The organism is Pontibacter ummariensis (assembly GCF_900188175.1).
GTDB lineage: Bacteria > Bacteroidota > Bacteroidia > Cytophagales > Hymenobacteraceae > Pontibacter > Pontibacter ummariensis.
In genome coordinates this window covers 1-41,064 of the sequence record NZ_FZOQ01000034.1, presented here as the reverse complement: position 1 = coordinate 41,064, position 41,064 = coordinate 1, and the positions used below count along the sequence as shown (strand labels likewise).

General features: G+C 50.4%; 39 protein-coding genes, 1 tRNA gene and 1 pseudogene. 19 read left to right on the top strand and 22 right to left on the bottom strand.

Going from position 1 to position 41,064, the window contains the following annotated elements; all coding sequences use genetic code 11:
* The first annotated feature begins 314 nt into the window (after positions 1–314).
* Positions 315–815: a shikimate kinase gene (locus CHB92_RS23330; protein ID WP_245842855.1), complete on the top strand. Its 501-nt coding sequence runs from the start codon at positions 315–317 to the stop codon at positions 813–815.
* Between the two features lie 129 nt (positions 816–944).
* Positions 945–1,553 carry a sterol desaturase family protein gene (locus CHB92_RS23325; protein ID WP_089321646.1) on the top strand — a complete coding sequence of 203 codons (609 nt, stop codon included), beginning with the start codon at positions 945–947 and terminating at the stop codon, positions 1,551–1,553.
* 143 nt (positions 1,554–1,696) lie between these two features.
* Here the strand turns inward: CHB92_RS23325 and CHB92_RS25945 are convergent, their stop codons facing one another.
* Both CHB92_RS25945 and CHB92_RS23320 read right to left on the bottom strand, forming a co-directional pair.
* A complete protein-coding gene (locus tag CHB92_RS25945) occupies positions 1,697–1,867 on the bottom strand; it encodes a hypothetical protein (RefSeq protein ID WP_179223143.1) in 171 nt (56 codons plus the stop codon).
* 220 nt (positions 1,868–2,087) lie between these two features.
* Complete coding sequence (locus CHB92_RS23320) at positions 2,088–2,855, bottom strand: S1/P1 nuclease (RefSeq protein ID WP_089321645.1); 768 nt, start codon at positions 2,853–2,855, stop codon at positions 2,088–2,090.
* A gap of 256 nt (positions 2,856–3,111) precedes the next feature.
* Between CHB92_RS23320 and CHB92_RS26530 the strand changes: the two are divergent.
* A pseudogene (locus CHB92_RS26530) lies at positions 3,112–3,803 on the top strand (SOS response-associated peptidase).
* An 84-nt stretch (positions 3,804–3,887) separates the two neighbouring features.
* Here CHB92_RS26530 and CHB92_RS23310 read toward each other — a convergent pair.
* Both CHB92_RS23310 and CHB92_RS23305 read right to left on the bottom strand, forming a co-directional pair.
* Entirely contained in the window at positions 3,888–4,793 is a 906-nt protein-coding gene (locus CHB92_RS23310) for a class I SAM-dependent methyltransferase (RefSeq protein ID WP_089321644.1), read from the bottom strand.
* A 351-nt stretch (positions 4,794–5,144) separates the two neighbouring features.
* A complete protein-coding gene (locus tag CHB92_RS23305) occupies positions 5,145–5,807 on the bottom strand; it encodes a cation transporter (protein ID WP_089321643.1) in 663 nt (220 codons plus the stop codon).
* A gap of 536 nt (positions 5,808–6,343) precedes the next feature.
* Here CHB92_RS23305 and CHB92_RS23300 point away from each other — a divergent pair.
* Positions 6,344–6,736 (top strand): response regulator, encoded by a 393-nt coding sequence (locus CHB92_RS23300; protein WP_144266377.1) that lies wholly within the window; start codon positions 6,344–6,346, stop codon positions 6,734–6,736.
* A 572-nt stretch (positions 6,737–7,308) separates the two neighbouring features.
* On the opposite strand, the gene CHB92_RS23295 is transcribed toward CHB92_RS23300, so the two are convergent.
* From CHB92_RS23295 to pheS, 3 genes are all read right to left on the bottom strand, one after another.
* A tRNA-Asn gene (locus CHB92_RS23295) sits at positions 7,309–7,382 on the bottom strand.
* Between the two features lie 136 nt (positions 7,383–7,518).
* Complete coding sequence (locus CHB92_RS23290; RefSeq protein ID WP_245842851.1) at positions 7,519–8,013, bottom strand: Rieske 2Fe-2S domain-containing protein; 495 nt, start codon at positions 8,011–8,013, stop codon at positions 7,519–7,521.
* Positions 8,014–8,142: 129 nt separating this feature from the next.
* Positions 8,143–9,168, bottom strand: a complete 1,026-nt coding sequence (gene pheS, locus CHB92_RS23285) for a phenylalanine--tRNA ligase subunit alpha (protein WP_089321651.1) — start codon at positions 9,166–9,168, stop codon at positions 8,143–8,145.
* 563 nt (positions 9,169–9,731) lie between these two features.
* Here pheS and CHB92_RS23280 point away from each other — a divergent pair.
* The 8 genes from CHB92_RS23280 (at position 9,732) to CHB92_RS23245 (ending at position 19,511) form a co-directional block, all read left to right on the top strand.
* Entirely contained in the window at positions 9,732–10,559 is an 828-nt protein-coding gene (locus CHB92_RS23280) for a LiaF transmembrane domain-containing protein (RefSeq protein WP_089321641.1), read from the top strand.
* Positions 10,560–10,573: 14 nt separating this feature from the next.
* Complete coding sequence (locus CHB92_RS23275) at positions 10,574–11,602, top strand: sensor histidine kinase (protein WP_245842850.1); 1,029 nt, start codon at positions 10,574–10,576, stop codon at positions 11,600–11,602.
* A complete protein-coding gene (locus tag CHB92_RS23270) occupies positions 11,595–12,338 on the top strand; it encodes a LytR/AlgR family response regulator transcription factor (RefSeq protein ID WP_089321640.1) in 744 nt (247 codons plus the stop codon). The genes CHB92_RS23275 and CHB92_RS23270 overlap by 8 nt, the downstream gene beginning before the upstream one ends.
* A gap of 273 nt (positions 12,339–12,611) precedes the next feature.
* Positions 12,612–13,244: a TetR/AcrR family transcriptional regulator gene (locus tag CHB92_RS23265; protein ID WP_089321639.1), complete on the top strand. Its 633-nt coding sequence runs from the start codon at positions 12,612–12,614 to the stop codon at positions 13,242–13,244.
* Between the two features lie 30 nt (positions 13,245–13,274).
* Entirely contained in the window at positions 13,275–14,642 is a 1,368-nt protein-coding gene (locus tag CHB92_RS23260) for a TolC family protein (protein ID WP_089321638.1), read from the top strand.
* 29 nt (positions 14,643–14,671) lie between these two features.
* Positions 14,672–15,820 carry an efflux RND transporter periplasmic adaptor subunit gene (locus CHB92_RS23255; protein ID WP_089321637.1) on the top strand — a complete coding sequence of 383 codons (1,149 nt, stop codon included), beginning with the start codon at positions 14,672–14,674 and terminating at the stop codon, positions 15,818–15,820.
* 19 nt (positions 15,821–15,839) lie between these two features.
* Positions 15,840–19,250, top strand: coding sequence for an efflux RND transporter permease subunit (locus tag CHB92_RS23250; protein WP_089321636.1), 3,411 nt, complete (start codon positions 15,840–15,842; stop codon positions 19,248–19,250).
* 6 nt (positions 19,251–19,256) lie between these two features.
* The gene (locus CHB92_RS23245) at positions 19,257–19,511 is read left to right on the top strand and encodes an acyl carrier protein (protein ID WP_089321635.1); all 255 of its coding nucleotides are present in this window, start codon (positions 19,257–19,259) and stop codon (positions 19,509–19,511) included.
* Positions 19,512–19,681: 170 nt separating this feature from the next.
* On the opposite strand, the gene CHB92_RS23240 is transcribed toward CHB92_RS23245, so the two are convergent.
* From CHB92_RS23240 to CHB92_RS23225, 4 genes are all read right to left on the bottom strand, one after another.
* Positions 19,682–20,422 carry a M48 family metallopeptidase gene (locus CHB92_RS23240; RefSeq protein WP_089321634.1) on the bottom strand — a complete coding sequence of 247 codons (741 nt, stop codon included), beginning with the start codon at positions 20,420–20,422 and terminating at the stop codon, positions 19,682–19,684.
* 253 nt (positions 20,423–20,675) lie between these two features.
* On the bottom strand, positions 20,676–20,936 hold the full coding sequence (locus tag CHB92_RS23235; RefSeq protein ID WP_089321633.1) for a hypothetical protein: 261 nt from the start codon (positions 20,934–20,936) through the stop codon (positions 20,676–20,678).
* Positions 20,937–20,947: 11 nt separating this feature from the next.
* Positions 20,948–21,499 (bottom strand): YkvA family protein, encoded by a 552-nt coding sequence (locus CHB92_RS23230; protein ID WP_089321632.1) that lies wholly within the window; start codon positions 21,497–21,499, stop codon positions 20,948–20,950.
* 213 nt (positions 21,500–21,712) lie between these two features.
* Positions 21,713–22,330 carry a C40 family peptidase gene (locus CHB92_RS23225; protein WP_089321649.1) on the bottom strand — a complete coding sequence of 206 codons (618 nt, stop codon included), beginning with the start codon at positions 22,328–22,330 and terminating at the stop codon, positions 21,713–21,715.
* Positions 22,331–22,609: 279 nt separating this feature from the next.
* Here CHB92_RS23225 and CHB92_RS23220 point away from each other — a divergent pair, with 279 nt between their 5' ends.
* Positions 22,610–22,990 (top strand): hypothetical protein, encoded by a 381-nt coding sequence (locus CHB92_RS23220; RefSeq protein ID WP_245842848.1) that lies wholly within the window; start codon positions 22,610–22,612, stop codon positions 22,988–22,990.
* 290 nt (positions 22,991–23,280) lie between these two features.
* On the opposite strand, the gene CHB92_RS23215 is transcribed toward CHB92_RS23220, so the two are convergent.
* A complete protein-coding gene (locus CHB92_RS23215) occupies positions 23,281–23,913 on the bottom strand; it encodes a thioredoxin family protein (RefSeq protein ID WP_089321631.1) in 633 nt (210 codons plus the stop codon).
* An 11-nt stretch (positions 23,914–23,924) separates the two neighbouring features.
* Positions 23,925–24,425, bottom strand: coding sequence for a TlpA disulfide reductase family protein (locus CHB92_RS23210; protein WP_089321630.1), 501 nt, complete (start codon positions 24,423–24,425; stop codon positions 23,925–23,927).
* 116 nt (positions 24,426–24,541) lie between these two features.
* On the opposite strand from CHB92_RS23210, the gene CHB92_RS23205 reads away from it, so the two are divergent.
* Positions 24,542–25,099 carry a type 1 glutamine amidotransferase domain-containing protein gene (locus CHB92_RS23205; protein ID WP_089321629.1) on the top strand — a complete coding sequence of 186 codons (558 nt, stop codon included), beginning with the start codon at positions 24,542–24,544 and terminating at the stop codon, positions 25,097–25,099.
* A gap of 82 nt (positions 25,100–25,181) precedes the next feature.
* Here the strand turns inward: CHB92_RS23205 and CHB92_RS23200 are convergent, their stop codons facing one another.
* The 3 genes from CHB92_RS23200 to CHB92_RS23190 form a co-directional block, all read right to left on the bottom strand.
* Positions 25,182–25,724 (bottom strand): DUF6992 family protein, encoded by a 543-nt coding sequence (locus CHB92_RS23200; protein ID WP_089321628.1) that lies wholly within the window; start codon positions 25,722–25,724, stop codon positions 25,182–25,184.
* A gap of 115 nt (positions 25,725–25,839) precedes the next feature.
* Positions 25,840–26,568, bottom strand: a complete 729-nt coding sequence (locus CHB92_RS23195; protein WP_089321627.1) for a YceI family protein — start codon at positions 26,566–26,568, stop codon at positions 25,840–25,842.
* A gap of 106 nt (positions 26,569–26,674) precedes the next feature.
* On the bottom strand, positions 26,675–27,304 hold the full coding sequence (locus CHB92_RS23190; protein ID WP_089321626.1) for a porin family protein: 630 nt from the start codon (positions 27,302–27,304) through the stop codon (positions 26,675–26,677).
* Positions 27,305–27,862: 558 nt separating this feature from the next.
* Here CHB92_RS23190 and CHB92_RS23185 point away from each other — a divergent pair.
* Positions 27,863–28,765: a histone deacetylase family protein gene (locus tag CHB92_RS23185; protein WP_089321625.1), complete on the top strand. Its 903-nt coding sequence runs from the start codon at positions 27,863–27,865 to the stop codon at positions 28,763–28,765.
* Between the two features lie 12 nt (positions 28,766–28,777).
* Here CHB92_RS23185 and CHB92_RS23180 read toward each other — a convergent pair whose 3' ends face one another.
* The 4 genes from CHB92_RS23180 to CHB92_RS23165 form a co-directional block, all read right to left on the bottom strand.
* Positions 28,778–28,984 (bottom strand): hypothetical protein, encoded by a 207-nt coding sequence (locus CHB92_RS23180; RefSeq protein WP_089321624.1) that lies wholly within the window; start codon positions 28,982–28,984, stop codon positions 28,778–28,780.
* Between the two features lie 50 nt (positions 28,985–29,034).
* Positions 29,035–29,736: a methyltransferase domain-containing protein gene (locus CHB92_RS23175; RefSeq protein WP_089321623.1), complete on the bottom strand. Its 702-nt coding sequence runs from the start codon at positions 29,734–29,736 to the stop codon at positions 29,035–29,037.
* Positions 29,717–30,838 carry a type III polyketide synthase gene (locus CHB92_RS23170; RefSeq protein WP_089321622.1) on the bottom strand — a complete coding sequence of 374 codons (1,122 nt, stop codon included), beginning with the start codon at positions 30,836–30,838 and terminating at the stop codon, positions 29,717–29,719. Before CHB92_RS23170 ends, CHB92_RS23175 begins: the two co-directional genes overlap by 20 nt.
* A 184-nt stretch (positions 30,839–31,022) precedes the next feature.
* Positions 31,023–32,138: an NAD(P)/FAD-dependent oxidoreductase gene (locus CHB92_RS23165; protein ID WP_089321621.1), complete on the bottom strand. Its 1,116-nt coding sequence runs from the start codon at positions 32,136–32,138 to the stop codon at positions 31,023–31,025.
* A gap of 166 nt (positions 32,139–32,304) precedes the next feature.
* Here CHB92_RS23165 and CHB92_RS23160 point away from each other — a divergent pair, with 166 nt between their 5' ends.
* Positions 32,305–32,685 (top strand): T9SS type A sorting domain-containing protein, encoded by a 381-nt coding sequence (locus CHB92_RS23160; RefSeq protein ID WP_089321620.1) that lies wholly within the window; start codon positions 32,305–32,307, stop codon positions 32,683–32,685.
* A gap of 105 nt (positions 32,686–32,790) precedes the next feature.
* On the opposite strand, the gene CHB92_RS23155 is transcribed toward CHB92_RS23160, so the two are convergent.
* Complete coding sequence (locus tag CHB92_RS23155) at positions 32,791–33,144, bottom strand: hypothetical protein (protein ID WP_089321619.1); 354 nt, start codon at positions 33,142–33,144, stop codon at positions 32,791–32,793.
* Between the two features lie 76 nt (positions 33,145–33,220).
* Positions 33,221–33,685 (bottom strand): hypothetical protein, encoded by a 465-nt coding sequence (locus tag CHB92_RS23150; RefSeq protein WP_089321618.1) that lies wholly within the window; start codon positions 33,683–33,685, stop codon positions 33,221–33,223.
* 208 nt (positions 33,686–33,893) lie between these two features.
* Here CHB92_RS23150 and CHB92_RS23145 point away from each other — a divergent pair, with 208 nt between their 5' ends.
* The 3 genes from CHB92_RS23145 to CHB92_RS23135 form a co-directional block, all read left to right on the top strand.
* Positions 33,894–34,187: a glycosylhydrolase-like jelly roll fold domain-containing protein gene (locus tag CHB92_RS23145; protein WP_106219224.1), complete on the top strand. Its 294-nt coding sequence runs from the start codon at positions 33,894–33,896 to the stop codon at positions 34,185–34,187.
* A gap of 1,699 nt (positions 34,188–35,886) precedes the next feature.
* The gene (locus CHB92_RS23140) at positions 35,887–39,123 is read left to right on the top strand and encodes an RHS repeat domain-containing protein (protein ID WP_218824304.1); all 3,237 of its coding nucleotides are present in this window, start codon (positions 35,887–35,889) and stop codon (positions 39,121–39,123) included.
* A 76-nt stretch (positions 39,124–39,199) separates the two neighbouring features.
* On the top strand, positions 39,200–41,064 hold a 1,865-nt coding region (locus CHB92_RS23135), incomplete at its 3' end, for a leucine-rich repeat domain-containing protein (protein ID WP_444850686.1).

The window sequence follows — 41,064 nt, the reverse complement described above, 5'->3', positions numbered from 1 at the left end:
GCAGGCTTCCAGAAAACAAAGAAACAGCCACTGCCGGGAGCAAAGCTCTTGGGAGAAGCACTGGTTAAACTACAAAATATGGTAGAAGGATGGAGGCTCTTTGAAACGCAACAAAATAATACAAACTTTTCCCTACAAGATTAGCTTCGAGGAGGGGAGTCAGTTATTGGATTAATTCTCCCCTTGGAGGGGTAGCTTGCTTTTAAGACCGTGTACGCGTAACGCAGGTTATTGCGTAGTTTGGACAGCGGGCCTGCCCAGGCAAAAGCTACTCCGATCTTAACTTCTAATTCATTATCGTATAACTCTTCATAATGAAAATCTTTCTTCTGGGCATGATGGGCAGTGGTAAGACCACTTTGGGTGAGCAACTGGCCACGCAGCTAGGCTATGCTTTCGTGGACCTGGACGCATACATTGTGCAGCGAGAGGGGAGATCCATTGCGGATATCTTTGAGCAACAAGGGCAGGAGCGATTCCGGGAGTTGGAGCGGCAGGCCCTGGAGGCGGTGGTGCGGGAGTATGAGCATGCGGTTATATCAGCCGGCGGAGGAGCGCCCTGCTTCTTTGATAACATGGATTTCATAAACCAATACGGTGAAAGTATCTTTCTGGACGTTCCCGCGTCCGAGCTTGCAAAGCGACTGTTAGCTTCCAACTTACAGGTAAGGCCCCTTTTGGCTGGCAAAACAGAGGATGAACTGCGGGAGTTCTTAGATAACATGTTGGAACACAGAAGGTCCTTCTACGAGCAGGCCCGGCACAAGGTAAAGGGGGCCGCAATCACATCAGAGCAATTAAGCTCTTTGTTATAACCCTAGCAAGAGGGTCTCGTTATATCCCTATAGCGAGCATCCAAATACTACGCTTACGTAGACGAAAAGTAGCAGCAAATTAAAATTTAAGTAGTTTTGCAGCGTTAACCAAAACAGCAAAATCTAACTATGAAACCTAACCATAAAGGACGTGCTCGGCTTTTCAAGAACCCGGTTCTTGAGAAGATGAGCAGAACGCACATTGCCCTGCCGATATCTATTTTCATTGCGATAGCAACAGGCTTGATTTACTACGGAATTACCTACAGCTTTATTAATGTGATAGAAGCCATAGGTTTTTTCTTTCTGGGCTGGCTTATCTTTACCCTGATAGAATACCTGGCACACCGCTACGTGTTCCACATGAGTACAGACACGCCGCTGAAGGCGCGCTTGCAGTACCTCTTCCATGGCAACCACCATGAGTTTCCGAAGGACAAGGACCGCTTGGCGATGCCTCCGATCGTGAGCATACTCTATGCTTCTGCCTTCTTTTTCATCTTCAAGCTGATCTTCGGTCAGTTTGTGTTTGGGGTGGTGGCAGGCCTGCTGTTTGGTTATGCCATGTATTTATTCGTGCATTATGCCGTACATGCCTATGCGCCACCGAAGAATTCCCTAAAAACACTTTGGGTGCACCACAGCATTCATCACTACAAAGACCCGCACGTAGCTTATGGCGTTTCTTCACCGCTGTGGGATTATATTTTGGGAACCATGCCGAAGAAAGCGAAGTAAAGAAAGCATGCAAACATTAAAAAAAAGGGAGCTCAGAAGGCTCCCTTTTTTACGTTCCAGGTAGTAGTGTTTCTTTTGGTGTGCAGGTCCTCACGTTCACGAAAAAGGAGCCTTTTGAGCCCCTTTTTCAAATTAAACGCGTGTTATCCTCTTAGTTTTCGGAATATCCAGACAATTAGCAGCACGACAAGTACAATGATGATAAGCGCTGTCCACATGCCTGCCTCAAATACGTCTCCTATAAACTCGCAGCTGCTTAACGTAAAGGTTAACAGCACGAGCATGACCGTAAAATAAACTCTTATGTTTCTCATAGTTTTATCACTTTAAGTTTTAATAGCAGGCCCTCTAATGGCTATGGCGAGGTAAGGCTAACTATTTATATGAAGATTTTGCCATGTTATAGAGTACTGCAACAGCGTGAAAAAAGTTAGGGCAGAGGGAATTAAGAGGAGAGGGAGATGAAAAAAAGCAAGACTACCGGGTGTGCCGGTAGCCTTGCTTTAGGAAGAGGTTTTACAGAAAAGCTTTCGCTTATCCGTAGATGTTATTCAGAATACCAGCCAGGCGAATGCCGGCCTCTAGCAGGCGCTGCTCTACCAGGTCATAGTTCTCATAAGAGTAGCGGTAGCTTAACTTGCCGTTTTCCGGCAGGTCATACACCTGGTCGCGGTAGGTCATCGACTCGTGCGCCCAGTCCCTGACAGAAGTAGACTGAAGCTGCTTTACTTGTTCTTTGCTAGGCTTACCCAGGAACTCCGTCAGTTCAGTATAGCTCAGGTTTTTGCCATCTATCATGCCGCTGTCCCACACGCTATGCAAGTTAGAGGGCTTTCCGAACCACTCTACTTTTACGGCATTACCGCCCATGTCATCGCCCGTGCCCACGTGCAGTGGCTGGTGCAGGTCGCCTACCATGTGTACCAGGTACTTAAGGTACTCCTGCTGCTGCTCTTTGGGCAGGTTGCCCGCTTCGAGGGCACTGATCGCTTCCTCTATTTTCGCGATCACGTCCCCGTTCGGGTTCTTCTCTGTCTGTTCGTATTTCATGCCACCCGGGATAGTAACCCAGTGCCAGTCATGCGTGTGGTCGTAAGCGTTATCAGAGCGGATATCGTCCATCCAAACAGAAACTTCGGCCAGGGAGTTACCCTCCAGGATCTTTGCAATTTCTCGTTTGGCTTTTTTACTCAAGTGCTGCTCGGCTACCAGCCCAACAGCGCGGTGGCCGTTTTGGCCCCAGGCAAACGCTTGTCCGGTAACAAGAGCGGCTAATAAAAGGGTGCTTAGTAATTTTTTCATCTATTTGCTGTGCTAGCTGATTTGAGAATACAAAACAAAGAATTATTTCTCTGACCTATGTTATAACGAGGTTAATAATTTCTGCGAAGCCGGCCTAACGTGCAGGAGCTGACTAAATTTCTGCTCTGTTTATAGCAGGAAATGTGCCAAAGCTTACTTATGTGGGGTGTAGGGCCATGTAAGTTCAAGAGCGTTAGCCTTTATCCGGTTCGAAGCTTTCGTAAGCCCTCTGCCGTACACCGGAAGAAAAAGGCTTATGTGCGGACGCTATTCTATCATCAGTAAAAACAAAGAGGGGAAAGGCTCTGTGCGGGCAGCGCGGCTCCTGAAACAGCAGCAGGTACAGGAGCGCTATAATGTGGCCCCTTCCCAGAGCTTGCCAGTAATTACAGGGGAGGAGCCCGACAGGCTGCAGTTCTTTACCTGGGGCCTTTTACCGCACTGGGCTAAAGAGAACAGCTATAAACGTAAGATCATTAACGCCCGTGCCGAGAGCCTCACCGAAAAGCCCCTGTACAAAGGGCTGGTAAATAGGAAGCGCTGCCTGGTGCCGGCAGACAGTTTTACGAGTGGCGCAATTCCCCAACCGGCAAGACACCCTATCGCTTTTTATTAAAAGACGAGGGAATCTTTTGCTTTGCCGGGCTGTGGGACGAGTGGGCAGACAAAGAGACGGGGGAGATGATCCGAAGCTACACGCTTATCACCACCGAACCCAACGAACTAATGCGCCCTATTCACGAGCGCATGCCAGTACTTTTGCATCCGGAGGAGGAGGACCTGTGGCTCTCTGATGCCCCTGCTGATGAGCATTTGCTGTCCCTGCTCAGTCCTTACCCCAGCGAAGAGATGAAAGCCTATCCTGTGTCCTCTCTTGTGAACTCTCCCGCCAATGACGGCCCCGAAGTGTTGGAGCCTGTGGCAGAACAGGGGGATCTGTTCAGTTAGAAAGAGCAGGCGCCCGGAGCTAAGGTGCGGCACCCTGTGGCACACCTTAGCTCCGGGCGCTTGTGCAGCTGTTGAATGGAGGTATCAGGTTTTTTCAAAAACCATTCGGTAATGGTCCATTACCTCTAGTTCAAAACAGACCCGGTTAGGGCTTATCCGGAATACTTCTATTTGATTCCTTAGTTCTTTATCTAGCAGGTACTTAGGCAGAAGCGATAGATACAGCAGATACTTTTGGAGGTTGAACTTTCTAAATCTTTTTCGCCACTGCCCGATGGTTTCTATATAGTCTAGTCTGCCGCTACTCTGCGAAATTAGTTTAAAGTCGGGTGCGGCGTTTTGGAGGAGCATTTCCGGGCCGTAGGGGAGCCAGGAGCCAGGGAACTCCTTTATCATTAAAGCAAGCACATGTTCTGGCGACCCTTTTTTAGCAGTTACAGAAACATCTTCAAAAGCGGGCATGTTCTTGCTGAACGTCATAGTTTGCAAATAGAACCTGCCTCCTGCTGGTAACAACTCGCTTACGGTTCTGAAGAAGTTCCGGTACACCGTCTCTTGTTTGCCTGCCTGCCACTCCTCGATCGAACAGAAATGTTCAAAGGCCCCGACACAAACAACAGCGTCAAACAACCCAAAGTCTTCGGGTTTCACGTAGCGACAGTCCTTTATAAAGACTTGCAAGCCGTTTTTCTGGCAGGCTTTTGCCTGCCCTTCCGACAAGGTCAAGCCTATGCCCTGTGCTTTTTTTCCCTTGGTAGCGTAGGTAAGGAAAGCACCCCAGCCACAGCCCATATCCAGTACTTTACTGCCTTCCCTGATGTTCAGGCTATCGGCAATGAACTTGTGCTTGGCACGCTGTGCTTCTTCCAACGACATAGAGAAGTCTCCGTCGTACTTGGCGCCACTATAGTCTGCTGATTCCCCTAAACTCAAGCGGAACAGCTTGTCTATTGTGGTATAGGTAAAGTCAAGGTCGTTCTTGCTGGCCATAGTCTAGCTGTTTATGTTTTCAGAGCAGGCTTAAATGCCTCAAGAATCGGTATTAAGCGCTCTGTTTTACTAAAAGAAGCAGTAAAAAGTGCCTTCTGTAAAAAGTCTTACCGCTCTTTTAGCTATTGTACTCCATGAAGGTAAATTAGGATAACGGTTGAGGAGGATTATTTTGCTTCTTGTAGTTTAGGGCTCTCTTCCTTGATTTAGACGACTGCTTTAGCTTCTATTAAGTGCTATGCACTTTTATGATGGGCTGGTAGTAAACTGTTGTAGGGCGAGGCAGAAAGCAAAAAGCCTTACAAGTTCTTGTAAGGCTTTTTATAGCTGTTCGTCAGGTACTAAAAGAGCTTAAGAGCAGCAGTTGCTGCTGCACAGTTTATCACTGTTTGCTTTCTCAAAGCACTCTTTCCCTTCCTTAAAGGCAAAGTAAGCGATGCCCAGCGTGCCGATGCTGTCGATATAAGGGATGCCTGTTAGTTCATAGATGCCGCTAGCCACCAGCAGGATGACGGACATGTAGATACATACCCGGGTACAGCCCGCATCGGCCAAAATGGCGTCTGAGTTCAACTTGTTGCCTACACGCTCCTTGGTATACACCAGGGCCCACATCACAGCAATTGAGATAATGGAGATGACAACACCCCAGAAGGTGGTCTCAGGCTTATGGCCCGTCCAGATGTTATAGAGACTAGTAACAGTAAGGCCCGCTACCAGCGTGTAAAAGGCAAAGCCTGTTATCCGCAGTGCTGTCCGCTCGAACTTGTCCCTAGGGCTGTTGTCGTTTCGTTGTATGCGCAGCACCATATGGGCAATGCCAATGCCAGAGATCACCTCGATAAAGCTGTCCGCCCCAAAGCCAAACAGGGAAAGGCTCTCGTCTTCATATCCCAGGTAAGTGGAGACCAGACCTTCTATTGTATTGTAAGCAATGGTAAACAAAGCGAGCCAAAAGGCTATTTTGTACAGCCTTGCCTTATTGTCTGTATTTATAATTGAGATTGTATCCATGGCACAATAACAAAATATGGAAGAAAAAGGTCAATTCTTAGTCTACTATAAGGGTAAGTAAACGTTACGCGAGAAGTTCTAAATCAACTTAAGGTCAGGCGGGTAGCGTCTTGGCGCCCTTAGGTACAGGAAAATTTTACTCTTATACCTGTTAAGAGGAAAGTATAACTAACGTAAAAATCGCATAGCGCTAGTTTAAAGGAATAAGATTCGCTAAGCAAACTATACGCGTATGAAAAGCCGCTTAACAGTTTTATCCGTAGATAACTTTCTTTTCCCCTAAGCATAAACCAGTGAACCTGGTTAGCAGATTTTTCTGCAATAAGTATGTTACTTGTTGCTGCTTTGAAGATGTGTTAAATAGATAATGTGCAGCTTTTAAAGTTGCTTTGTTGTTGTGACATGTTTTAGTAATATGGAAACATTTAATAATATAAGTTATTTTTATAATTAAAGTCTCCTTTCCCCTGGCAAAACTATGCTGTTTTATTGCATCGTGTAGTTATAGAGTTTGCAAACGACTTAGACAGACGATAGTGAAGACATTTATAATTGATGATGATCCGCTCAGTTCTTTCGTTACAGAAATGGTCCTGAAACTGGAGAACTTCACGGAGCAGGTAACAACTTTCTCTTCTGCTGAGGAAACCCTAGGTTACCTGACAGAGGATTTAGCGGTAAATGCCCCTCAGGTTATATTCCTTGACCTAAATATGCCGTCTATGAACGGCTGGGAGTTTTTGCAGGCGTTAAAACCACATGAGAACGTAATCTCCAGCAACTGCTCCGTCTTCATCTTAACCTCCTCTATAGACTCAGCAGAGCAACAAATGGCGGAGCAGCATGCTATGGTGAAAGGGTTTATCAGCAAGCCTTTGACCGAAACCCATTTGGGTATAATAAAGCAACAGCTAGGTAACGCAGCATAACCTTTAGTGGCTGCAATAACATGCAGGCAACCGGTTGCAGCATGACCTCCAGTAGAAAAAGGAAAAGCTCTTTGCAGGTGAGTATATGCGCAGTAACCTTTGAGGCTCTTTCCTGTTAATGCTTCATCCTGATAAGGTTTGTTAACTGCCTGTTAGTGCAATTTAATAGCTTCCCTACTTTGTACTGTAGAAGAAGGAAGAGGGTAAGAGCGAGGTAACGTGCCCTTCTTGAAGTCCTTCAATAAAAGCAGAAGCCACTGGTAATTTCGCTGCCATTTTATAGCTTACTTCTTACGCGTGTGTTAGCAAGAGTTTTTGTTTTATGCCCCTGTGTCCTGTGGCAAGCTGCAGAAACTCAAACCCCACAATCCTGACTACATCCAGAAAGTCTTCGAAATAACCTGCTCGGTATAGGCTAACTGAGGTTGTAGCTGTTGCTTCTTGTCTGCAAAGATTCTAGTAGTGCAAGGTTAGCGATATTTAGAACCTGGGGAGCTAATCATGAATAAGCAACTGTATGTGCATAAAAAAAGCCACTTAACGATTTGACTCGTAAGTGGCTTTCTCTTTTGCTCCCCCTCCTGGGCTTGAACCAGGGACCCCCTGATTAACAGTCAGGTGCTCTAACCAACTGAGCTAAGGAGGAATCTGTTTTATTGTTTTCAGCAGCTTTCCCGCTGATTGATGGTGCAATATTACGGCGGATTTGCTTACTGCGCAAGTGCTGTCCCAAAAAAACTTTTGGCTTATCTCGTAATTTACTGCAAATCAGAAAGAAAAAATTAGTTTGAAATGTAAAGGATAGAACCTGACAGTGAGGTGGCGTACTGCTTCAGCGGGTGAACGGCTGGTCCGCCCATTACACTACCTTGCAGATTAAACTGAGAGCCGCAGCACCTATCCACCAAAAACAGGTTCGACTCGTCCATCTCTACCTTTGAGCAGGTGGCGGCAGGGTCGTAAGGGCAGGCACGCTCAAAGGCCGTGTACTGCCCGGCGTTCTGTCGTACGATCAGAATACCCTTATAGCCCCCGCCAATATAGGCATAGCCCCCATCACGGCGTAGCTCGGGGTAGAGTTGGCTACTTACGTTTATTTCCTCGTTTACGAATACATTGGGGATTGCAGGGCCTGCACTGTTGTCTTTACAAGCGGTGAGCAAGGAGAAGAGAAGCAGTAGCAGCGGCACCCAAGCTCTGCTTAAGCTAAAAGACAGGCGTAAACGCGTGTGTTTATAGATCTCATGCCTGCTAAAGGGAGCTGAACCTGTCGTCATAAGAGGTTTCTTTTAGAAAAGGTGATCAGGAGAATCAACAACAGCCGGGCTATTAAGTTCAAAAGGGCCCTGCGGACAAGTAAATGGTGCCTGCAGAACCCTTTTGAACTACTATGCTGTAGTGTTGTGCTAGATAATGCTCTCGAACTGGCGCAGGAAGCGCACGTCGTTCTCGGTGAAAAGGCGCAGGTCCTTGATCTGGTACTTCAGCATGGTAATGCGTTCGATTCCCATACCAAAGGCAAAGCCAGAGTACTCTTCCGGATCGATACCGCTGCTCTGGAGCACGGCAGGGTCTACCATACCGGAACCCCCAATTTCTACCCAGCCGGAGCCCTTGCAGATGTTACAGCCCGCGCCCTTGCAGATAAAGCAGGTAATGTCGATCTCGGCGCTTGGCTCTGTGAAAGGAAAGAAAGACGGACGGAAACGGATCTGGGTGTCCTGCCCGAACATCTCCTTGGCAAAGTAATACAGGGTTTCTTTCAGGTCCTTAAAGCTCACGCCCTTGTTCACGTACAGGCCCTCTACCTGGTGGAACACCATGTGCGCCCGTGCCGAGATCGCTTCATTGCGGTACACGCGGCCCGGCATGATGCTGCGAAGCGGCGGCTGGTTATTCTCCATCAGGCGCACCTGCACTGTCGAAGTATGCGTGCGGAGCAACCTCTCTTTGTCTTCGCTCAGGAAGAAGGTGTCCTGCATTTCCCGGGCGGGGTGGTTTTCCGGGAAGTTCAGGGCCGAGAAGTTGTGCCAGTCGTCCTCTATCTCCGGCCCTTCGGCTACGTTAAAGCCGATGCGCTCAAAAATACGCACGATCTCCTGGCGTACCAGCGAAAGCGGGTGACGGGTGCCTAGCGTGTTGGGGACAGTTGGCAGCGTAAAATCAAAGCCGGTATCTGCATTCTTATCAGAGGCGTTGGCAAGCTGCTCCTGTGCCTGGTCGAAACGCTCCTGGGCACGGTTCTTTAGGCTGTTCAGTTGCTGGCCCACTTCCCGGCGCTGCTCTGGTGCCACCTCTTTCAGGTTATTAAACAGATCTGCAATGCGACCTTTACGCCCAATGTAAGCGATGCGGAACTGCTCCAGCTCTGCAGCGTTCGTAAGCGGTGCCGCCTCTATCTCTTGTGCTACTTGTTGTATGTTCTCCACCATAATATGCAAAGATAATAATTCGATGCTTTTTACCTTCATCTCAGGATAATACGCTTAAAAGGCAGGTGTTTTGTACCGGTAGGTAAAACTTTGGCGTTAACAGGTCTTGCTAGGCATAGGCCAGGGGATTGTTTTGCCATCTAAGCTAGTGTTGGCACTGCTCATCCAGCGACTTATGAATGCCTTTTTTCATGGTTAACCACCTGCGTTCCGCGTCAGGGATAGCGCCCTCTGTTTGAAGGGCTAATCCTTTTGCACACTCCCTCCTTTTTTCAAGGACGGGTGCCGCAGGTGGGGTGGTAACTCTCTTTTTGAGGGGGCCCTACCTCTTAATAAGGAAAAAAGTAAGGCCCAACCGGCGAGGCAAAAAGCTAGAGAAGAGCTTAAACGGTTCAGTTGTAAGGCTTAAACCAGAAGTAGCTCTAACTGCTTCCACACTTTGTATGACCACTTACCGACGCCAAACCGCAGCTTACCGACTTTCTGCCAGAGCCTGCCTATTGCCTGTAGCCCTACCGGTGGGTTTATAGTACCTTTATAACAGAAAGCTAAAGAAAAGGACTATGGAAAACAGAGATCGAAACCCAAACAACTACGGTAACAACTGGGAGTCCCCGCGCAGTGGCTCTGGGGGTAAAGTAATGGCAGGCCTGCTGTTGATCGTAGTAGGTCTGGTAATTCTGGCGTCTAAGCTAGATATTTTCTTTCTGCCTTACTGGGTGTTTTCCTGGCAGATGTTCCTGATCGTGCTCGGTCTGTTTATCGGCTTCAAGCAGAACTTCCGCAAGTCCGGCTGGCTGGTGCTGGTACTGATCGGCTCCGCTTTCCTGTTGAATGAGGTAATCACCGGCTTCAGTCTGAGTGTCTTTTTCTGGCCCTTCCTGCTGATTGGTATCGGGCTGTGGGTCATGCTAAAGCCCCGCAATCGCTACGACAACAACATTAGACCGAAGTCCCGGCCTAACCCGACAGGGGCTGGGCCGCAGGACTTTTACACAACAGAGGCAAGCGAACCCAACACTGGATACGCTACAGAAGGGAGCTACTCTTCTGAGGAGGTAGTGGATATTACCGCCATACTCGGGGGAATCAAGAAGAACATCATCTCGAAGAATTTCAGAGGCGGAGAGATCGTGAGCGTATTCGGGGGCTCTGAGCTGAACCTGAGCCAGTCAGACCTGCAGCGACCCGCTGTGCTGGAGGCAACGCAAATTTTTGGGGGGACCACCCTTATTGTGCCACCACACTGGGAGGTGAAGTCGGAGATAGTGGCCATACTCGGTGGCTTCGATGATAAGCGCCCCATGCCGGTTAACGGCTACGACCCAAATAAAGTGCTTGTCCTGAAGGGGACTTCCTTGTTTGGCGGGCTCAACATTAAGAGTTACTAACCCTCTGGCTGGCTGTGTTTCCGCTGCGGGTTATACAGGTGTATGTTGGCTGGGCCTTGCTGTGGGTGGCCGTGCAAACGCTGTTAGTATGGGCGGGGGGCGTTAACCTGCAGAGAGCGCTCACCGATGCCCTGCTTACCAACCTGTTGTTAGTGGGAGGGGGCTATGCCATGGGCACCGGCCTGCGGTATTACCAACCCAGTATAAAGCAGGGGGCTTACCTGCTGGGCTGGAGCCTTGGCCTGGCAGGCATGTGCATGGCCCTGTTCTATTGGTTGTCGGGGAAGCTGTACGGAGAGGAGACCGCTTATCTGGCGTTTGTGGATGCTACACTGGGCGTACGCATGGCTTTTGCCTGGCTGATGGTCCTGCTGCTGTTGCTCCTCAGCTGGATGTGGTTCTATACTTTGGAGCGGCAGGAAGACGAGAAGCGCAAAGGAGACGTTGAAAAGATGGCCCGGGAGGCAGAACTCTATAACCTGCGCCAGCAGCTGCAACCGCATTTCCTGTTTAACAGCCTTAACTCTATTAGTGCACTGGTGTGTGTGAAGCCGGAACAGGCCCGGAAAATGGTGCAGCAGCTCTCAGACTTTTTACGGGGCACCCTCCGGAAAGACAATCAGCAGCAAGTACGCCTTTCTGATGAGCTCAAGCACCTGCAACTGTACCTGGACATAGAGAAAGTGCGGTTTGGGCATCGCTTGCAGATAGAGGTGGAGGCGCAGGAAGAAAGCTTGCCCCTACGCTTGCCGGCCCTGCTCCTGCAGCCTGTGGTGGAGAACGCCATTAAGTTTGGCCTTTATGGTACGGTAGGCGCTACCACGATAAAGATTCACGCAGCAGCGGTGGATAGCCAACTTGTCGTCACTACCCAGAACCCATACGACCCTACTACACAGCAACCGTACGAAGGCACCGGTTTCGGGCTGGAATCTGTGCGCCGCCGCTTATATTTGCTTTACGCCCGGCAGGACCTGCTTGCTGTGCACCAGCAGGACCATGTCTTCACCACCACCATAAAAATACCGCAAAACCATGATTAAGTGTCTTGTGATCGACGATGAGCCTCTGGCCAGGAGCATTGTGCTCGAGTACCTGCGTGCGCACCCGGAGGTGCAGGTAGTGCAGGAGTGCAGCGATGGTTTTGAAGGGGTGAAGGCCATTATGCAGCACCAGCCGGACCTGATCTTTCTGGATGTGCAGATGCCCAAGATAAACGGCTTTGAAATGCTGGAACTGGTGGAGCAGGTGCCGGGTGTGATCTTTACCACGGCTTTTGATGCGTACGCCATCAAGGCCTTTGAGGCAAACGCCGTGGACTACCTGTTAAAGCCCTTTAGCCAGGAGCGTTTTGATGCCGCCCTAAAAAAGTGGCTTGGCAGCCGCTCCGCCACTGCCCTTGGTGCTGGTCCAGCAGTTCTGGAAGCGATGATTGCCAAGCAGCCGGAGGAGCACTTGCGCATCGTGGTGAAGGATGGGCAAAACATCCGCATTATTCCAGTAAACGACGTGCTGTACCTGGAGGCCTACGATGACTATGTGAGGATCCATACCAAAGAGGGCCTCTTCCTGAAAAAGAAGACCATGGGCTGGTATGAGCAGGCATTGAACCCCAGGCAGTTTGTGCGTGTGCATCGTTCCTTTATCCTGGCCCTGGCCCAGCTCACTCGCATCGAACCCTTCGAGAAAGATAGCCACGTGGCCCTGTTGAGAAACGGGGAGCGAATCCCGCTCAGCAGAAGCGGCTACTCAAAATTACGTGCCGTTCTCGGAATTTAACAGCCGCTGTTATCTCCGATATAGCAAAGGCTCCCCGCATGGGGCATGGAGAAAGTAAAGTTTCTTTTGTCCAATTACACATCCTTGTAAACTACGCCTGTTTCGGTTTTTGTCTTTTTTTGTCATAAATAGATTAGTGCAGGTTAATTTTGGTGTGCAACTTAAGCTGTTGACTCATAGCTTTATGTGAACAAAAGAAAGGCTTTCGTGTTAAACCAAAATAACAATTGGAAACTTTCGGAATTCAAAACGTTTCCATAGTTTTGCCGCGAAATGGAAACAGAAGAAATCATAGAAATCAAAGAGAGGATTGCACAATCGGCTTTTGAACTCTTCTGCCAGAGAGGAATCAGGAGCGTGTCGATGGACGATATTGCCCAGCATTTGGCGATGTCGAAGAAAACGATCTACAAGTGGTTTGCAAACAAGGACGAGGTCGTGTTCTATGCCTGCGAGGGCTTTTTGAAAGTTGTAGAGAAGGACTGCGAGGCCGCTTTAAAAGGTGCCCACAATGCCATAGAAGAATTATGGGGTATGATGGAGATGACCAGGCATATACTGGTAACCATTCACCCGTCTATTTTTCATGACGTGCAGAAATATTACCCAGGCAGTTGGGAGCTGTGGCTGAACCACAAGTATGGCTTTATGCTGGACAAGGTGAAGCTGAATATCCTGCGCGGCGTGGCGGAGGGCCTGTACCGGGGCGACCTGGATGTAGAGATCATGGGGCGTATGCGCCTGGGAATGATCGAGCTGGCCTTTGACACCCGGCTCTTTCCGCCACATGAGTTTGACCTGCAGAAAGTGCAGCAGCATTTGTTGGAGCACTACATGTTGGGCATGGCCACCATCAGGGGGCACAAGATGATCAACGAGTACAAGCACATCACCGAAGAAGAATAAGTACCACTACCCACTACCTAACATAAAATTATGAAAAACAGAATCAGCCTGATTGCCTCTCTGGCCTTGCTATTAGGCTCTTTTTACGCGCAAGGGCAGGCACCAGAGCGCTACAGTCTGCAGCAGAGCATTGACTATGCCTTGCAGAACAGGGCCAGCCTGAAAGCCACCCGCAACGAGGAAAACATTGCCCGGGCCCGTGTTGGGGAGATCAGGGCGGCAGGCTTGCCGCAAATAAATGGCTCCCTGGATGTTGGCGATAACTTTATCCAACAGCAGAGCTTCCTGCCGGCCGAGTTCTTCCAGGACCCGAACAACCCTAACGCTCCTGAGCCCGGTACTTTCGTGCCGGTAACTTTTACACCCGCCTATACCGCAAACGCGACCGTTACGGCCAGCCAGATGCTGTTCGATGGCGCTTACCTGATCGGCCTGAAAGCAGCCAACACCTACAAGGAGCTATCGCGCAAGACAACGCAGCAGAGTGAGATTGAGGTGGCAGAGCAGGTATCCAAAGCCTACTATGGAGTGCTGGTGAACCGAGAGCGCATGGAATTGCTGGAGCAGAACCTGGTACGCCTGGATACTTTGCTTACCCAGACGGCTATTATGTTCGAAAACGGGGTGGCCGAGAAGCTGGACGTGGACCGCCTGCGCGTGCAGTTAAATAACCTGAAGGTTGAGAAGCAGAAAACAGTCCGCCTGATGGAGCTGAGCGAGAACCTGCTCAAGTTCCAGATGGGGGTGGAGCAGGCACAGCTTATCGAGCTGACAGACGAATTGGAGGAGGTAGAAGTAGATATGAGCAAGCTGGCCCCCCGCAACTTTAACTACAGCGACCGCATCGAATACTCCATTCTGGAGACGCAGCGTGACTTGGCGGAACTGGATCTGCGCAACCGCAAAGCAGGGTACCTTCCCAAGTTATTCCTCAATAGCCGTTACGGCTACCTGGCAGCCGGCAACGAGTTTGGCCAGGTATCGAACCTGAACAACTGGCTGGAGTTCGGGTATGTGGGCGGGCAGCTGCAGGTGCCTATCTTCGATGGCCTGCGCAAGCACTACCAGATCCAGCAGGCCAAGCTGGCCCTGGAGAACACCAAGTTCGGGTTCGAGACCCTCCGCCAAAGCATAGACCTGGAACTGGAGCAGGCCTCTGCCGAACTAACGAACGCCCTGGATATGCTGGATGCGCAGCGGGAGAATCTGGAGTTGGCGGCAGAGATCGCCCGGGTAGCGAAGATCAAGTTCCAGGAAGGGGTAGGCAGCAACCTGGAGGTGGTGAACGCTGAGACGGACCTGCGGGAGGCCCAGACCAACTACTACGCGGCCATGTACGATGCCCTTATCGCCAAAGTAAACCTCGAAAAAGCCACAGGAACACTACAAGCAAAATAAAACGAATGAAAAGAAGACTAAAACCTAGCATGAAACGAATCCTGGGGATTTCCTCCCTGGCCCTGGTGCTCGGCCTTACCGCATGTGGCGGTGAGGACAAGGAGGCGGAGCTGACCCAGCTGAAGGAAGAGCGGGAGCGCCTGGATGAGCAGATCGCCGCCCTCGAAGCGGAGTTGAAAGCCGGAGGCCAGGCAGTAGCCACCGAGAAAAAGACGGTGCCGGTAAGCGTCACTGCCGTGGAGCAGGACACTTTCCGTCATTACCTGGAGATGCAGGGCAAAGTGGACTTCGACCAGAACGTGCTGGTCAGCCCCAAAGTGGGCGGTGTGCTGACCAGCGTGCGCGTAGAGCCAGGCGACCGCGTGTCGAAGGGGCAAACGCTGGCCACGATTGATGCGCAGGTGCTGGAGCAGAACATGGCTGAGGTAAGAACCCGCCTGGACCTGGCCCGCATCGCCTACGAGAAGCAGGAGAACCTCTGGAATCAGAAGATCGGCACGGAGATGCAGTACCTGACGGCCAAGAACAACAAAGAGGCCCTGGAGCGCAGCCTGGCCACCCTGCAGCAGCAGCGTGAGCAGTACAATGTGACGTCCCCTATCAGCGGCACCGTGGACAACGTGATTCCGAATGCCGGGGAGGCTGTGATGCCCGGAATGGGTATTGTGCGCGTGGTAAATACCCAGGGGGGTAAAATTGTGGCCGAGGTGTCGGAGACCTATCAGGACAAGATCAACAAAGGGGATAAGGCCGTGGTCTATTTCCCGGACCTGAAGAAGGAGGTAGAGACGACCGTGGGGGTGGTGAGCCAGTACATCGACCCCGTGAGCCGCACCTTTACCGTAGAGCTGAGCCTGCAGAATGGCCAGAACATTACATTCCGCCCGAACATGGTGGCCGTGGTGCGCATACAGGACTACCAGAACGAAGGCGTGGTGGTATTGCCGGTAAACCTGGTGCAGAAGGACGAGAACAGGCAGTACGTGTACGTGGCCCAGAAGCAGGACAACCAGTATGTGGCGGTCCGCAAAGAGATAGAGACCGGCATGAGCTACAACGGCAAGGTGGAGGTGCTGAGCGGCCTTACAGGCAACGAGCAGGTGATTACAGCCGGCTACCAAAGCCTGAACGAGGGGCAGCCTGTCGTGTTTGCGCAGCAGAGCCTGACGCAAAAGTAAGTTCCAAACGCATAAAACTATGAAAGAGTTTAAACCAACCAGTTGGTCCATCGATAACAGAACGAGCATCTATATCGTGACCATCATTATCACGCTGGCGGGGATATTTTCTTATATCAACCTGCAGAAAGAGAACTTCCCCGATATCGTGATCCCCACCGTGTTTGTGGCCACGGTGTATCCCGGTACCTCGCCCGTCGACATGGAGAACCTCGTGACGCGGCCTATTGAGAAAGAGATCAAGGCCCTGAATGGGGTAAAGGAGGTAAGCTCCAACTCTGTGCAGGACTTCTCGATGATCACCGTGGAGTTCAACACCGATGTGGAGGTGGCTGAGGCCAAGCAGCTGGTGAAGGATGCCGTGGACAAAGCCCGCGCAGAGCTGCCTACCGACCTGCCGCAGGAGCCGGACGTGCAGGAGGTGAACTTCTCCGAGATTCCGATCATGTACGTGAACGTGTCGGGTAACTACAGCCTGGACCAGCTGAAGCAGTACGCCGAGGACCTGCAGGACCGCATCGAGGGCTTCCCGGAGATCACCCGCGTAGACATGATCGGCGCCCTGGACAAAGAGGTGCAGGTGAACGTGGACATGTATAAGATGCAGGCGGCTAAAGTTACCTTCACCGACATCGAGCGTGCCATCGCTTCCGAAAACGTGACGGTGTCCGGAGGCAACATCACAGTAGGCGAAATGAAGCGCTCTGTGCGCGTGGCGGGCCAGTATGCGGACCCGGAAAAGATCGCGGGTATCGTTATCAAGTCAGTGGCAGGCGGTAACATTCGCCTGGGCGACATCGCGGAGGTGAAAGAGGGCTTTGAGGAGCAGGAAAGCTATGCCCGCCTGGACAATGCGCCGGTGATTACCCTGAACGTGATCAAGCGCAGCGGCGAGAACCTGATCGAGGCCTCTGACAAGATCCGTGAGGTGATCGACGAGATGGAGGGCTCCGTGCTGCCGGAAGATCTGACGATAACCATCACCGGCGACCAGTCTAAGATGACGCGCCACACGCTCAACGACCTGATCAACACCATCATCATCGGTTTTGTGCTGGTAACCGTGATCCTGATGTTCTTTATGGGCACGACCAACGCCCTGTTCGTTGGCCTTTCCGTGCCGATCTCCATGTTCCTGGCCTTTATCCTGATGCCCACCTTGGGCTTCTCGCTGAACATGATCGTGCTCTTTTCCTTCCTGCTGGCCCTGGGCATTGTGGTGGACGACGCCATTGTGGTGATTGAGAACACGCACCGCATTTACCATACTACCAACCTGAGCGTTGTGAAAGCGGCAAAAGCGGCGGCCGGCGAGGTGTTTGTTCCGGTATTGGCGGGTACGCTAACGACGGTGGCCCCTTTCCTGCCCCTGGCTTTCTGGCCGGGTGTGGTGGGAAAGTTCATGTTCTTTCTGCCCATCACGCTGATCATTACGCTGATGTCGTCGTTGCTGGTAGCCTTTATCATCAACCCGGTGTTTGCCGTGTCTTTTATGAAGAAGGGGCACGAGAATGAGGTTTCCCCAGGGTCACGCAAGATATTCTGGGGGTTGATAGCTCTGGGTTTTGCGGTAGCGATAGCAGGGTACGTCATAGGCTGGTACGGCACAGCTAACCTGGCTATCCTGGCTGTGCTGCTGGTGCTGTTGAACAAGTACGTCTTCACTAGGTTGATTGACAAGTTCCAGCACAAGGTACTGCCGCGGTTCATGTCAGGCTACGAAAGCCTGCTGCGCTGGATGCTGGTTGGCTGGCGGCCGATAGGCGTGTTTCTGGGGGTGATTGCCTTGCTTATCTTTTCGCTAGGGCTCACAGCCTTGCGCCCGCCCCAAATGGTGTTCTTTCCGTCCGGCGACCCTAACTTTGTATACACTTACATCAACATGCCTATCGGCACCGACCAGGCCGTAACAGACTCGGTGACGAAGCTGGTAGAGCAGCGGGTGTATAAGGTAATCGGAGCGGATAATCCGGACGTGGAATCGGTGATTTCGAACGTGGCCATTGGGGCTGGCGACCAGAATGACCGTAGCGTGACACCACAATCTCATAAAGGAAAGGTTACCGTTGCCTTTGTGGAGTATAAAGACCGGGTAGGGGCGACCTCCACCGCCGAATACCTGAACCAGATACGGGAAGCGGTGAAGGGACTGCCTGGTGTTAACATCACTGTGGACAAGGAGCAAAGCGGACCGCCTGTGGGCAAGCCTATCTCGGTGGAGATTGCCGGTGAGGACTTTGACCAGCTAGTGGAGTTGTCGAAGCAAGTGGAGCAGTATATTGAGCAGCAGAGCATCGGCGGGATTGAGGAGCTCCGTTCTGACCTGGAGGACAGCAAGCCGGAGATCCTCGTCAACATCGACCGGGAGCGGGCCAACCGCGAGGGCATCAGCACCGGGCAGATAGGGCAGGAGATACGGACGGCCATCTTTGGTAAAGAAGCTTCTACCTTTAAACGCGACGAGGACGAGTACCCGATACAGGTACGCTATGCAGAGCCGTACCGTGATAACATCGACGCCCTGCTGGATATGCGCATCACGTACCGCGATATGAACACCGGTTTAGTGCGCCAGATACCGCTTTCATCGGTGGCGGACATTGAGTACACTACCTCGTACGGGGGGATCAAGCGCAGCGACCTAAAGCGCATGGTAACGCTGGAGTCGAACGTGCTGAATGGCTATAATCCAAATGAGGTGGTGCAGCAGATAGAAACTTCGCTGCAAAACTTCCAGACACCGGAGGGCTTTGAGGTCCGCCTGGGCGGTCAGCAGGAAGAGCAGCAGGAGACGATGGAGTTCCTGATGATTGCCCTGGTGGCGGCTTTCCTGATCATCTTTTTGATCCTGGTGACACAATTTAACTCGGTGTCGAAGCCGTTTATTATCCTGTCGGAGGTGTTGTTCTCCATCATCGGCGTACTGCTGGGCTTCTCCATCTTCGGGATGGATGCCTCGGTGGTGATGACGGGGGTGGGAATTGTGGCCCTGGCGGGTATCGTGGTGAAGAATGGCATCCTGATCGTGGAGTTCACCGACATCCTGCGCGGTGAAGGGGTTCCTTTGCGCGAAGCGATTGTGGAGGCAGGCAAGACCCGTCTGAACCCCGTGCTGCTCACGGCCACGGCCACCATATTGGGCTTGATTCCGCTGGCCATTGGCCTAAACCTAAACTTCTATACTTTGTTTACGGAGTTTGAGGCGGGTTTCTTCCTGGGTGGCGACAGTGCCGCCTTTTGGGGGCCATTGGCCTGGACCATCATTTTTGGCCTTGCCTTTGCTACGATTATTACCCTGCTGGTTGTGCCGGTCATGTACCTGCTGAACGAGAAGCTGGCGGAGAAAATTAATGGAAAGAAAAAAGGCGGTGTTGTCCTGCATGAGGAGGAGCGCCGTTTGAATGGAAAAGTTAGAGAATACACACTTTAAATACCTATGCTTATAACAAATAACGCTATTGAACAGGAGGTTATCCGTGTCATTAGCAGAACCAAGAAGATAAAACCTGATCGCTTACAAGCTGAGAAGCGTTTATTTCAGGATTTTGGCTTTGATACAGTAGACTTGGTGGATATAATTCTGGAGCTGGAAAAGAACTTCCATATCACGATTCCGGATGAGGTGCCGATTGACACAGTGGGGGACTTTATAGACTATGTCGCCGCTAACTCGTTGCGAAAGGCCAGCTAGTATAAATTTGTAGTAAAACCTATAGAAACAGGAAGGCGGGGAGCATGCTCCCCGCCTTTTTTATGATTTGCTTATAATAAACAGGGCAATACGGTAGTACCTGCTGCTCTTGTTTGTTATTTTCTTAATAAAGTGTGTTTATAGTAGGTGTATTCTCGATAAGGTAGCCTTTAAAAGATAGAAATACGATAAGCTTTCAGCTTCTTATCCAGTCCCTTGGCGTTCCCGCAAACGCTGTCCAGCAGCGACCAGAAGTCGGGGCCGTGGTTTTTCTCTACCGTGTGTGCCAGTTCGTGCAGGATCACATAGTCGCAGAGGGCATCGGGCAGGCGCATCAGGTGTAAGTTCAGGTTAATGTTATTTGTGTGTGAGCAGCTGCCCCACCTGGACTTGGCATTTTTGATGAACACGTTCTGGTACTCAAAGCCAAACTTCTCAGCAAAATAAGCCACGCGCTGTGGCAGGTACTGCTTGGCCTCCTTGCGGTAGGCCTCCTCAATCGATTTCCGGATGAACTTTTGTACGTCAGGGTCGCGCACGTCCTTAAAAGCCGGATAAAACACGTTGAGGTATCCGCTCTGGATCACGCAGCGCATGTCATAGCGGGCGTGCGTTAGCAGGCGCAGTTTATGATACTTTGTCGTGAAAGTGCTCTCGTGATCGTATACCGTTATCTTTTCTTCCTGCTGTTGCATGCGCGACTGGTGTTCCCGTATCCAGTCGGCCTTGGTATAGATCAGCTGCTCAGCTTTCTCAAAGCTGATGTGTGGCGGAACAGCTACCCGTATCCCTTTTAAGGGGCGAACACTAATACTAAGTCGTTTCGCTTTTTCGCTTCGCTCGAACAGCACTTTCCCAATCCCATCAATGTGCAGGTTAACGGAGGTTAGTCGTAGAAATGATGAAGACAATTGGCTAAATGTTAAAGTACAAAATCATCTGGCCAAATATAGAGAATAATTTCCTTAAAAAAACACTGGAGATGAATGATTTGTGAGATTTAGCATAAATAATTGTATTTATATTGTGCTATATCTTAAGACTTTTACATCCTTTTTTAGGGCTGCAGGCACACACAGAAAGCCTGAATGCAGCGCCTGAAGAGGCTCCGAAAAAAAGGCTGCCTTTACACAAGGCAGCCCCCTCCGTCTGGATCCTTGTTAATTAGCGATTGTTGCCGCCTGTTGGCCTATCGTCTGTTTCCTTTTTCGGTATACGACTACTGTCGGTCGTCGCAGAGCGCAGGGTTTTCTCCCTGGTGCTGGTGACTGTGCCCTTCGCATCTGTCTTATGCCCTTGCGAGGAGTGCTGTTGAGACGGCTTGTTCTTCTTCTGCTCCTCCTGCTCGCCTTTGTGCTGCTTAAACGTTTTCTTCTCTTTCTTATCCCAACCGGTGTTATCCATTCCCATCTTGTCTGTTTCCATAGCTATTCAGATTATTGTCTAAAGTCGTCTTGTGTTTTTATGCGTATGTCGCCCTCTGACCTATCGCTGTATTTTGGGGTGCCATAGGAGGTGTCCATGTTATGGGCCTCGGCAGGTTGTTGCGTTACCGGGTCCACCTTAATCGGCCGTGTCTTTTCCCATTCCCTGTACTTGTCCAGTTCTGACTTGATGCTAGCCATAAACCAGGCTAACAGGCTGGCATCGTCCAGCAGGCCAATTACCGGAATCACGTCCGGTATTAAGTCGATAGGGGTGATAAAGTAGATGAGTACGGCTATACCACCTACCAGCGTAGAAGCCGGTATGCCCTTGTACTCGCCGGACATGGCCGCCTTTAACATGCGAGACAGTAGCTGCAGGTTTTCCCAGACTTCACCTGCCAGAGCGCCCACTCCCTTTTTGGCAGAAGCTTTTTTCAGCGCTTCGCTTACAAGTTTGGCTACTTCCGAAGGGTGCTTCAGGTAGTTCTCTGCTTTTTCCAGTATCTTTTTAAAGAAGGGGCTTTGCGCTACGTTCTTACCTTCTGTGTTCTTGTTCTCCATAATTCTTACGTGCTTGTACAGTATGTGTTCAGGCTGTTTTTTGATCCGGCTTATAGTGCCTTGCTGCTATAATAATGAATTCTGGTGCAATTTGCTTAAAACAAACAGTAACCTTTCTATACTTCCTGCCTCTAAAATTGTTATGGTTTAACTAAAACAAAAAGCCCGGCAGGTGTAAGGTGCCGGGCTTTACAGAATGTCGTTTTCGCCTACTTAGTTTACACGTCCGGCCGCATAAAAATAGTTGCGGTAATAAGGCTCCCGTAAAGAGCTTACCTTTACCCCGCCACTTGTAGCAGAGTGGATGAATTTGTTGTTTTTAAGGTAGATACCCACGTGGAAGATCGGCTGCTTAGGGCCACGGCGAAAGAAAACCAAGTCGCCTGTGCGCAGGCTGTCCTTTTGGACGCGCTGCACGTCCTGAAACATGGAGCGGGAGCTACGGCTAAGGTCTATCCCATACACCTCCCGGTATATGCTCGTGACAAAGCCGGAGCAGTCCGTGCCTTTACGGGAACTACTCCCGTAGCGGTAGGGAGTGCCCACCCATTTAGAAACTGTCTCGGCCAGCTTAATGTAGTCCGGGTTTTTAAAGCGCAGGTCCAGCTTTCTGATGTAGTACTCCTCTGCTTCGGAGGCCCTTGTTTCGGCTGCTACGTCCAGGGCCAGCGTTCGGGCCATGTCCTCGCCAGAGTTAATGGCATAAGGCGTAACGGGGGCAGCAGAAGTAGCTGCAGGGGGAGTGGCCGACCGGGCAGGCTTAATTTCGTAGAAGAATGACAGGGCCAGTGATAAAATGGCCAGCGCACTGAGTATAAAAGATTTCGTCATAGGGTTTGGCTCGTCCTTAACCTGTAAAAGAGGGCTAAGCTTTTCACCTTTTGTGTTAAAAGTGGCCTCAATCGTGCTATGAGGGCCAACTTGCACTGTATCAGGCGCTACTGCGCTATAACAGCGGGCAAATGTAAGTGCTATTGTTGAGAGCACCAAAATAAAAGTTGTTGTATTTGCTTATAAATGTGGGGTTTATGCTAAAGGCTGGTGTGCTTTTGCCCACAACGCGGCCTTAAATAAAAGTACGCTTTATCATTTAGAGCGTTAAAATGTGAGATGATGGATTTTAAAGTTGTAGAACGGTCTCCTTTTGCCCGTATTGCCCGGATGGTACTGAAGAGCAAAAACGTAGCCATGGTACTGGGCAAAACGGTACATTTAAGCGGTGTTAGTCGCGAGACCTTTTTGAAAGATGAGGGATGGGTGGCGCATGAGCTGTGCCACATCCGGCAGTTCAGAGAGCATGGCTTTTTTCGGTTCCTGTGGCTGTACCTGGTAGAGTCGATGCGGGTAGGGTATTACAACAACAAGTATGAGGTGGAGGCGCGTAAGGAGGGGATGAAGCACCGCCGTCACCTGAACCCGAGTCATAAAGCAGCCCGTGCCATAGACCCTTCGGGAGTTCCCTTACCAGCAGACAGCAAGCGGAAGCACTAGCGCCAGGCGGCTGGAAGGACTTTATGACAAAAGACAAAGGCTTTCTAGACAAGGGAAAAGGGGGGGAAGGGCCTAAGAGCTGATGCATTATTACTCGCTGTACCGGAGGCTAACTTCTATCGAGATCTTTCTTTCCGTACAGGTCGGTACATAAGGCCTGTTTTCTGCCATCTCTTAACTAGTGGACTACAGGTAAAAACAAAAGAGGAAAGACTCAAAATGCCTTTCCTCTTTTATTCTGAACAGTCTTTTATCTTTTGCTCAGCAGTCCTGTGTCAGCACGAAAAGTGCTAGGCCTCCCGCCATTTGATCGTGCAGCCGATAGCTTTGGTGTTTGGTTGGCTTACCTGTTTCCCCTGTACAAGGTCATTCAGGGCCGCCTCGGCATATTTCTTTTGCACAGCAGAGGCATCTTTGTAATTGTCGTCTATCGTGCCGATATAGGCAACCTTCAGGCTACCGTCTTTTTGCTTTTGCAGGATGTACAGGTGTGGTGTACGGCTGGCACCATAGGCTTTGGTGATCTCCTGTGTCTCGTCCTGTAAATAGGCGAAGGGAAACTTCTTATCTTTCGCACGCTGCTGCATGTCAGGATAGGAGTCCTTGGGTGATACCTTTACGTCGTTGGGGTTGATGGCAACCACCGGGTAGCCTTTCGGGGCGTACTTGTTGTGCAGGTCGATGAGGCGATCTTCATAGGCGATGGCATAGGGGCAGGTGTTACAGGTGAAAGTGACAATAAAGCCCTTGGCATCCTTGTAATCTGCCATCGAAACCAGCTTGCCATCGGTGTTTTTCAGCTTAAAGTCGCGGGCAGTGTCGCCGACCTGGTAGCCGTTATCACTGGCAGGAACGGCCGAAAAAAGCATCCCCACCAACAGCAGGCAAGCCATGTACAGGAAAGGTAAATTCAGTTTTTTCATAGAAGAGGAGGTTATGGTTTATACTTTTCAATCAGTTTGGTTAGCTCTTCCTGTGTCATTTCGCTCTCCACGAACTCATACTGCTTGCGCTTGTTGTTAAAAACAAGGGTAGCGGGTATCGCGCCAGACCACTTGGGCTCCAACTTGTCTATCCACGAGTTTCCGTCCACCTCATCCAGCAGCAGTAAATCAGCCTTCAGACCACGCTTTTGCACAAAAGGCTTTACGCGTGTTTCCAGGTCTTCGGCAGCGTCCATGCTTACTAAAATTACTTTCACGGGTTGGTCTTTGTAAAGGACGTTGGCCGCTTCGAAGTAGGGAAGCTCCTTAATGCAGGGCTTGCACCAGGTAGCCCAGAAGTTCACCACATACAGGGTATCGTGAGGTTGCTGCCGTAATTGCTGTAATTGGTCGAATTTTATCACTTCCACCTCCTGCGCAAAGCCAGGGGCCGAAGCGGTACAAACCAGCAGGAGAGCAGCGATTACAGAGGGGAGGACTGTTTTTATCATGGGTCTATAACACGAAAGAGAGGAAAGGCCTATTGCGCTTTCGTGTTATTAACAATTTAAGGGTTAAACCGTTATTTAAAAGCGAACTTTTGTTAAACATACAAGCAAACTTAATAATGGGAAATAAATTAGAAGGAAAAAGGATCGCAATTTTAGTAGAAGAGGGCTTTGAGCAGGTAGAGCTAACGAAGCCGCTTCAGGCATTGAAAGACGAAGGAGCAGAGGCCCACATTGTCTCCCCGAACAAGAAAGACGAGATAAAGGCCTGGAACCATACCGACTGGGGCGACACCTTTAAAGTAGATAAAAAGCTAAGCGAGGTAAGCGCAGAGGATTACAACGGGTTAGTGTTGCCAGGAGGTGTGCTGAACCCAGACCACCTGCGCGTTAACGAGGAGGCCGTCAGCTTTGTGAACAAGTTTATGGAGGCCGGAAAGCCGGTGGCTTCTATCTGTCATGGCCCCTGGACGCTCATTGAAACAGGGAAGGTGAAAGGCAGAAAAATGACCAGTTACCATACCCTGAAAACAGACCTGAAAAACGCCGGGGCTGATTGGGTAGATCAGGAGGTTGTGGTAGACAATGGCCTTGTTACCAGCCGTAACCCGGATGATATTCCAGCCTTTAACAAAAAGATGATAGAAGAGTTTGCCGAAGGCAAGCACAACCGCTAGCAAAGCCGCACTTAACTAAAGAAGGCCGCACTTGTTAGTAACAGGTGCGGCCTTCGCTGTTTGAGGATAGGAGCCAGACTCGCTACGGTATCAGGCCATACAGTTGGGCCGCGATGGATTCTAGGAGTACGACCAGGACCAGGTCTAGCAGGAACAGGAAAAGCCCTTGCAGCACGATGGCCTGTCCCCAACCCTGTAGTTGCTCTGTTTTGTACGATGTGCGCGAGCGCTCCTGCAGGTAAGCCCCCAGCACCATGTAACTAACGTCTAGCCCCACATTCAGGTAAAGGATCTTTTTATAGAGCACGTGTTGCTGCAGTGCCTGCGCTAAACTTATGCCGGGTGCGTTGCCTGAAGACACTGCATATAAGCCCCCTATGGCGATAAGCAGGTTCACAATGTTCCAGTACAGGTTCATCTGAAAAAAACGCTTGCTGCTGCGCGTGGCTTTGGTCAGCTTAAAGCTGCCCACCATGATGTTCACGATTGCCCAGCCCCCTAAAACCAACATACCGGACCGTAGCATGTATGCCTGCTGTGCGTTAAATAAGTTGATTTGTTCATCCTGGGCGCTGGCAGGCCAAGTCAGCAGTAGCAGCGGAAGCAGGCACAGGAGTTTTCTCATTCTTATCGGTTCAGGTTTTGTGTAGGAACGTGTAAAAAGCCTGTTTCGCATAAAGGCCTCCCCTGTAGGCTTGGTAGCAGGAGTCGATCAGGCTTAAACAGTTAAAAGGATGCTGTTAACGCGGGGCAGGCTTGGCCACCAGGTTAATACCAATGTTAACTTCGGGGTAAATTGTCTGGTTTCCCAACGATTGGTCAGACCGGTACACCAGGCCCCACTTGGTGCGGTCCAGGTTAAAGTTTGCCTTTGCCAGCAGCAGGTTATTTTTCAGGGTTACCTTGGCCGGGAACGACACGCTTTTAGTTTCTCCTTTAATGGTCAGGTTGCCGGTTATGCGATGGGTAGGGTCTTTGATGCGCAGTTCGCTGTACTTGCTTTTTGGAGCCTTGTTGTCCGGCTGGTGCAATAAGCTATCGTAACGGGTGACTTCCGTCACTTCAAAAATGGCAGTGGGATGGTTCTCTACATCAAAGAAATCCGATGACCGTAAATGCTTGGTAAGCTTTTCGTTGCTAGCCTGGTCTATGGTCTTGTCGTCTGAGCGAACGCTGAGCATGTCAATCAGGAAGTTGCCGCCGGACAGCATGCTATCTTTCATATAAAGCTCTCCTTCCGTGATGTTAAACAGTCCATTATGGCGGCCTGTCATCTTGGCGCCGATCCAGGTTATCTCGCTTTGGGCGGTGTCTATCACGTAAACATGCGAAGGCCTTACTACCTCCTTTTTCTCCACGGGGGCGCTGATCACTGCCTCATCTGTCTTTATCGTGGTGTCGCAGGAGGCGAGGGCTATTATAAGCATGCCCAGTAGGATGATGCACGAGGGCAGGGTTCGTTTTGCCATGGGGTGCGTGTTGTTTAACCTTACCAGTTGGTTTTCTTTATGGTACGGCCTGAGGCGGAAAAATGATGTGGAGGTGCTGCGTACAGGCTACAAAGGTGCCGCTGCCCTAAAAGCCAATACCCAGGTAAACCTGTATCACCCCGTTTTTGACATCTTCGTTTAGGCTGTTGCCCCCCTTGTCCAGTTTTCGCAGGTCAGCTAAGCCCATACTATAGCGCGTTCCTAGCCGGAAGTGCCCGATATATCCCTCCAGCCCCGCGGCAAATCCATAGTCGAAGGTATTATAGGGCTCCAAAGCTACCTCCTTCTCCCCTTGGTTGGCCGCCACCATGATGCCTGCCTGTGGGCCCAGGTGCACACTGAAGTTATTGGTGATGCTAAAAACTGCCAGCAGAGGTACTTCCAGGTAATCGAAGCGGAAGGTAGAATCGTTGCGCTCAAAGCCTTTGCGGGAGTACAGGAGTTCCGGTTGCAAGGAAAAGAACTCTCCGAAGGAGAACTGGGCATATATACCGGCATGAAACGTTGTAAGGCCGGATGCGTCTCCCCATTTATCCTTATCGCTTCCGTAGGCGTTGGCAAAGCTCACTCCCCCTTTTATCCCGATGCCACCATTAGGGGCGTCCAGCCCACTGAAGAGGTTGTGGTTCTGGCGGATAGCGGTAGGGCCCTCTAGCTGTGCAAAACCGGTAAGGTAGCACAACAGCAGTAGCGCGAGTAGCAGCGTCTTTTTCATGTGTCTTGTTGTCTTAGGGCCGTCTCACCCCGTGCTGTTTAGGCTGCGCGAGTAAGTTGCTGGTTATGCCCTGTTTACTGTAGCAGGGTAGTAAAATGTTGCAAAGTATTAACCTGTCCTACAGCAGGAGTAAACCCGTACAGGTGCCTGAGAGATGACCGGTACAGGCTTTTATGGTGGGAGAAGGGAACAATGGCACTTTAACTATAATACCGATAACCCTATATATTGTTAATGCTTTGGTTAATATCTTTAGCTAAATCGTGGTTTTAGTGGCCGGCAATATAAAATTGTCGAGGTATTTGGGCATAAATGGCAGGTAGTGCACACGAAATGGTGGATAATTGTGTGTAATTAACAGAGTTATCCACATTTATCCACAGGCAAAACAGGGGTAAGTGGATATTGTGGGGAACCTTTCCACACTTATCCACCTCTTCATATGTCGGTGCTAAAGGTGTTAGCTTTTGTACTGTTTGTAGGTTGTTTCCTTTAGCAGGAACGGCGACGCTTGCCTTGTTTAAACCTGTGACCCTGTTTAATTGTTAGTTTTGTGCTATGCTAAAAATCGCCTGGTCTGAAAAGTTCGCACACAGCTTGCCTGAGGGGCATCGCTTCCCGATGATTAAGTATGACCTGCTGCCTGAGCAGCTACTATATGAAGGTACGATCACAGAAGAGAATCTCTTTGCGCCGGAGCCTTTGCCGGAGCGCTTCATCTTAGATACACACGCTGCCAATTATTGGCAGCGCCTGCGCCGGTTGGAGCTATCGGCATCGGAAATTCGCAGAACGGGCTTCCCGCTGTCAGAGGACTTGGTGAACCGGGAAGTGGTGATCATGAACGGGACGGTGCAGGCGGCTTTGTTTGCGCTGGAAAATGGGGTCGGGATGAACATAGCCGGTGGCACACACCATGCCTTCACAGACAGGGGGGAGGGCTTTTGCCTGCTGAACGATATTGCCATCGCCGCTAATTACCTGCTCAACTACACAGAGATCAGAAAAGTACTGGTCGTGGACCTGGATGTGCATCAAGGCAATGGTACGGCGCAGATCTTTGAGCAGGAGCCCCGGGTGTTTACCTTTAGCATGCACTGTGGCCATAACTACCCTTTCCATAAAGAGAACTCAGATCTGGACTTACCCTTGGCAGAGGGCACCGATGACAAAACTTATTTAAGGCTTTTACAGGAGGTACTACCCAGGCTACTGGATGAGCAGCAGCCGGACTATGTGTTCTTTCAGTCCGGAGTAGACGTGCTGGCAACGGACAAGCTGGGGAAGTTGGGGATGACGGTTAACGGCTGCAAGGAGCGGGACAGAACCGTACTGGAACTATGCCGCAAAAACAAGTTGCCAGTGGCGGTAAGCATGGGCGGAGGCTACTCCAGGCAGATCGCGCACATTGTAGAGGCGCATGCCAACACCTTTCGGCTGGCACAACAACTCTTCTTTTAACAAACCGGCAGGCTACTCACCAGAGTCAAGTTTGTCAGCATCGTCTTTTCTCCCCTTGGGGACAAGGAGCCTGAGCAGGAAGTAGATGATGGGGGCTAACGCCAGCACCAGAATCACCATCAGGACGACTTTGAGTGCCTTTACAAAGACGGTGATGATCAGGCCGGAGATAATAACGGAGGCGATAAAAAGTATCCAGAAGTGCGATCGTTTGCTCATACTTTTATGCTTTGTTTAAGAAGAGAGGCAGCAGGAGTACCTGCAAAGGGTTAGCGTTTTTGTAAAAGCAGTTGCCAGCGGAATGCCCACATCCAGCGCAGGGAGTACTTGCTGATACCTGCTTGCTTCACTAATTGCTGTATCTCGTCCCGCTTAAAGGCGCGTGATACAGACAGAGGCGCATCGTTTCGGACCAACACAGAGTTAGAGAACAGGGCCGTAATGTATTTAATGGAGTAGTAGGCAAACCAGTGCCGGTGCAGGTCGTTGATGATGACCCCAAGCCGGGATTGCTGGTACAACTGCCGGAACATCCGGACAAGCTGCTTATCTGTGAAATGATGGCAGAAAAGGCTGCAGACGGTGATATCATACGCTTCCCGGGCGAACCCCTCCGAAAAAACATCAAACTGCTTTACCTCGATGTTCGGATACCCCTGACATTCTTTGCGGGCATACTGCACAATGTAGTCGTTCGCATCGATGCCGGTTAACAGTACAGGAACTTTCTGGTGTTTTGCCCACCTGGCCATGTTCTTTAAGGTGTCGCCCCCGCCACAGCCTATGTCTGCGATGTGCAGCGTTCTGCCTTTGTGCCTGGTCGCCAATTGGTCGAGGGCGTTCAGCACCACCTTATAGCCACCCAGCCGGGTATTGATAATTTCCAGCTCGTCCAGCGTCTTCCGCATTTCCTCCCCCGAGTAGGCGAGGTCGTCCATCAGCTCCGGTTCGTTACTTCGTTGTTCCAGCATAGTGCACTTTTAATAGCATAGATTCCAGGGTAAGGCCGGGGCCAAAGGCAAAGCTCAGCACAGGCTCATTCTGCTCTTTCCGGGTGAGGTTCTCCATTAGCTCTTTCAACACGAACAGCACAGTGGCTGAGGACATGTTCCCGAACTCGCGAAGCACTTTATACGCGTGCCTGTTGTCATCGCGGCTCATGCCCAACTCCTGCTCAATTACCTCTAATATGCGGCGGCCACCGGGGTGTATGGCAAAGAGCTTTATTTCTGACATAGTTGTTTTAAGCCCCCTTAGCAGTTTCTCGGTCAGTTCTGTAATGCCTTTCTTAATAAGGTCCGGAACATAAGAAGAGAGCGTCATCTCGAAACCCGTGTCGCCGATGTGCCAAGCCATCTCCCGTTTACCTGCAGGTGCCAGGTCACAGTGAAAGGACTGTAGCTCCAGGCTTATCTCCTGGCAGGGTTGCCCTTGCATGAGTACAGCGGCGGCCCCATCGCCAAACAAAGCGTTGGATACCAGGTGGTCCTGTTCGGTGTACTTCTGAAAATGGATGGTGCAGATCTCGGTGCATACCAACATGACCTTGGCCTCCGGGTTGGCCTTGCAAATGGAGTCGGCAAGCTTGATGGCGTTAAAAGCAGCGTAGCAGCCCATAAAATTTACAGCAGTGCGCTGCACGGTGGTGGGGAGCTGAAGGCGCTCCACTAGTTCTATATCTAGGCCGGGGGCATACATGCCGGTGCAACTCACGGTGATAAGGTGTGTCAGGTCCGGTAGGTCTACAGCTGAAACCTGGCCCAGGCAGTCTTGTATAGCCTGTTCCGATAGCGCCACCGCATGCTGTTTGTACAGGTCCATGCGCTGTTGCACCGTGGGGAAGGGTTCCAGGGAGGGAGTATTTGGGTAAAAGGTAAAATCCCCGTTCTGGCGGGTATAGTCTTCCAGGACCGTGTAGCGCTGGCCAATGCCGGAGACCCGGTACAGGGCCTTCAACTTGCGTGTGTCTCGCTCATCAAACTGCAGCGCCGCAGCCATAAAATCCGCTATCTGCATCTGTGGGATTTTATGGGGTGGGTTGGCTGTGCCGATGGCGCAAATATAGCTCTTCATGTTAATGTTCTTTTGTGTTACCCTTGCTCAAAATGCACAGAAGACCTGGTGCAGCATATTTGTACACGAAAGGTTTTAGGACTGATTCAGCAGCAAATAAGCCGTGCGGGTATTGCACTTTAGTACGGATACCACAGCTGATAAGATATAAGCGGGTGAAAGATACAAGCGGAGCAGTACTGGCCTAGAAGGGCTTGCCGTGGGTCTGGCGCATGACCAGGCGCACGGCGGGGGGCAGGTACTTGAGGGATCTTACGGCTAGCTCAGAAAGGACGGGGTTGCCAAAAAGCTGTTGCACAGTACGGCCGAGTTGCAGGCGCTTTTTAAACCGCGACTTCCAGGCCTGCTCGTAGTTCTTTTCCAGTTCCTGGCGGTGGTGTCCGTTCCGGAAGTAGTGCAGGACGTGCTCTGTTGCAATCTTTCCCGAATGAATAGCCATGGCCATGCCGTTGCCGCAGAGTGGTGTGATCATGCCCGCCGCATCGCCGCAGAGCAGCATGTGGTTCTCTACGCAGGTTTTTGGGGAGAAGGAGATCTCATTGATGACCTCCGGTTGGTCGTACAGGAGCTCCGCCTCCTCAAATATCTGCCGAAGGTGCGGATTGCGGTGCAGCACGGCCTGCTCCATGCGCGGTATGCTGCCGTGTTCCTTTAGGTTTTGCCGGGTAGTCAGGTAGCAGAAGCAGTAACGGTTATCCTCGATAGCGGAAATACCGGCATAGCCGTCCTTAAAGTTGTGCAATGCGATCAAGTCTTTCGGGAAGTCGTGCCGCAGGTGGTATTTAACGCCTATGTAAGGGGAGCGGACCTTAAAAAAGGGCCTCTCAAGTTGGCGGTCCAGATTGGCGCGCTTGCCGAATGCCCCCAGCACTACTTTTGCCTGTAGGTTCTCCGGCCCAGACAGCTCGATGTCGAACGCATCATCCTCAAAAGTGACGGCTAACACTTGTTGTTGTAGCAAGAAGTTTACACCCCGCTTTCGGGCCAGTTCGTACAGGTAGTTGTCAAAAGTGTAGCGGCTAAGGCCAAAGCCACCAAGGTCTAGGGGAGCCTGCAGGGTATGACCGGAGGGCGAGGAGAGCAGGAAGTGCCGGATGTTAGCGGGCTTAAGCGGGCCGACATCGGCACCGAGGGAGCGAAGGTAAGGCAGCACCTCGTTTGAGACGTACTCCCCGCATACTTTATGAAAGGGATAAGCTTTTTTTTCGACCAGTGTCACCGCCAGCCCGGCCTTCGCCAGCCCTAGAGCACTAACCAGCCCAGCCAGTCCGCCTCCAATTATTACTACGTCCGTTGCCACTGTATCTGCCGTTTATATATTTTTTTTATACAAAAGTTATTACGCGCTTTTTGGTAAACAGCTTGTTTTTCGGGCTATAATACAAGAACAATTTATAATATCAGCCGTTTTAGATAAGTGGAACAACTTTTGTAAGTTTTGAATAAGAATATCCTGAACAGACTATATGAAACAATTTATACTTCTGCTTTTTGCTTCTCTGTCTGTGCTGTTGGTGCAGGCCCAAGCCCGGAACCCGGTTCAGGTGCAGGCCTCGCAGCAGGAAGAACGAGATAAACCGCTTAACCTGCAGCGCGATGAGGATGTGTCTATTTATCCTAACCCTAGCAATGGCGTGTTTACGGTTTCTGTCTCTAACCTGCGTGCCTCAGAAGTGAAGCTAAGCATCATGAATGTTATCGGTAACGAGATATACAGCGAAACGTTGGCGGGTGCCGATGCCGGTGTGTCGAAGACAGTGGACTTGAACAGGTTTGCCAAAGGCCTGTACTATGTAAAGTTGGAGGCCGACAAGTTCAGTACCGTTAGGCGTGTTGTAGTGAAATAGATAAGTTAAACAGCTAAAAATAGAGCGGTGGCCACCCGAAAGGGGCTGCCGCTTTTGTTTGTGGGGCTTCAGTATAAAAAGATAAGAAGGAAAGTGAGGCAAGGTTTACTTTTTGTTTCGCTCTGGTAGTATAGCTTTGGGCAGGTAGCCTATCTGCAGGCTGGTATCCTGTTGTAGGCGCGCCCTCACAAATACATTATCTGAGGCATCCAGCACCTGAATCTGCTGTGCCGTGTCAAAGTAGGCGACCACTTTACTGTCAAAGTCAGGGTGGTTGTAGAGCTTTCCATTGATAAGCGGTTTTGTAGCATAGAGCACATCGGCCGGCAGCCTTACGCTTTCTTCTTCCGCAACAGGCGTGGATGCCATCTCAGCTTCATCTACTGCATCATTGTTAGCGCCACAGGAAGTGATGGTTAAGGGAACTACAAAAAGAAGAGGTGTCAGGAGTTGTTTCATCTATGAGTGGTGGTATACTGCAAGGTGTAAAATGCTTTATGCATCATTTGTCTACGGTAATTTCTTTTAAAAGCTTCTAATAGAGTCGTCCTAGATTCGTCATCTGTAGGTTGAACGGAGGATTTTCCCTCGTGTGGCTAAGGGAATAGAAGCGGGGAACAGCGTCTTCCTCACTTCTCTTCTTTGCTTCTTTGGCCGCAAAGCTGATTGCCTGCGCCATTGTTTCTCCAAACTCTCCTCTTAAGCTACCAGCAACATCCTCAAACGTTACTGCTTCCGGCGTGCCATGGTTAAATATTAATTTAGATATCCCGTCGCGGCACTGGTCCGTTTCAAAAAAGGCGAAGATGCATACCAGTACCTTAGGGTCTGGCACACCTTCGAAGCCAATTGTCCACCTACCCCGAATGTTCTCTATCAGTTCAAACTTTCGCGGGGTCCTGCGCCTCTCTGTCTCGTGTAAGTTCTCAGGCTCAAAGTAATCCTCTAAGCAGGATATCAGGGCTTTTGTCGGTGTAAGGCCTTGGTCGATTAATTTCATGGCAAACTATTCTTGTACAGTTCGCAAACCAGATGAACGGCTTGCACTAGGTAATTACCCTGAAACAGAGTTAAGGTTATGCGTAACGGAAGAAATGTCGCTTTTATTAGGGGGCCTTTGGGTTGTTATCTTCTCTTGTGGGCGCGCTGGGGGCACAAAAGACTGGCAGTGTTTTTCAGCCCCCCCGGTATGGCAGCTTTCAACTACTATGCCCATGGGTTGTGGGCAACTGGCTATACAGCCTTATGCGATAGCTGCTCCAAAGAACATGGACCGGCGTCTGTTTCTGGACCTAGGGCAGGTGCTGGTGAACAGAAAAGACCTGGGGATCCATTGGAAGCGCCCTTACCTGGTAGACGTAACGAATGCCGTAAGAGCGGGATCAAACAATTTGGAAGTGAGGGTGACGAACCTGTGGCCTAACCGCCTGATTGGCGATGCACAGCTGCCGGATGTGTACGATTATACCCCTGTGCCGGAGGAAGCGGATTCGCCAGCCTGAGCGGCGGTGCCATACAGTCCTTGCCGGAATGGCACAGGGAGGGCAAACCGAAGTCAGACAACGGCAGGGGGCGCCTTTACCACCTGGCAACACTACACCGAAGACTCTCCCTTACTGGAATCCAGCTTGGTAGGACCAGTGGTGTTACGACCAGCCTTTCAGAAACCATCACCCGAGTACTTTTCAAAAAGCTAAGAACACAGGTTACATAGGTGCTAACGCATAACTTATCTTCTGAGAAGCGGATAGTAAAACAGCTTTGATGTAGCGATTTGAAAGCTTAAGCATTAAATTAAAAAGCCCCTATATACAATAGGGGCTTTTTTTGTGGCCTTGCCAGGAATCTAACTCGCTGATAAATAGCCTTTATTGTCAATACTTTATGTGGTGCTAAATACTTTAACTCACCGAATCACGCACCACTTCTTTGCTTTATCCGACTGCAAGTATTAATGTCTAAAGGTAAAGTGTTAATCGCTTATATTCAACCTTTTCAACGTATTTAAACACTCCCTTTATTACCTCTAAGAGGTACTTGTCGTTCCAGCCATCTATCTTTTTTCTTCTGTTCTTCATGCTTTGCTTGTCCTGCACCTATGCCAGCAGCTGGAGTGCTAGCTTTCTGGCGGTTGCCATATTCTGCGGTGCATTCCCTTTCCTAGAGCGGGAGATGTCCTTCCAGAAGCTTTATCCAGCCGCCAGTGCTATCGGTTTACAATGCTCCAGTGGTTATGCACCAGCTTGTTGAACTCTGCTGGTGTAGCCTTCAGGCTGCTGAGGTAAAAGTACGTCTCGGTAATTGTTTTCCCGTTCTTCTCGCATTAGCTCTCCTTCGTCACCACTGACTTCAACTCGGGCCAACCCCCAGCTCGTCCAGCAGCTCCAGGCGATTCTCCAAAGGGCAGCGCCTTCTCTCTATCCTGCTGCTGCCGAATACACCCACTTGTCAGCCAGCAGGGCCTCCTTCCTTTTCCTCATCCACTAGACCCTCTCGATTCTAGTGGTACTTAAAACATTATAGACAAGCGGTGTTTCATGTTTTTTCCTGTTTGTTTTAGTTGGTGTATGTGCTATTAATAGTACATGCTACTTTTCGTTTAGGTGATGTCTATTACGCCTTATTATCTAATTTTTATTCAGTGTCAAGTACTTGTATAAGCTTAAGGAAGAGAACAGGTAAACAGGATGCCCAAAAACTATTAATAGCAAGAAAGAAAGATGAACTTTTTTGTAACCCTATATGAACTATATAGGTACGTATATATAATGATATATAAATTTATTATAGAGCATTGAGCCGTAAATCTTACTCACAAAGGGCGATTAATTGTATAATAAACCTCTTATTCATTTAGGGTTTAAATCGCATTATAAGAACATTCTACAAGTATTCCATAGCAAATGGACGTGGCAAGTTGCTGATGGTTCCTGCTGTACTGCTAAATACATGATATAACCTTTCAGCTTATCTTAAATAGACGAGCATTGTCTTCACGCATTCCTAAAGGGGAATTTAGCGCTACATCTATAGAAAAGATTAGTTAACTTTTTTTAAGAAGAACAATATATGAGCAAGCTTTACTTCTGCTTTCTTATTCTTATGCTTGTAGTATTCCAAGCAAGGGGACAGTCTACGAACAATCTTGATAACTTTGCTCCGACTTCTCCAACCGCTTACCAGTTTTTAAAGTATGATGACTTGCCTGTTAGCGAATATACAGGTATTCCCAGCATTTCTGTCCCACTGTATCAAATTGAGGTGGATGGGGTAACGCTTCCTATTACTTTATCATACCATGCAGGAGGAGTGCGTGTGGACGAGGAGGCAAGTTGGATAGGGCTTGGCTGGAATTTAAGTTTCGGTAGTGTTATTCAAACTGTTAATGATGTAGATGACTATCTAAATGTGACTAACAGGACCAGGGTACAAATGCTGCCCGACTTCTATAGCACACCGTTAGTAGAGGAACTGCCTTTACGTTATAATTGGCCTTATTCAACTGATGGTCAAGGTTGGAGCAGCCCTGTAGAGGTGTATGAACCCACTCCCGCTCACGGTTATAAAATAGCAACAGGTTACTATGTACCTGTTAACGGTGATTATGAAACCAAGAGAGAGACTCTTTTTACAAGTGAGGATGTAGACTCTGAGCCCGATGTGTTCAAGGCTAACTTCCTTGGTCACTCCCTTAATATGGTTCGGGACTTTCGAAGTGGGGAGTGGGTGGTACTGAATAAGAGAGGTTATCAGGTATCCTACCAAGACGATAGATGGCTTATCACAACACCTGCCGGCGAGCAGTTTCACTTTGAGGAAAAGAGCGTCATCGAATCGAGAGGAGCAAGTGAGAACTTTACGGCTGTTTACCCCACATCCTGGCACACATCTATCAAGATGTGGATGCTCACAAGCATTGTGACTAAGAACAAGAAAGAAATAAGTATCACTTATAGCAGGGCACAGACTCTGGCAGTAGAGGGCTATCCTAAGTTCTTTCAGAAGCAACAAAAGCCAACTTACCTCGGATCAAGTTATCAGACCACTGGACCTGTGAGAGGACTTGTGGGGCAAACTATCCCTGTGAACTCTGAGGGTGTTTTTACCACTACTGCCTATTCCAGAGAAACGTTTTTGTATCCAGCCTCAATTACCTTTCCTAAAGGCAGTGTAACTTTTACAACGGTAGCAAGGCAGGACATGGCTGGTACGAGGGCTCTAGACAGTGTGAAAGTGAGGGCGTCAGAAACGGTGAAAGTATTTAAGCTTAACCACTCTTACTTTGATGCAAGCTCTGTAGGAGGGAACGGTTATCATTTTCCGGAGGAAGAACAGTACGGCTTAAAGCTACCCATGTTAAGGCTTAAACTCCTTTCGGTACAGGAAGACAATGGTACGCAACATACGTTCAAGTATAATGAAACTCCACTACCGAAGAAGAACTCTTTTGCAAGGGACTATTGGGGGTACTATAACGGGCAGCTTTCTAACAATTCTGTTGTACCTAACCCATATCGATTTAAGAATAGGTTAACCTCCTTAGAGGGACAACCAGACAATGGTAACAACATGTCGGCCAACCTTTTTTATGTCAAGGCAGGTGTGCTGGAGGAAATAACCTACCCTACCGGAGGCAAAGCAGTCTTTAACTATGAGTTGAATGAGTTCGATAGTTACTGGGTACCAGATTATAATGTAACCACTAATCAGGTGTCCCATGGGCTTGGCTTGCGGATAGCCTCTATCAAGTACTTAGACTTGGACGATGAGAAGCTGAAGGAAACCGTCTACCATTACGGGAACGGCAAGGCTATCCTTCCAATGGACATTTTTCGGCAGTACAATGTGAAAACAGTTGACATCACGAGTACGGAAAACAAAATGCTCATTTATGACTTTCAAATAAATGAAAGTAATGCCAGTGGGATGTTTTCAGCTAACCCCTTCGGTTCGCTAAGCGGGGTCGGTTACGGGAAAGTAACGAGGCGGGAAATCTCATCTAACGGTTCGGGAAAGGGGCGTACTGAGACTATATTTCATAATAGTCCTGATATTGTAACGCACAGCTACGGACACTTTTCTCAAATGAGCGCCACGTTACCTGCCTTCAAAAACATAAACTTTCCAGAGAATGGCTCCATTAAATCCGTGACGTTTTTTAACGAGGATGGGGATAGTGTCAAGTTAGTTGAAAAGGAGTACATGAACGTACGGTCGATGGTACGCCACGGAGCCCGAATATTTAGTCACGGGGGGCTGGCTTATCAATTGTCCAACTGTGGTGACAGTGTCTGTCCATATACATACCAAGCTCAGAATCTTGTTGGCTACTATCCTATCTTTGATGTAGAGACTCTTCTTTCTAGTACTAAAGAAACTTTGTTTACTACCACCGGCAATATAGCAACAAGTACTTCCTACAGTTACGATTCTACTTATAATCTTGTCACGAGCACTTTAACAGCGAGTTCAAGAGGGGAAGTAAAGGTAGCCTATAGTTACCCATGGAACAGTGACGCCACCGAGTATGGTTTGTTAATGAGCGCAGGTAGGCCTTCTGAGGTAGTTGGTGAAACCAAATATAACAGAAGCTATGGTACAGATACTTTTGAGCAGGTATCTCACTTTTCAAAGGCTTTCGGATATGTAGGGAGTAGAATATTGGAGAAGAATATTTCGGAATACACCAGTGCTACAAGCTTGCCGCGCGTGACTTTTTTCGATAAACATGACGAGCGTAACGGCAACCTTTTGCAGTTTCATAGGGAAGGTAAGGTACCCATCTCATACCTTTGGGGGTATGATGCGCAATATGTTATAGCAGAGGCCAAGCATGCAAACTATAATGAACTCTTCTTTGATAGCTTCGAAGAAATAACTGCATGGGGAAGCAACATTTCCTACGATGAGAACCGAAGCCAAGCTGGACGGGTATCAGGCAGGATAAGTAGTTCTTCCGGAGAAGAAAAAGTGCAAATAGGAGATAGGTGGTTAAATTTTTCTTTGTCTGCTCCTAAAATATTTCGCTATTCAGGGTGGGTGTACAGCAATGGGCCTAGTGCCGACATTCACCTTTACATGAAGCGTGGTGGAGAGACAGAGCTCTTCTCCTACGCTGACTTTACGAGTACCAACACTACAGGAAAGTGGGTTTACATAGAGAAGGAGGTTCAAGTACCGGCAGACGTGGTAAAGCTTACGCTACGGTTGGATAACAATGGTTTAGGAGATGTCTGGTTCGATAATCTTCGCATCTGTCCTGCAGATGCACAAATGACCACCTACATCTATGATCCTTTGGTGGGGATGACCTCCTCGACGGACGCAAACGGCAGGACCACCTACTACGTGTACGACTCCTTTGGCCGGCTGAAGGCCGTCAAGGACCACGAGGGCAATGTGCTCAACAGCTACGAGTACCACTACGCCGGACAATAAACTTCTTTTTCTTTAACCGCCCGCCCCAGCAGAGAAGGGGGTGGGCAAAGGCATCCATCACCCAAAAGGTATCGATATGAAACGTTATTGCGTTTTCTCAACAGTTTCCCGCGCCCTTACTTTAGCCCCGCAGCGACCGTCCGGGCGCAAAAGCCGCGGCAGGGGAGCGCTTGCCCCTTTCTTCCTCTTTTTCCTCTTGACCCTGCTGCTTCCCCTAAGCTACATTCTGGCGCAGGGCAGGGCCCAATCCCCTGAGCTGGAGGCTGAGCTCTTGAGGCTGCGGGCAAGGCACCTGCACCCGCAGAAAGACAGGCCAGGCAGGCGCCTGGGCTGGGAGCAGGGCGTGCGGGCCTACCTGCGCTCGCGCGACTCGCTGATGCTATCGGAAAGGGAGAAGGAGGTCGAGCAGCGGATAAGCCTGCGCCAGCAGCGGCAGAGGGAGGAGGCCATGTCCCAGTTGGCGCAGAGCGAGAAGCCCTGGGAGATGGCGCCCCCGCCGCAGGAGGACTTCGGGTCGGCGGGCTCCGGCCCCATGGCAGGGGACGAGGCTACGGCGGTAAGCTACGCCGAGGGACTGGTGCCTGACGCCGTGGAGCTGCAGGCCCTCCGCGATCTCTACGACAGCGCTGGCGGGGCCGGCTGGACCAACAAGACGAACTGGCTGCAGGGCACCACCAGCGCCGAGTTCGGCACTTGGCACGGTATAACGGTGACCAGCGGTGATATCACTAGCATCTCCCTCTCGGGCAACAATCTTGTCGGGACTGTCCCCTCCTCCCTGGGAAGCCTGGAGTACCTGAACTACCTGTACCTGGACAAAAACAACCTGTCGGGGAGCATACCCGCCGAGCTGGGAAGCCTACCTTACCTGCGGCACCTCTACCTCAACCACAACAGCCTCTCAGGGGCACTGCCCCCGGCCCTCGGAAACCTGTACTACCTCCAGCAGCTCTACCTGCACCGCAACGCGCTGACGGGGACTATCCCGGAGTCCTTCGGCAGGCTTTACTACCTGCAGGGGCTTTACCTGGACCATAACAGCCTTTCAGGCAGTATCCCCGACTCGCTTGGCAGCCTTTCCTCGCTCACGGCCCTTTACCTGAACGCCAACAGCCTCTCGGGTGACATCCCCGCCTCTATCGGGAACCTTACGAGCCTGCAGGAGCTGGCCCTTAACGAGAATGCTCTCTCGGGCTCTGTCCCAGGTGCCCTGGGCAACCTCTCCTCCCTGGTTTACCTATACCTGGACCGCAACAGCCTCTCGGGCAGCATACCAGCAGAGTTAAGCAGTCTTTCCTCGCTTGAGCACCTCTACCTTAACAACAACAACCTCTCTGGGGCGATTCCCTCCGAGCTGGGCGGCCTTTCGGCCCTCAAGCAGCTGGGGCTGAACCACAACGCATTCACTGGCCTTGTTCCATCCTCTCTGGGTAACATGACGAGCCTGCAGCACCTGTACCTTCACGTCAACAGCCTCTCGGGCGCCATCCCCGAGTCGCTGGGGAACCTGCCATGGCTGACCTACGTCTACCTGGGCGACAACGGCCTTTCAGGCGCTGTCCCGGCCTCCTTGGGCAACCTGGAGTACCTGACTGAGCTGTGGCTGAGCGGCAACGCCCACTCCGGGGAGCTGCCCGCCTCCCTTGCCTCACTTACTTACCTGTCTTATCTAGGGGCGGAGGGCAACCAGTTCACGGGCATGGCCGACTTCAGCGCCAGCCCCTCGGCCGGCTCCCTTTACCTGGGGGTGGACGACAACCGGCTGGGCTTTGGGGCCATCGAGCCCAACATGACGGGGGCGGGCACCAGCGCCATCGGCACCTTCACCTACAGCCCCCAGAACGACATCCCCGCCCCGGACACGCTGGGGTTCACCGCGGGCCAGCCCCTGGAGCTCAGGGCTGTGACGGGGGGGACCCGGAACCTCTACCAGTGGCAGCG

Excerpts from the sequence above, each read along its gene's own strand:
- CHB92_RS23330 (WP_245842855.1), top strand. The coding sequence starts at position 315 with ATGAAAATCTTTCTTCTGGGCATGATGGGCAGTGGTAAGACCACTTTG.
- CHB92_RS23325 (WP_089321646.1), top strand. The coding sequence starts at position 945 with ATGAAACCTAACCATAAAGGACGTGCTCGGCTTTTCAAGAACCCGGTT.
- CHB92_RS25945 (WP_179223143.1), bottom strand. The coding sequence starts at position 1,867 with ATGAGAAACATAAGAGTTTATTTTACGGTCATGCTCGTGCTGTTAACC.
- CHB92_RS23320 (WP_089321645.1), bottom strand. The coding sequence starts at position 2,855 with ATGAAAAAATTACTAAGCACCCTTTTATTAGCCGCTCTTGTTACCGGA.
- CHB92_RS23310 (WP_089321644.1), bottom strand. The coding sequence starts at position 4,793 with ATGGCCAGCAAGAACGACCTTGACTTTACCTATACCACAATAGACAAG.
- CHB92_RS23305 (WP_089321643.1), bottom strand. The coding sequence starts at position 5,807 with ATGGATACAATCTCAATTATAAATACAGACAATAAGGCAAGGCTGTAC.
- CHB92_RS23290 (WP_245842851.1), bottom strand. The coding sequence starts at position 8,013 with ATGACGACAGGTTCAGCTCCCTTTAGCAGGCATGAGATCTATAAACAC.
- pheS (WP_089321651.1), bottom strand. The coding sequence starts at position 9,168 with ATGGTGGAGAACATACAACAAGTAGCACAAGAGATAGAGGCGGCACCG.
- CHB92_RS23280 (WP_089321641.1), top strand. The coding sequence starts at position 9,732 with ATGGAAAACAGAGATCGAAACCCAAACAACTACGGTAACAACTGGGAG.
- CHB92_RS23270 (WP_089321640.1), top strand. The coding sequence starts at position 11,595 with ATGATTAAGTGTCTTGTGATCGACGATGAGCCTCTGGCCAGGAGCATT.
- CHB92_RS23265 (WP_089321639.1), top strand. The coding sequence starts at position 12,612 with ATGGAAACAGAAGAAATCATAGAAATCAAAGAGAGGATTGCACAATCG.
- CHB92_RS23260 (WP_089321638.1), top strand. The coding sequence starts at position 13,275 with ATGAAAAACAGAATCAGCCTGATTGCCTCTCTGGCCTTGCTATTAGGC.
- CHB92_RS23255 (WP_089321637.1), top strand. The coding sequence starts at position 14,672 with ATGAAACGAATCCTGGGGATTTCCTCCCTGGCCCTGGTGCTCGGCCTT.
- CHB92_RS23250 (WP_089321636.1), top strand. The coding sequence starts at position 15,840 with ATGAAAGAGTTTAAACCAACCAGTTGGTCCATCGATAACAGAACGAGC.
- CHB92_RS23245 (WP_089321635.1), top strand. The coding sequence starts at position 19,257 with ATGCTTATAACAAATAACGCTATTGAACAGGAGGTTATCCGTGTCATT.
- CHB92_RS23235 (WP_089321633.1), bottom strand. The coding sequence starts at position 20,936 with ATGGAAACAGACAAGATGGGAATGGATAACACCGGTTGGGATAAGAAA.
- CHB92_RS23230 (WP_089321632.1), bottom strand. The coding sequence starts at position 21,499 with ATGGAGAACAAGAACACAGAAGGTAAGAACGTAGCGCAAAGCCCCTTC.
- CHB92_RS23225 (WP_089321649.1), bottom strand. The coding sequence starts at position 22,330 with ATGACGAAATCTTTTATACTCAGTGCGCTGGCCATTTTATCACTGGCC.
- CHB92_RS23220 (WP_245842848.1), top strand. The coding sequence starts at position 22,610 with ATGATGGATTTTAAAGTTGTAGAACGGTCTCCTTTTGCCCGTATTGCC.
- CHB92_RS23215 (WP_089321631.1), bottom strand. The coding sequence starts at position 23,913 with ATGAAAAAACTGAATTTACCTTTCCTGTACATGGCTTGCCTGCTGTTG.
- CHB92_RS23210 (WP_089321630.1), bottom strand. The coding sequence starts at position 24,425 with ATGATAAAAACAGTCCTCCCCTCTGTAATCGCTGCTCTCCTGCTGGTT.
- CHB92_RS23205 (WP_089321629.1), top strand. The coding sequence starts at position 24,542 with ATGGGAAATAAATTAGAAGGAAAAAGGATCGCAATTTTAGTAGAAGAG.
- CHB92_RS23200 (WP_089321628.1), bottom strand. The coding sequence starts at position 25,724 with ATGAGAAAACTCCTGTGCCTGCTTCCGCTGCTACTGCTGACTTGGCCT.
- CHB92_RS23195 (WP_089321627.1), bottom strand. The coding sequence starts at position 26,568 with ATGGCAAAACGAACCCTGCCCTCGTGCATCATCCTACTGGGCATGCTT.
- CHB92_RS23190 (WP_089321626.1), bottom strand. The coding sequence starts at position 27,304 with ATGAAAAAGACGCTGCTACTCGCGCTACTGCTGTTGTGCTACCTTACC.
- CHB92_RS23185 (WP_089321625.1), top strand. The coding sequence starts at position 27,863 with ATGCTAAAAATCGCCTGGTCTGAAAAGTTCGCACACAGCTTGCCTGAG.
- CHB92_RS23180 (WP_089321624.1), bottom strand. The coding sequence starts at position 28,984 with ATGAGCAAACGATCGCACTTCTGGATACTTTTTATCGCCTCCGTTATT.
- CHB92_RS23175 (WP_089321623.1), bottom strand. The coding sequence starts at position 29,736 with ATGCTGGAACAACGAAGTAACGAACCGGAGCTGATGGACGACCTCGCC.
- CHB92_RS23170 (WP_089321622.1), bottom strand. The coding sequence starts at position 30,838 with ATGAAGAGCTATATTTGCGCCATCGGCACAGCCAACCCACCCCATAAA.
- CHB92_RS23160 (WP_089321620.1), top strand. The coding sequence starts at position 32,305 with ATGAAACAATTTATACTTCTGCTTTTTGCTTCTCTGTCTGTGCTGTTG.
- CHB92_RS23155 (WP_089321619.1), bottom strand. The coding sequence starts at position 33,144 with ATGAAACAACTCCTGACACCTCTTCTTTTTGTAGTTCCCTTAACCATC.
- CHB92_RS23150 (WP_089321618.1), bottom strand. The coding sequence starts at position 33,685 with ATGAAATTAATCGACCAAGGCCTTACACCGACAAAAGCCCTGATATCC.
- CHB92_RS23145 (WP_106219224.1), top strand. The coding sequence starts at position 33,894 with ATGCCCATGGGTTGTGGGCAACTGGCTATACAGCCTTATGCGATAGCT.